The organism is Ideonella sp. FW305-24 (assembly GCF_058788035.1).
In genome coordinates this window covers 282,990-339,735 of the sequence record NZ_JBYTAI010000002.1, presented here as the reverse complement: position 1 = coordinate 339,735, position 56,746 = coordinate 282,990, and the positions used below count along the sequence as shown (strand labels likewise).

49 protein-coding genes (2 of these 49 only partly in view) are annotated in these 56,746 nt (G+C 67.4%); 26 read left to right on the top strand and 23 right to left on the bottom strand.

Features of this window, described 5'->3' with window-relative positions:
- The 11 genes from AC3WR5_RS07185 to AC3WR5_RS07135 all read right to left on the bottom strand — a co-directional run.
- On the bottom strand, positions 1-975 hold the 5' portion of the coding sequence (locus AC3WR5_RS07185) for an FAD:protein FMN transferase (RefSeq protein WP_492483093.1). It extends 45 nt beyond the left edge of the window; only the first 975 of its 1,020 coding nucleotides appear in the window; it begins with the start codon at positions 973-975; its stop codon lies beyond the left edge, outside the window.
- A 7-nt stretch (positions 976-982) separates the two neighbouring features.
- A complete protein-coding gene (locus tag AC3WR5_RS07180; RefSeq protein ID WP_492483091.1) occupies positions 983-1,849 on the bottom strand; it encodes a DUF4198 domain-containing protein in 867 nt (288 codons plus the stop codon).
- 19 nt (positions 1,850-1,868) lie between these two features.
- Positions 1,869-2,387, bottom strand: a complete 519-nt coding sequence (locus tag AC3WR5_RS07175; protein WP_141289980.1) for a DUF2271 domain-containing protein — start codon at positions 2,385-2,387, stop codon at positions 1,869-1,871.
- Between the two features lie 50 nt (positions 2,388-2,437).
- Positions 2,438-3,076 (bottom strand): PepSY-associated TM helix domain-containing protein, encoded by a 639-nt coding sequence (locus AC3WR5_RS07170; protein ID WP_492483089.1) that lies wholly within the window; start codon positions 3,074-3,076, stop codon positions 2,438-2,440.
- 3 nt (positions 3,077-3,079) lie between these two features.
- Positions 3,080-3,757 carry a Fe2+-dependent dioxygenase gene (locus AC3WR5_RS07165; RefSeq protein WP_492483087.1) on the bottom strand — a complete coding sequence of 226 codons (678 nt, stop codon included), beginning with the start codon at positions 3,755-3,757 and terminating at the stop codon, positions 3,080-3,082.
- 12 nt (positions 3,758-3,769) lie between these two features.
- Positions 3,770-4,189 carry an ExbD/TolR family protein gene (locus AC3WR5_RS07160; protein ID WP_492483085.1) on the bottom strand — a complete coding sequence of 140 codons (420 nt, stop codon included), beginning with the start codon at positions 4,187-4,189 and terminating at the stop codon, positions 3,770-3,772.
- A 10-nt stretch (positions 4,190-4,199) separates the two neighbouring features.
- Positions 4,200-4,970 carry a MotA/TolQ/ExbB proton channel family protein gene (locus AC3WR5_RS07155; protein ID WP_141289984.1) on the bottom strand — a complete coding sequence of 257 codons (771 nt, stop codon included), beginning with the start codon at positions 4,968-4,970 and terminating at the stop codon, positions 4,200-4,202.
- A gap of 18 nt (positions 4,971-4,988) precedes the next feature.
- Positions 4,989-5,744, bottom strand: a complete 756-nt coding sequence (locus tag AC3WR5_RS07150; protein WP_492483083.1) for an energy transducer TonB — start codon at positions 5,742-5,744, stop codon at positions 4,989-4,991.
- 215 nt (positions 5,745-5,959) lie between these two features.
- Positions 5,960-8,053, bottom strand: coding sequence for an elongation factor G (gene fusA / locus AC3WR5_RS07145; RefSeq protein ID WP_492483081.1), 2,094 nt, complete (start codon positions 8,051-8,053; stop codon positions 5,960-5,962).
- A gap of 176 nt (positions 8,054-8,229) precedes the next feature.
- A complete protein-coding gene (locus AC3WR5_RS07140) occupies positions 8,230-10,599 on the bottom strand; it encodes a catecholate siderophore receptor Fiu (RefSeq protein ID WP_492483079.1) in 2,370 nt (789 codons plus the stop codon).
- A gap of 353 nt (positions 10,600-10,952) precedes the next feature.
- Positions 10,953-12,431, bottom strand: a complete 1,479-nt coding sequence (locus AC3WR5_RS07135) for an AMP nucleosidase (RefSeq protein WP_141287945.1) — start codon at positions 12,429-12,431, stop codon at positions 10,953-10,955.
- A 247-nt stretch (positions 12,432-12,678) separates the two neighbouring features.
- On the opposite strand from AC3WR5_RS07135, the gene AC3WR5_RS07130 reads away from it, so the two are divergent.
- From AC3WR5_RS07130 to AC3WR5_RS07085, 10 genes are all read left to right on the top strand, one after another.
- Positions 12,679-13,101: an EF-hand domain-containing protein gene (locus AC3WR5_RS07130; protein WP_170200885.1), complete on the top strand. Its 423-nt coding sequence runs from the start codon at positions 12,679-12,681 to the stop codon at positions 13,099-13,101.
- Positions 13,102-13,360: 259 nt separating this feature from the next.
- Entirely contained in the window at positions 13,361-14,209 is an 849-nt protein-coding gene (locus tag AC3WR5_RS07125) for a transporter substrate-binding domain-containing protein (RefSeq protein ID WP_492483076.1), read from the top strand.
- On the top strand, positions 14,209-16,932 hold the full coding sequence (locus AC3WR5_RS07120) for a response regulator (RefSeq protein WP_492483074.1): 2,724 nt from the start codon (positions 14,209-14,211) through the stop codon (positions 16,930-16,932). Before AC3WR5_RS07125 ends, AC3WR5_RS07120 begins: the two co-directional genes overlap by 1 nt.
- A 120-nt stretch (positions 16,933-17,052) precedes the next feature.
- A complete protein-coding gene (gene phnD, locus AC3WR5_RS07115) occupies positions 17,053-18,039 on the top strand; it encodes a phosphate/phosphite/phosphonate ABC transporter substrate-binding protein (protein WP_492483072.1) in 987 nt (328 codons plus the stop codon).
- A 9-nt stretch (positions 18,040-18,048) separates the two neighbouring features.
- Complete coding sequence (gene selD, locus AC3WR5_RS07110) at positions 18,049-19,125, top strand: selenide, water dikinase SelD (protein ID WP_492483069.1); 1,077 nt, start codon at positions 18,049-18,051, stop codon at positions 19,123-19,125.
- Positions 19,126-19,293: 168 nt separating this feature from the next.
- On the top strand, positions 19,294-20,496 hold the full coding sequence (locus AC3WR5_RS07105; RefSeq protein ID WP_231013064.1) for a sigma-70 family RNA polymerase sigma factor: 1,203 nt from the start codon (positions 19,294-19,296) through the stop codon (positions 20,494-20,496).
- Positions 20,497-20,789: 293 nt separating this feature from the next.
- Entirely contained in the window at positions 20,790-21,260 is a 471-nt protein-coding gene (locus tag AC3WR5_RS07100) for a Spy/CpxP family protein refolding chaperone (protein ID WP_231013065.1), read from the top strand.
- 2 nt (positions 21,261-21,262) lie between these two features.
- Positions 21,263-21,835, top strand: coding sequence for a methyltransferase family protein (locus AC3WR5_RS07095; RefSeq protein WP_231013066.1), 573 nt, complete (start codon positions 21,263-21,265; stop codon positions 21,833-21,835).
- A 40-nt stretch (positions 21,836-21,875) separates the two neighbouring features.
- Positions 21,876-22,574 (top strand): response regulator transcription factor, encoded by a 699-nt coding sequence (locus AC3WR5_RS07090; RefSeq protein WP_492483066.1) that lies wholly within the window; start codon positions 21,876-21,878, stop codon positions 22,572-22,574.
- Positions 22,571-23,902, top strand: coding sequence for a HAMP domain-containing sensor histidine kinase (locus AC3WR5_RS07085; RefSeq protein ID WP_492483064.1), 1,332 nt, complete (start codon positions 22,571-22,573; stop codon positions 23,900-23,902). The genes AC3WR5_RS07090 and AC3WR5_RS07085 overlap by 4 nt, the downstream gene beginning before the upstream one ends.
- 65 nt (positions 23,903-23,967) lie before the next feature.
- Here the strand turns inward: AC3WR5_RS07085 and AC3WR5_RS07080 are convergent, their stop codons facing one another.
- On the bottom strand, positions 23,968-24,102 hold the full coding sequence (locus AC3WR5_RS07080) for a hypothetical protein (RefSeq protein ID WP_492483062.1): 135 nt from the start codon (positions 24,100-24,102) through the stop codon (positions 23,968-23,970).
- A 142-nt stretch (positions 24,103-24,244) separates the two neighbouring features.
- Between AC3WR5_RS07080 and AC3WR5_RS07075 the strand changes: the two genes are divergently transcribed.
- The 8 genes from AC3WR5_RS07075 (at position 24,245) to AC3WR5_RS07040 (ending at position 32,300) form a co-directional block, all read left to right on the top strand.
- Positions 24,245-25,933, top strand: coding sequence for a hypothetical protein (locus AC3WR5_RS07075; protein WP_492483060.1), 1,689 nt, complete (start codon positions 24,245-24,247; stop codon positions 25,931-25,933).
- 127 nt (positions 25,934-26,060) lie between these two features.
- Positions 26,061-26,660 carry a hypothetical protein gene (locus AC3WR5_RS07070; protein WP_492483058.1) on the top strand — a complete coding sequence of 200 codons (600 nt, stop codon included), beginning with the start codon at positions 26,061-26,063 and terminating at the stop codon, positions 26,658-26,660.
- Positions 26,661-26,996: 336 nt separating this feature from the next.
- Positions 26,997-27,665: a signal peptidase I gene (gene lepB / locus AC3WR5_RS07065; RefSeq protein WP_492483056.1), complete on the top strand. Its 669-nt coding sequence runs from the start codon at positions 26,997-26,999 to the stop codon at positions 27,663-27,665.
- Positions 27,666-27,845: 180 nt separating this feature from the next.
- On the top strand, positions 27,846-28,295 hold the full coding sequence (locus AC3WR5_RS07060; protein ID WP_492483054.1) for a hypothetical protein: 450 nt from the start codon (positions 27,846-27,848) through the stop codon (positions 28,293-28,295).
- A gap of 692 nt (positions 28,296-28,987) precedes the next feature.
- Complete coding sequence (locus AC3WR5_RS07055) at positions 28,988-29,518, top strand: GNAT family N-acetyltransferase (protein ID WP_492483052.1); 531 nt, start codon at positions 28,988-28,990, stop codon at positions 29,516-29,518.
- Positions 29,505-29,957, top strand: coding sequence for a hypothetical protein (locus tag AC3WR5_RS07050; RefSeq protein WP_492483050.1), 453 nt, complete (start codon positions 29,505-29,507; stop codon positions 29,955-29,957). Before AC3WR5_RS07055 ends, AC3WR5_RS07050 begins: the two co-directional genes overlap by 14 nt.
- Before the next feature lie 6 nt (positions 29,958-29,963).
- Positions 29,964-30,497, top strand: coding sequence for a GNAT family N-acetyltransferase (locus AC3WR5_RS07045; RefSeq protein WP_492483048.1), 534 nt, complete (start codon positions 29,964-29,966; stop codon positions 30,495-30,497).
- A gap of 237 nt (positions 30,498-30,734) precedes the next feature.
- Complete coding sequence (locus AC3WR5_RS07040; RefSeq protein WP_492483046.1) at positions 30,735-32,300, top strand: hypothetical protein; 1,566 nt, start codon at positions 30,735-30,737, stop codon at positions 32,298-32,300.
- Positions 32,301-32,349: 49 nt separating this feature from the next.
- On the opposite strand, the gene AC3WR5_RS07035 is transcribed toward AC3WR5_RS07040, so the two are convergent.
- The gene (locus tag AC3WR5_RS07035; RefSeq protein WP_492483044.1) at positions 32,350-33,384 is read right to left on the bottom strand and encodes a helix-turn-helix domain-containing protein; all 1,035 of its coding nucleotides are present in this window, start codon (positions 33,382-33,384) and stop codon (positions 32,350-32,352) included.
- A gap of 172 nt (positions 33,385-33,556) precedes the next feature.
- Here AC3WR5_RS07035 and AC3WR5_RS07030 point away from each other — a divergent pair, with 172 nt between their 5' ends.
- Complete coding sequence (locus tag AC3WR5_RS07030; RefSeq protein ID WP_492483042.1) at positions 33,557-34,519, top strand: NYN domain-containing protein; 963 nt, start codon at positions 33,557-33,559, stop codon at positions 34,517-34,519.
- On the opposite strand, the gene AC3WR5_RS07025 is transcribed toward AC3WR5_RS07030, so the two are convergent.
- The 3 genes from AC3WR5_RS07025 to AC3WR5_RS07015 form a co-directional block, all read right to left on the bottom strand.
- Positions 34,500-35,822: an RNA polymerase sigma factor gene (locus tag AC3WR5_RS07025; protein ID WP_492483040.1), complete on the bottom strand. Its 1,323-nt coding sequence runs from the start codon at positions 35,820-35,822 to the stop codon at positions 34,500-34,502. The two genes, AC3WR5_RS07030 and AC3WR5_RS07025, sit on opposite strands and share 20 nt — an antisense overlap.
- A 20-nt stretch (positions 35,823-35,842) precedes the next feature.
- A complete protein-coding gene (locus tag AC3WR5_RS07020) occupies positions 35,843-36,199 on the bottom strand; it encodes a YciI family protein (RefSeq protein WP_211361461.1) in 357 nt (118 codons plus the stop codon).
- A gap of 121 nt (positions 36,200-36,320) precedes the next feature.
- Entirely contained in the window at positions 36,321-37,562 is a 1,242-nt protein-coding gene (locus AC3WR5_RS07015; protein ID WP_492483038.1) for a DUF445 domain-containing protein, read from the bottom strand.
- 235 nt (positions 37,563-37,797) lie between these two features.
- Between AC3WR5_RS07015 and AC3WR5_RS07010 the strand changes: the two genes are divergently transcribed.
- Complete coding sequence (locus AC3WR5_RS07010; RefSeq protein WP_492483036.1) at positions 37,798-38,868, top strand: PDDEXK nuclease domain-containing protein; 1,071 nt, start codon at positions 37,798-37,800, stop codon at positions 38,866-38,868.
- Between the two features lie 22 nt (positions 38,869-38,890).
- Here AC3WR5_RS07010 and icmF read toward each other — a convergent pair whose 3' ends face one another.
- Positions 38,891-42,184 (bottom strand): fused isobutyryl-CoA mutase/GTPase IcmF, encoded by a 3,294-nt coding sequence (icmF, locus tag AC3WR5_RS07005; RefSeq protein WP_492483034.1) that lies wholly within the window; start codon positions 42,182-42,184, stop codon positions 38,891-38,893.
- A gap of 179 nt (positions 42,185-42,363) precedes the next feature.
- On the opposite strand from icmF, the gene AC3WR5_RS07000 reads away from it, so the two are divergent.
- On the top strand, positions 42,364-43,134 hold the full coding sequence (locus AC3WR5_RS07000) for a type III pantothenate kinase (protein WP_231013075.1): 771 nt from the start codon (positions 42,364-42,366) through the stop codon (positions 43,132-43,134).
- Here the strand turns inward: AC3WR5_RS07000 and AC3WR5_RS06995 are convergent.
- The 6 genes from AC3WR5_RS06995 to AC3WR5_RS06970 form a co-directional block, all read right to left on the bottom strand.
- A complete protein-coding gene (locus AC3WR5_RS06995) occupies positions 43,131-43,955 on the bottom strand; it encodes a potassium channel family protein (protein WP_492483031.1) in 825 nt (274 codons plus the stop codon). The two genes, AC3WR5_RS07000 and AC3WR5_RS06995, sit on opposite strands and share 4 nt — an antisense overlap.
- A 97-nt stretch (positions 43,956-44,052) precedes the next feature.
- Entirely contained in the window at positions 44,053-45,405 is a 1,353-nt protein-coding gene (gene hslU, locus AC3WR5_RS06990; RefSeq protein WP_492483029.1) for an ATP-dependent protease ATPase subunit HslU, read from the bottom strand.
- Positions 45,402-45,953, bottom strand: coding sequence for an ATP-dependent protease subunit HslV (hslV, locus tag AC3WR5_RS06985; RefSeq protein ID WP_141289822.1), 552 nt, complete (start codon positions 45,951-45,953; stop codon positions 45,402-45,404). The genes hslU and hslV overlap by 4 nt, the downstream gene beginning before the upstream one ends.
- 293 nt (positions 45,954-46,246) lie before the next feature.
- Positions 46,247-48,061, bottom strand: coding sequence for an STAS domain-containing protein (locus tag AC3WR5_RS06980; protein WP_492483027.1), 1,815 nt, complete (start codon positions 48,059-48,061; stop codon positions 46,247-46,249).
- Between the two features lie 68 nt (positions 48,062-48,129).
- Positions 48,130-48,837, bottom strand: coding sequence for an RNA polymerase-binding protein DksA (gene dksA / locus AC3WR5_RS06975; RefSeq protein ID WP_492483570.1), 708 nt, complete (start codon positions 48,835-48,837; stop codon positions 48,130-48,132).
- A gap of 255 nt (positions 48,838-49,092) precedes the next feature.
- A complete protein-coding gene (locus tag AC3WR5_RS06970; RefSeq protein WP_492483025.1) occupies positions 49,093-50,142 on the bottom strand; it encodes a CobW family GTP-binding protein in 1,050 nt (349 codons plus the stop codon).
- A gap of 339 nt (positions 50,143-50,481) precedes the next feature.
- Between AC3WR5_RS06970 and AC3WR5_RS06965 the strand changes: the two genes are divergently transcribed.
- The 5 genes from AC3WR5_RS06965 to gmhB all read left to right on the top strand — a co-directional run.
- On the top strand, positions 50,482-51,396 hold the full coding sequence (locus AC3WR5_RS06965) for a CorC family transporter (RefSeq protein ID WP_492483023.1): 915 nt from the start codon (positions 50,482-50,484) through the stop codon (positions 51,394-51,396).
- A gap of 32 nt (positions 51,397-51,428) precedes the next feature.
- The gene (gene lnt / locus AC3WR5_RS06960; RefSeq protein WP_492483021.1) at positions 51,429-52,955 is read left to right on the top strand and encodes an apolipoprotein N-acyltransferase; all 1,527 of its coding nucleotides are present in this window, start codon (positions 51,429-51,431) and stop codon (positions 52,953-52,955) included.
- Between the two features lie 84 nt (positions 52,956-53,039).
- On the top strand, positions 53,040-53,993 hold the full coding sequence (glyQ, locus tag AC3WR5_RS06955; protein ID WP_492483020.1) for a glycine--tRNA ligase subunit alpha: 954 nt from the start codon (positions 53,040-53,042) through the stop codon (positions 53,991-53,993).
- A gap of 5 nt (positions 53,994-53,998) precedes the next feature.
- Positions 53,999-56,140, top strand: a complete 2,142-nt coding sequence (gene glyS / locus AC3WR5_RS06950; RefSeq protein ID WP_492483018.1) for a glycine--tRNA ligase subunit beta — start codon at positions 53,999-54,001, stop codon at positions 56,138-56,140.
- A 20-nt stretch (positions 56,141-56,160) separates the two neighbouring features.
- Positions 56,161-56,746 carry the 5' portion of a D-glycero-beta-D-manno-heptose 1,7-bisphosphate 7-phosphatase gene (gmhB, locus tag AC3WR5_RS06945; RefSeq protein WP_141291433.1) on the top strand. The gene runs 53 nt beyond the window's last position, so the window shows 586 of its 639 coding nt (coding positions 1-586); the start codon lies at positions 56,161-56,163; its stop codon lies off the right edge, out of view.

Here is a 56,746-nt window from a genome sequence, read left to right as displayed (position 1 = left end):
GCGGCCGTCTGCCTCGCGGCTGATGAACAGCGCGGCCAGCCCCTGCGCTTCGGCGCAGGCCGGGCCGGCCTGCGGGCCCAGCACGGTCAGCGCGGTGGCCCAGGCGTCGGCCCACATCGCGTCGGCATGCAGCACGCTGACCGAGGCCAGGCCGTGCGCGACCGGCTCGCCGCTGCGCGGGTCGATGGTGTGCGAGCGCACCTGGCCGCCGGCCTGGTAGGCGCGGCGGTAGTCGCCTGAGGTGGCCACGCTGAGGCCGTGCAGCGCCAGCACGGTGCTGGGCAACTCGGCGCCTGGCGGGTGTTCCAGGGCCACCCACCAGGGCTGGCCGTCGGGCTTGTGGCCTTCGCCGCGCAGCTCGCCGCCCAGCTCGACCAGGAAGCTCGCGATGCCGCGTTCGCGCAGCACCCTGGCCATCACGTCCACGCCATGGCCTTTGGCAATGGCCGACAGGTCCAGCCGGCAGCCGCCGGGCTGGCGCATCGCGTGCTGGCGGCTGTCCAGCTGCAGCGCCTGCCAGGCCGGAGCGACCGGCAGCGCCGCGGCCGGCGCGCTGAAGCCGGCCTCGTCGTGCCGGCCGGTGGGGCCGAAGCCCCAGTGGTCCACGGCGGGCGCCACCGTCGGGTCGAACGCGCCGCCGCTGGCTTCGGCCACCTGCAGCGCGGCCTGCATCACCAGGAAAAAGTCCGGCGGCAGGACTTGCCATGCACCCTCCGGCAGCCGGCAAAAGCGGCTCAGCTCGCTGTCGGCCTCCCAGGTGCTCATCTGCCGCACCAACTCGTCCAGCGCGTTTTGCAGCGCATGCTGCACCGCCGTGGGTTGCACCTGCCGCGGGCCGACCCAGTCGACCTGCCAGGTCGTGCCCATGCTGCGCCCAGCCAGACGATGCACCGCCTGGCCCAGCACCAGCGGCGCGGGCTGCAGCGTGGGCGGGATCAAAACCCGCCGCTGTTCAGGTGCGGCAGCAGAAGGCATCGGTGGCTCAGCGCGGCAGCACTTCCAGCGTGGCGGCGTAGCTCAGGCGGCGCGCCGGTGCCGCGGGCCTGGCGGCGTCAGCGGCCGGCGCGGCGGCAGCGCCGCCGGGGCCGCGTCCGCCCTGGCTGATGCCCAGCCAATAGCGGCCGGCCTCGGTCCACTGGATGGTGAACTCGCCCTTGGCGTCGGTGCTGAAGTTCTGCTCGCCCATCTTGTAGCGGTAGCGGTTGCCGCCCTGCAGCAGGCTGACGGCGGCATTGGCATAGGCCTGGCCGTCGACCAGCACGCGGAAGCGGCTGGTGTCGCCGGTGCTGATGTCCACCGGCGCGGTCAGCGGGATCAGCTCGATGCCCTTGCCTACCGGCGTGATCGGGGTGGTGCTGGGCGTGTCGCGGGCGACGAAGGTCTCGACGCGGCTGAGCATCTGCGTGACCTGCACCTCGCTTGCGTCGGCTGGCTTTTCCTTGGCCCAGGCTTCCAGCGTGCCGCGGAAACGCTTGGTCTCGCTGCCCAGCTTGTAGCTGGCCATCACGGTTTCGCTGACGTTGGCCACGCGGTACGTGCCGGGCTTGGGCAGCGTCAGGTCGAAGCTGGCGCGGTGGCGCGAAGCGGTGTTGAGCTTGTCCTTGTCGACCGCCAGGTTGGCGCCGTCCGGTCCGGTGACGACCAGGCCGTCCAGCGGCAGGCCGCGGGCGTCGTACTCGAACAATGCTTCGCTGGTCGCGGCGTCGAAGGAGACCGCGCCGTCGCGGTTGTCCACCAGCGTCGCCGTCGGCGCAATCCACGGGTGATGCGCGTGGGCCAGCGGCACCAGGCCAGCCAGCAACGTGGCGGCCAGCGCGCTGCGGCGCAGGGAGCTTGTGAAGGTGTTCATCGGGTGTCTCCTGAAGGTCTCAAGGCTTGACGCTGAGGCTCACGGCGCCCAGCTCGTGCTCACCCTTGACGCTGCTGCTGTCGGCCGTCTTCACCGGCCAGGCAAACGGCACCTTGACCACTTCGCGGCCACCGCCTTCGCGCGCAGCCTCGATCAGCAACTCGTACTGGCCCGGCGGCAGCTCGGCCAGGGCCTTGGCGTTGCCCAGGTTCAGCGTGTGTTCGCCCGGCGCGCGCGTCGCGCCGCTGACGCCGTCCACCGGCATCTCCAGCGCGCGGCCGCTGACGCGCCACCAGCTGCGCATGTCCTTGAGCCACTTGGTGCCGGCGTTGTCGCGCTTCTTCACGTCGTACCAGACGGCCAGGTTGCCGGCGAATTTCTGGTCGGCCGCACTTTGCAACCACACCGCCACATACGGCGTGTGGTATTCGGCCACGGTGAGGCGCGGCACTTCGACGCGCAGCTGCAGGTCGGCCGCCCAGGCCGGCGCGCTCAGCGCCACCGCGCTGCCCAGGGCCATCGAATATCGGAGTTGCATGCAGGTCACCTTGAGGTACAGGAATGATGTGGGTGCTGTGAAAAATCAGATCAATGCATCAGCAGCAGCGCGACCATGGCCGGCAGCAGCAGGCCGGCGCCCACCAGCGGCCAGGTCAGCGCGCGGTGGCGGGCATGGATTTGCAGGATCAACAGGCCGGTCAGCGCGAACAGGCAGCAGCCAATGGCCAGCAGGTCGATGAACCAGCGCCAGGCGGTGCCGGTGTGGCGGCCCTTGTGCAGGTCGTTGAAGTAGGCGAGCCAGCCGCGGTCGGTGAGTTCGGCCTCAAAGCTGCCTTCGTGGCGGTCGATGCGCAGCCAGGCGTCGCCGCCCGGGCGCGGCAGCGGCAGGTAGACCTCGTCGGGCGACCATTCGGCCTCGGTCTCCACCGGCCAGCGCAGCGAGGTCTCGGCCATCAGCTTGTCGCGCACGGCCGGCGGCAGCGGCGCGTTGGCTTTGTCCTTCTTCGCGGCCGGGCTGGCGTCCAGCAGCTTCAGCAGGTCTGGCGTCAGCGTGCCGGTCTGGTTGTGCACGGCGGGCTTGGCCTCGATCTCGCCCGCGTGGTTCAGCGTGAAGCCGGTGATGGAAAAACCCAGCAGCCCGATCAGGCAGATGGCCGAGCTGATCCAGTGCCACTGCAGCAGCGTGCGCAGCCAGGCGTTGCGGTCCTTCGTCTTGGGATCGCTCACCCTTCAAACCTCGGTCCAGCGGCGCAAGAGGTTGTGATAGTGGCCCGTGAGCGTGACGGTTTCCGGGCAGTCGCCAATGCGGCCGCGCAGCGACTGGATGGCCTGATCCAGCTCGTAGAGGGCTGCGCGTTGGGCGTCTTCTCGGATCATGCTTTGCAGCCACAGGAAGGCGCACTGGCGCTCGCCGGTGGTGACGGGTTCGACGTGATGCACGCTGGTCGACGGGTACAGCACCAGGTCGCCGGCCGGCAGCTTCACCAGGTGCTCGCCATAGGTGTCGCGCACCACCAGGTCGCCGCCTTCGTAGCTCTCGGGCTCGGCCAGGAACAGCGTGGCCGAGACATCGGTGCGCAGCGCCTTGCCGTTTGGCAGGTAGCGGATCGCGCCGTCCACGTGGTCGCCGTAGTGTTCGCCGCCGCTGTAGCGGTTGAAAAACGGCGGCAGGATCTCCAGCGGCAGCGCGGCCGACAGGAACATCGGGTGGCGCAGCAGCGCGCGGGTGACGAACTGCGCCAGCTCGGCGGCCAGCGGCGACTTGTCGTCCAGCTGTCGGTTGCGCTTGACCTGCGCACCTTGCGGGCCCACGCTGGCCCGGCCGTCGATCCAGCTGCCGCCGTCCAGCCGTGCGTTCAGCGTCTGCAGTTCGTCGGGGGTCAGGACTTGCGGAATGTGCAACAACATGGGGCAGTGGGCTCAGCGAGGCTCGGGTTCGCTGACAAAGCCGATCTTGGTCAGGCCGACACGGCCGGCATCGGCCAGCGTCTCGGCGACGGCGCCGTAGGCCGCCTGGTGGTCGGCGCGCAGGTGGACCTCGGGTTGCGGCTGCTTCGCGGATTCGGCCTGGAAGCGCTCCGCGGCCTGGGCGCGGGTCACGGGCTCGCCGTTCCAGTAGCGCTGGCCCTTGGCGTCGATCGCGAAGTCGATCTTGTCTGGCGGCACGTTGTTGACCTGGCTGCTGGCCTGCGGCAGCTGCAGCTTGACGGCATGCGTGAGCAGCGGCGCGGTGACGATGAAGATCACCAGCAGCACCAGCATCACGTCGATCAGCGGCACCATGTTGATCTCGGCCAGCGGCGCGGACGCGCGCTGCTTGTCGAAGGAAGCAAAAGCCATCGCGCGGTCCTCAGGCCGAAGCCGGGGTCTGGGCCTGCTGCGGCACTGGTTTCAGCGGCCTCACGCTGGCGCCCAGCTGCTGCTGGCCGGCGCCGGGCGCCTCGCCCATGGTCAGGAAGCTGTGCAGCTCGAAGGCAAAGGCATCCAGCCGGCCGGCCAGCACGCGGTTGCTGCGGGTGAAGGCGTTGTAGGCGACCACGGCCGGGATGGCCACGGCCAGGCCGATGCCGGTCATCACCAGCGCTTCGCCGACCGGGCCGGCGACCTTGTCCAGCGTGCCGGCGCCGCTCATGCCAATGGCCAGCAGCGCGTGGTACACGCCCCAGACAGTGCCGAACAGGCCAACGAAGGGCGCGGTCGCGCCGACGGTCGCCAGCGTCGTCAGGCCGCTCTCGAAGCGCGTGGTTTCCTCGTCCAGCACCTTCTTGATGGTGCGGGTGACGAACTCGCTGGCGCTGCCGGCCTCGGCCAGGCGCGAGGCGCCGTGGCGGGCATGGTGGACCTGCGCATGAAGCGCGTGCGCGCTGAGGTGCGAGAACGGGTCGCGCGCGCCGTGGGTGCTGATTTCGTGGCGGACTTCGTCCAGCGTCGAGGCGTTCCAGAAGTGGTTCAGGAACTCGCTGCTGCGGCGCTGGCGCAGGTATTGCGCAACGCCCTTGCCGGCAATGATGGCCCACGAGGCGGCGGACATCAGGATCAGCAGCGCCAGCAAGGTCTTGCCGACGGCGTCGCTCTGGGCGAGGAAATGGGCCAGGCCCTGGGTGGTCGAGACGGTGTCCATGAGAGTCGGCGGTTCAGGTCATTCCAGGTTGAATTCGATCGGGGCCAGCGTCGTCCATTCGATCGCCTGGCCTTGGTCCATGTAGGGCTTGAAGCGCGCCGAGCGCATCGCCCGCACTGCCGCTTCGTCCAGCCGCGCGTAGCCGGAGGACTGCTTGACGCTGACCTCGCGCGGCACGCCTTGCGCCGTCACGACCACGCGCAGCAGCACCGTGCCGGATTCGCCCAGCCGCTTCGAGGCCGCCGGGAAGCTGAGCTGCAGCGGCACCAGGTACTGCACCGCGCTGGATGGCAGCAGCTTGGGTGCGGCCGGTGGCGCTGGCGCGGGGGCAGGCGCCGGGCTGGGCGGCGCGGCCACGGCGGCGACCGCGACCGGCGCCGGCTCAGCCGGCGGCGGCGGTGCGGTGAAGGCGGGCGCTTCGGCGCTGGGCGTGGGCGGTGCCACCAGCACAGGCCGTGGTGGCTGTGGCGGCAGTTTCTGCACGCGCGGTGGTGGCGGGGCCGGCGGCTTGGGCGTGGGGGCCGGTGGTGCGATCCATTGCACCGTCAGGACCTTGGGCTCGGGCGTGGCTTCCAGCGATTCGCCGTGGGCCTGCAACAAGGCCCAGACGATGCCGGCGTGCAGCGCCAGCACGCCCAGGCTCAGCAGTTGCCGGCTGCGCCCGCCCAGGTCTTCGCGCTCGATGAACCGGAAGCCACCCGCGGCGTGCGGCGCCGGCGGCGCGGCAGCGGCGCCCGAAGGCACGGGCAGGGCAGGAACGGGCAGCGGGCGCATGGTGGCAACAAACGGGGCGGGCGGGAGCGGCGGCGGTCAAACACACGCTGGCCGCAAGGGCCGCCAGCGCCAACTGGCGGGGTGCCACGTTGCTGCATTGCAGTGAACTCATGTTACTGCAAATGCGAATGATTCGCAAAGTGAGCCGCATGGATTGCCCATGGGTTTGATGCCGCGCAAAGGCGCGGCATCTCGGCGTGAGCCCCTGTCGTGCGTCAGCCCTCGTCGTGCCGCTGCCACTCCTTGGCCATCTGCAGCTGCACATTCGGCGGGGCTGCTTCGTGGTGGGACAGCGCCAGCGTGTAGCGCCCCTGGCCGCCGGTCAGCGCGTTGAGCCGGCTCTGGTAGCCCTGCAGTTCGGCCGCGGGTGCCAGCGCGCGCACTTCGCTCCAGCCGCCGGCCAGCTGGTCGGTGCCGGTGACCTGGCCGCGGCGGGACGCAAGATCACCGGTCAGGTCGCCCAGCGAGCCGGTGGGCAGCTGCAGCTCCAGCGAGACGATGGGTTCCAGCAGCAGCGGCCGCGCCTCCTGCAGCGCCAGCCAGGTGGCCTTGCGCGCGGCGGTGGTGAAGGCGATGTCTTTCGAGTCCACGCTGTGGTGCTTGCCGTCGTACACGGTGACCTGCACGTCCACGACGGGGAAGCCGGCGACCACGCCAGCGGCCAGCGCTTCGTGCACGCCCTTCTCGACCGCCGGCATGAAGCTGCCGGGAATCGCGCCGCCTTTCACCTCATCGACAAAGCGCTGGCCCTCGCCACGCGCCAGCGGTGTCACCCGCAGGTGCACCTCGCCGAACTGGCCGGCGCCGCCGCTCTGCTTCTTGTGCCGGTACTGGCCCACCGCCTGTCCGGTGATGGTCTCGCGGTAGGCGACCTTGGGCAGTTGGGTCTGCACTTCGCAGTGGTGCTGCTCACGCAGCCGGTCCAGCAGCACCTTGAGGTGCAGCTCGCCCAGCCCGAAGACCACCGTCTCATGCGTGGCGGCCACATGTTCCAGCCGCAGGCAGGGGTCTTCGTCGACCAGCTTCTGCAGCAGCTCCCACAGCCGTTGCTCGTCGCCATGGCGCTGCGGCGAAATCGCCAGGCCGTGCACGGGGGTCGGGAAACTCAGCGGCGCCAGGTGCAGCCGGCCATCGTCGGGGCTGTCGTGCAGCACGGCGTCGAAATGCAGTGCATCGACCTTGGCGATGGCGGCAATGTCGCCCGGCAGCGCCTCGTCAATCGGCAAGTGCTCCTTGCCCTGCAGCCGGAACAGGTGGCCGACCTTGAAGGGCTTGCGTGCATCGCCGATCAGCAACTGCATGTCGCGCTTGAGCGTGCCCTGGTGCACGCGCAGCACGCCGAGCTTGCCCACGTACGGGTCCTGCAGCACCTTGAACACATGGGCCAGCACCGGCAGCGCCGGGTCGGCCGTGGCCTGCACCGGCTGCGCTTCCTCGCCCTCGCCGCGCAGGAAGGCCGGTGGGTTGCTTTCGGTGGGGTCGGGCAACAGCCGCACGATCACGTCCAGCAGTTCCTTCACGCCTGCGCCGGTGCGCGCCGAGACGAAGCAGACCGGAATCAGGTGCCCCTGGCGCAGCGCCTCTTCCAGCGGCGCATGCAGCTCGCTGGCATCCAGGTCGCCCTCGTTCAGGTAACGCTCGACAAAGGCCGCGTCGATCTCCACCACCTGTTCCACCAGCGCGCGGTGCGCGTCGGCCACCGACGAAAAGTCGGCCGAGCCCTGGCGCTGGAAGAAGCAGTCCACCACGCGCGCTGCGCCGGCCGAGGGCAGGTTCAGCGGCAGGCATTCACGGCCGAATGCGGCCTGCAGCTGGGCCAGCACGCCGGGCAGGTCCACGCCGGGCGCGTCGATCTTGTTGACGATCAGGATGCGGTCCCGGCCACGTTCTGCGGCCTGCGCCATCAGCCGCAGCGCCATCGGCTCCAGGCCGGCGGCGGCATTGATGACGATGGCGGCAGTGTCCACCGCTTCGAGGGCCGGCAGCGACTGGCCCAGCGCGTCGGGTGTGCCGGGCGTGTCCAGCAGGTGCACCCGTGTGCCATCGTGTGCGAAGTGCATCACCGCGCTGTTGAGCGAGTGTTGAAGCCGTTTCTCCAGCGGGTCGAAATCACTGACGGTGCTGCCGCGCTCCAGGCTGCCGGGCGCGCCCAGCATGCCGGCGCGGTGCAGCAGCGCCTCGGCGAGCAATGTTTTGCCGGCAGCGGCCGGGCCCATCAACGCCAGGCTGCGGATCGCGTGCATGGCATCGCGGGCCGCAGCGCCCCGTGCTGACAGGCCGGCTGTTGCCGGCGATGCTGGGCTTGACATGGGGCGCTCCTTTCGGGTTGCGCGTCCACGGTACGCCTGGCCCTGGCGCAAAGCAAGAGGCCATGAAAGCCACATGGCGACAACAAAAAAGGCCCCGGTTTTCACCGAGGCCTTCACGTTCAAAGCAGCGCCGCAACCGTCGCGTCAGTCGCCTGACTCGCGGCGCGCAACGCGCATCAGAACTGCACGCTGGCGGTCAGCGAGGCATTGCGCGGCGCGCCCAGGCGCATGCGAGCGCCGCTGTTGTTCAGCGTGCTGATGTATTCCTTGTCGAACAGGTTGCCGATGTTCAGCTGCAGGTTCACGTTCTTGCTGACCTTCCACGCGGCCATCAGGTCCACCACCGTGTACGACGGGATCTCGGGCACGTTGTCAGGCGTGATGCTGAGGCTGTTTTTCGAGATCGCACGCTTCTGGTCCGACACGTAGCGCACGCCGCCACCCAGCGTAAAGGCGTTCAGGGTGTACGAGGTCCACAAGGTGGCGGTCAGGTCGGGCGACCAGCGAACGCCGGTGGTGGTGGTGACCGAGTTGTCGGTGCTGGACACGCTGGTCTGGCTCAGCTGCTCGGTCTTCATCTTGGCGATGCCGGCGGTGATCTGCCAGAAATTGGTGATCTGGCCAACGGCGGACAGCTCCAGGCCGGTGATGCGGGTCTTGCCTTCCTGGCGGTAGATCGTCGGGTCGACCGTGTCCTGCGTGACCTGCTTGCTGTTTTCCGAGCGGTACAGCGCGGCAGAGACGTTCAGGCGCTTGTCCAGCAGGTCCCACTTCGTGCCCAGCTCGATGTTGTTCGTTTCCTGCGGGTCCATCGCGGAATTCGCCGCGTTGGTGACCGTGGCCGAAAGCGAGAAGTTCGCGCTGCCCGGAGGCGTCAGCGAGTTCGAGTAGGCCGCGTAGACGGTGCCGTCGGCGGTGGGCTTGTAGACCGCGCCCAGGTTCCAGCTCAGCAGGTTGTCGGCGTCGCGCAGTTCCTGTACGTCGATGCCGCCCACCGCGTAGCCCGGGTGACTGCTGAGGTTGGCGCTGGTCACGATGGTGCCAGCCTTGGTCGTGATGCGGTAGCGCTCGAAGCGCAGGCCGGCGTTCAGCTTCCACTGCTCGTTCAGCGTCAGCGTGTCGAAGGCATAGACCGCAGCGGTCAGCGTCGTGCCTTCGGTGTCTGCGCCGGTCAGGTAGGGGATGCCCAGCACGTCGTTGGTGTTCGGGTCGTACAGGTTGGCCGCGGGGATCGCGATGGCGGTGTAGTTCACGCCCTTGATGGTTTGCGCGGTGGTGCCGGTGCCCAGCGTCTGCTGGCGCTCGTGTGTCAGTTCCAGGCCGCCGCTGAGGTCATGCTTCAGCCCACCGGTGACGAAGCTGGTCGTCACGCTGGTCTGGTTGGCAATGATCTCGTTGGTCTGGTCGGTGCGCTGGCGCGAGCGGCCCACGGTCCATTCCGACGGGTCCTTGATCGGGCTGCCGATGTCCGAGCCGTTGATGGTCGACGAAATGCCGGTGAGCACGCGATCCATGTGGGTGCGGCCGAAGCGGAAGGCGCTGCGCAGCGTGGTGGTGGGCGTCAGGTCGTGTTCGAAGCGGGTCGTGACCATGTCGGCCTTGACCTTCTCGTAGTCGTCCTTGCTGCCGTAGTAGTTCTCCGGGCGCACGCGTTCGCCGGCAGTGATCGCGGCAGCCTGCTCGGCCGTGGTGGCCGAAGTGCCGGAGGCTGTGACGGCGCGGTAGTAGCCGTCCATGCCGATGGTCGGGATGCCGCCGTCGGGCGTGTTGTCCTGGCGCATGTGCTGCGAATACAGGAACACGCGGGTGGGCGTGTTCAGGCCGAAGGCAATCGATGGTGCCACGCCGTAGCCCTTGTTCTCGACCTCGTCGCGGCCGTCCACGCCGCTCTTCTGCGCCATCAGGTTCAGGCGGATGGCGGTGCTGTCGCCAATGGCCTGGTTCAGGTCGGCCGTCGCGCGCTTCTTGCTCGCGGTGCCCAGCGTCAGCGAGCCTTGGCGCGAGTCGTCCAGGCTGGGCAGCTTGGAGATCAGGTTGATGTAGCCACCGCTGGCGCCACGGCCGATGTCGGCGCCCGCCGGGCCCTTGACGATCTCGACCTGCTCCAGGTTGAAGGTGTCGCGGGTCACCGCGCCCAGGTCGCGGATGCCGTCGACAAAGGTCGAGTTCTGCGCCGAGAAGCCGCGCAACTGGAAGGCATCACCCGCCGAGGTGTTGCCGTTTTCTCCCAGCTGCATCGTGATGCCCGGGGTGTTGCGCAGCGCTTCCATCAGCGTGGTGGCACCTTGCTCCTGCAGGGTTTCCTTCTTGATGACGGTGATGGTCTTAGGCGTGTCGATCAGCGGCTGGGTGATCTTGGACGAAGCGCTGGTGTCGGCCTTGAACGGCACTTCGCGCTGGGCCTTGACGCTGACGGTGGGCAGCGCGCCGTCGGTGGGCTGCGGGGTGGTGGGCGCGGTCTGGGCCAGCACGGCCATCGGAACAGCGCTCAGCAGGGCGACGGCGTTGGCGCCTGCATGGCGACGGCTGCGGATGTATTGCGACATGGGAGACAAATGAGTTGGGTAATGCGAATCGGGGTTGCGGCGCGCGCATGCCGAACCAGCCGGGCTGTGCGAGCGGCCCCGGCGGCGATCAACGCTTGCGAACCCTCCCGGTCTGTTGCTGACCCCGATTGCCACTTGCGGCTGCGGCGGCGTTCGCCTCGGCAAATCGGTTAAGGAAAGTAAACCCAATCATAATCGAAATGAGAACGATTATTGATTGAAGAGAATTCCCAGGCGGCGCATGTCGCGTGCCTGCCACTGCCGCGGCGGCATGCAAGCAAAAAAGGCAGGGCCACGCTGCCGCGGCCCTGCCCCTGGAAAGCCTCGCGCCTTGAAGCGCGGCAGACCTTGCGCTACTGGAACGCCACCTCGGCAAAGCTTCGCAGCTTGCGGCTGTGCAGCTGCCCCACGCCAGCGCTGCGCAGCAGCTCCAGCGCGCGGATGCCAATGCGCAAGTGCTGGTCCACCCGCTCGCGGTAGAAGTGGTTGGCCATGCCAGGCAGCTTGATCTCGCCGTGCAGCGGCTTGTCGCTCACGCACAGCAAGGTGCCGTAGGGCACGCGGAAACGGAAGCCATTGGCTGCGATGGTGGCGCTTTCCATGTCCAGCGCCACCGCGCGGCTCTGGCTGAAGCGGCGCTCGGGACCCGGGTGCGGCAGCAGTTCCCAGTTGCGGTTGTCGGTGGTGGCCACGGTGCCGGTGCGCAGCAGCGTCTTGAGCGCCTGCCCGGAGAGCTGGGTGACCTCGGCCACCGCCTGCTCCAGCGCCACCTGCACCTCGGCCAGCGCCGGGATGGGCACCCACAGCGGCAGTTCTTCGTCCAGCACATGGTCCTCGCGCACATAGCCGTGGGCCAGCACGTAGTCGCCCAGTTGCTGCGTGTTGCGCAGGCCGGCGCAGTGGCCCAGCATGATCCAGGCGTGCGGCCGCAGCACGGCAATGTGGTCCGACGCGGTCTTGGCATTGGCCGGGCCCACACCGATGTTGACCATCGTGATGCCGCCATGGCCTTCGCGCACCAGGTGGTAGGCCGGCATCTGCGGCAGCCGTGGCGGCGCCATGCCGCTGGCCCGCTGCTCGGTGCCTTCGCGCGGCGTCACCACGTTGCCGGGTTCGACAAACGCGGTGTAGTCGCTGCTGGCGCCCTGCATCAGCTGGTGGCCCAGGCGGATGAATTCGTCGATGTAGAACTGGTAGTTCGTGAACAGCACGAAGTTCTGGAAATGCTCGGGCGCGGTGCCGGTGTAGTGGCGCAGCCGGTGCAGCGAGTAATCGACCCGCGGCGCGGTGAACAGCGCCAGCGGATGCGGCTCCTTGGGGCCGGGCTCGTAGGTGCCGTTGGCAATGCCGTCGTCCATCGCGGCCAGGTCCGGCAGGTCGAAATGCTCGCGCAGGCGAGCTCGCTGCTCGGCCGTCAGCGTGCCTTCGATGTGGTCGGCCTCGCCGAGCGAGAAGTGCACGGGAATCGGCTGCGTGCCCAGGCCCACGTCCAGGGCCATGGCCTGGCCGCCATGGTTGCGCAGCAACAGCCGGAACTGCTCGCGGTAGTAGTCGCCGAACAGGTCGGGCCGGGTCAACGTGGTTTCGTAGGTGCCTGCGCCGGCCACGAAGCCGAAGCTCAGCCGGCTGTCGGGGCGCTGGTCGGTGTGCGTTTGCACCCGCACGCTGGGGTACCAGGCGCGCACCCGGCCGGCCGGGGCCTGGCCGTCCACATAGGCTTGCAGTTGTTGCCGCAGGTGCTTGACCTGGGCCTGGTACAGGGCGACGACCTGGGCCAGGGCGGCTTCCGGGTCGTCGAAACGTTGGCGCGGGGTGAACGGGGCTTCGATCATGGGCAGATTGTGAACCGCTGGCCCGGCCGGCGCCGCAGGCCCCCCGATTGCCAAGCCCCAGGTCAGTCGAGTTTGCGGCGGTGTAAAGAGCTGTAATGCGCCGCAGCGAGGATCAACGCCTTGCCGCCGGGCCACGTTGTGCACGGGACGCGCCAGATGGCGCCCCACCGTGGCGGCGCTCAGCGCGATTCACCACGCAGATTTTTTCCGCTGTCTGTCCTTTCCGAAACGACCAAGGAGCACCTCCATGTCCCGTACCGCTTTGCTGTTCAGCCCGCTCGCCGCCCTCGCGCTGGCACTGGCCTTGCCGGCCGCGCAAGCCGCCGATCCTGCCACCGCCCGCCCGGGTGCCGCCCACTTCAAGCAGTTGGACACCAACGGCGACGGCGCGATCAGCCGTGAAGAAGCCGCCACTGCCCCGGCCATTGCCGGCAAGTTCGACATGATCGACACCGACAAGGACGGCAAGCTGACGCCGCAGGAACTTCGCGCCTTCAGCGAAGCCCACAAGTCCGACGTTTTCGGCAAGCTGGACACCAATGGTGACGGCATGCTGAGCAAGGATGAAGTCGCCAGCCGGCCCAAGCTGGCCGAGAAGTTCGACAGCCTGGACGTCAACAAGGACGGCCAGCTGAGCCCCGACGAAATGCGCGGCATGAAGATGCGCTGACCCTGCTAGTCGTCCATCCGGAAGGCAGCTTCGTGAGAAGCTGCCTTTTTTATTGCCCTGGCCGCCACAGCTTTGCGCGGAACCCTGATGCCGGCAGGCAATCCAAGCTGTTAAGTTGCAAGGCTGCGCACAAGTCTGGCAGAGGGCATTTGCTGCCCCGCCAGGCAGGAAGACTGCGCTAGAGTTGATTCAGCTGTTTCGAGACCGTTTGCTCTTGCCCGCCATTGCCAGGGAAATGTCCCGGCACCGAGAGGTGGCTGTGTCACGCAAAAAGATGGTTGGCGCCGCCCTGCTGACATTGGGCGTGCTGCTGTTGCTGGTCATTTTTTCAGGCCGGCCTGAAGACGCGCTGGGCCGCGTGCGGTCTGCCGGCGTGCTGCGCGTGGGCTACGCGATCGAGGCACCGTATGCGCAGCTGGGGGCCGATGGCCGCGTCACCGGCGAATCGCCCGAACTGGCCCGCCTGATCGCTGCGCGCGCCGGGCTGCCGGCCATCGAATGGGTGCAGACCAGTTTTGACCAGCTGATCCCGCAATTGCAGGAGCGCCGCTTCGACCTGATTGCCGCCGGCATGTTCGTGACCCGCGAGCGCGCCGGCAAGCTGCTGTTTTCCGAACCGACGGAACGCGTGGCCGCCGGCCTGCTGCACCGCAGCGACGCCCGCTTGCCGGCCAGCCTGCAGGCCATGGCCGCCGAGCCGGGGCTGAAACTGGCGGTGCTGAGCAGCTCGGTCGAGCATCAGCAGGCCCGCCAGGCCGGGCTGGGCGACGCGCGGCTGGTGGTCGTGCGAGACGCGGTGGAAGGCCGCGAAGCCGTGCAGCAGGGACTGGCCCAGGCTTTGATGCTGTCCTTGCCCACCGTGCGCAACCTGGCCGCCGTGGGTGGTGCCGTGCCCATGCTGGCCACGCCGGTGGCAGAAGGTGCCGAGCCGGGCTGGGTCGCGTTCGAGTTCCACCTGGAGGACAGCCAGTTGCAGCGCCATTGGAACAAGGCCCAGGCGGAGGTGGTCGGTTCGCCCGAGCACCGGGCCTTGATGCAGCGCTTCGGTTTTGCGCCGGAGGACCTGCCCGGACCGGTCACGCTGGCCAAGCTGCTGGCGCCGGCCTGATGAAGATGATCAAGCGCCACCAGCCTGCACCTTTGCCGATGGTGGTTGCCCGGGCGGGTCGCGTGGGCCTGCTGGCCGTCGTCGGGGCCAGCCTGGTCGGGGCCTTGTTGCTGATGCTGTTCTGGCAGCAGATGCAGAGCCGCATTCCGCTGAACACCTTGCTGCGCGACATGCGCCAGGCACGGGTCGAGCTGGTCACCGGGGATCTGTACCTGACGCTGGCCGCCAGGCCCGATTCGGCCTGGCAGCCCGAGCAGGGCAAGGCGCTGCTGCACCAGTCCACCATGGCGCTGCTGCGGCTGGGGCGGGCGGCCAACGACGCGCTGGTGGCCGCTGGCGAACCGGCGCCGGGCGACCTGGTGCCCGAGGTGAGCGCGCTGCGCGAGCGCCTGGCCGAACTCGGCCCGCGCCCTGGCCCGGCCGAGGAACTGGAGCTCAGGCTGGCGCTGCAGGCGGTGGACCGGGCCGCGGTCCGGCTGGACCAGGCGCTGAACGACTGGGTGCAGCGCCTGCGCGCCCAGCAGCAGCGGCTGTTCCTGTGGGCGCTGATGCTGGCCGGCCTGCTGCTGGCGGGGCTGTGGACCGCGATGGCGCTGCACCTGCGCAGCCAGCGCCGCCATGCGGTCGAGCTGGCGCAGTACCACGACGAGCTGGAAGCCCAGGTGGCCGAGCGCACGCAGGCGCTGGCGCTGGCGCGCGACCGGGCCGAAGGCGCGAACCGCGCGAAGAGCGCCTTCCTGGCCAACATGAGCCACGAGATCCGCACGCCGATGAGCGCCATCCTCGGCCTGAACTACCTGCTGCAGCGCGACACCGAGGACCCGCAGCAACTGCGCCGCCTGGGCCAGATCAACGACGCCGCCAGCCACCTGCTGCAGATCATCAACGACATCCTGGACCTGTCCAAGATCGAGTCCGGCAAGCTGGAGCTGGAGCGCACCGAGTTTTCGCTCGACCAATTGCTGGACCGCATGATGGCCCTGGTCTCGCAGCGCGCGCAGGACAAGGGCCTGGAGCTGGTGCTGGACACCGACGAGTTGCCGAACTGGCTGATCGGCGACCCGACCCGCCTGTCGCAGGCGCTGCTCAACCTGCTGGGCAACGCCATCAAGTTCAGCGACCACGGCTGCGTGGTGCTGCGCGGGCGCCGCATGGTCGGCGAAGCCACGGCCGGCCGCGAAGGCCAGGTGCAGATCCGCTTCGAGGTGGGTGACAACGGCGTGGGCATTCCGGCGGACAAGCTGGCCGACATCTTCAACGCCTTCGAGCAGGCCGACACCTCCACCACCCGGCGCTTTGGCGGCACCGGGTTGGGCCTGTCCATCACCCGCCGCATTGCCGAGCTGATGGGCGGTGAGGTGGGCGTGCGCAGCACGCCAGGCGAGGGCAGCCGCTTCTGGTTCACGGCCTGGCTGGTGTTGTCGGACCGGCCCGAGGCCTCGCGCCGGCTGCCGATGCTGCAGGGCCGGCGCGTGCTGCTGGTCGACGACCAGCCCGAGGCCCGCGAGGCACTGGGCGTGATGCTGCAGCAAATGGGCCTGGCGGTGCAGACGGCCGACAGCGGCCCCGACGCGCTGCGCCAGCTGGCCCAGGCCGAGCGTGATGGCTGGCCCTTCCACCTGGCGCTGGTCGACTGGATGATGCCCGGCCAGGACGGGCTGGAAACCCTGAGACGCTGGCGCCTCAGTTCACCCGCTTCCGCGGCGACGCTGCGCGCGCTGCTGATCAGCGCCGGCGACCCGGCCAGCCTGCTGCTGCCGGCGCGCGAGGCGGGCTTTGCCGCCGTGCTGGGCAAGCCCATCACCGCTTCCATGCTGCACGACAGCCTGGTCCAGCTCAGTGCCGAGCAGGCGGCGCCGCTGCCGCGGCTGGCCCGGCCGGGGCCTTCGGCCGGGCCGGTGCCGGGCGAACTGGAGCAGTTGCTGCGCGAGCGCCATGCGGGCGCGCGCATCCTGCTGGCCGAAGACAACCCGGTCAACCAGGAAGTGGCGATGGAGTTGCTGCGGCGAGTGGGTCTGGCCGTGGACCTGGCCAGCGACGGCAGCGAGGCCATCGCGCAGGCCCAGGCGCGGCCGTATGCACTGATGCTGATGGACGTTCAGATGCCTGGCATCGACGGGCTGGAGGCCACGCGCCGCATCCGCCAGCTGCCTGGCCACGCCCACACCCCCATCCTGGCGATGACCGCGAATGCCTTCTTCGACGACCGCCAGGCCTGCCTGGACGCCGGCATGAACGACCACGTCGGCAAGCCGGTCGACCCGAACAAGCTGTATGTGTCGCTGCTGCAGTGGCTGCCCGTTGGCGAGCCGGTGCTGCCGGACGAACTGGCGACCTGGGCCGGGCTGGACGCGACGCTGGGCATGGCCCGCTGCGGCGGCAGCCCGGTGCTGTGGCAGGCCGCGCTGCAGCGCTTTCGCCAACACCACCACCATACCGACACCGAGCTCGGCGAAGCGGTCGCCGCCGGGGACTGGGCCCAGGTGGCGCAGCTGGCGCGCACCTTGTGCAGCGCGGCCGCGGTGATCGCGGCCACGGAGGTGGAGCAGGCGGCCTGCACGCTGGAAGCCGCCTGCCGCGACGCCGCCGAGCTGCGCATGTTGCTGGACGAGGCCGCGCAACTGCAGCGCCAGCTCGGCCGGCTGATGCAGACGCTGGCCTCGATTGCGCCGACGGCGCTGGCCGAGCGCGCCGCGGCGCAGGCCGGCGAAACGGTGTCCTGAAGCCCGGTTCGATGGTGCATCGCGGCACCATCTCGGCCAGCAACTGGCGCTTGCGCTCTACGCTCTATATTGCCAGGGCGGGTGGGCCCTCCGGCCGCCTGCTTCACCGGCCCTGTCCCCATGTCATTCCCGCCTGTCTCGACTGCTTCTGTTCCCGCCGCCACCCGCCGCCAATGCCTGGCAGCTGCCCTCGGCCTGCTGGCCGCAGCCGGCCCGCTGCGGGCCGACGACGAGCCGGCCAATGTGCTGCGCGTCACCGGGCTGGCCGATGAGGCGGCCGGTGGCGACCTGTCCCGCCGCTTCGCCCCGCTGCGCGCCTACCTGGAAGCGCGGCTGGAAATGCCGGTCGTCTGGGTCATGGCGCCGGACAGCACCGGCGTGGTGGACGCGCTGGTCCAGCGCCAGGCCGACCTGGCCTGGTGCGGCGGCTTCCAGTACCTGCTGGCCGATGCGCGCAGCGGCGGCCAGGTGCAGCCGCTGGTGCAGCGCGCGCAGGACGACGAGTGGCGCTCGGTCTTTGTTGCCCGGCCCAGCCTGGGCTTGCGCAGTCTGCTCGACCTGAAAGGCCGCACGCTGTGCTTTGCCGGGCAGCAAAGCCCGAGCGGTCACCTGATGCCACGCAGCGAACTGCTGGCTGCCGGCATGCAACCGGCCACCGAGCTGCGCCGCCTGGCCTTTGCCAGCGGCGCCCAAAGCACGCTGCAAGTCGTGGCCAGCGGCAAGGTGGACGCCGGTGCGCTGAGCCTTGCGGCCTGGCAATCGCTGAGCCAGCCACGCGCGCCGGGCTCCGCGAGCGCGCCGGCCTCACAAACGCCGGCTTCACAAACGCCACCTGCCCCTGTGGCCCAGCCTTCGCCGGACGCTGCCGCGCTGCAGGTCTTCCACACCACCGCGCCGTACCACGACTACCTCTGGGTCACCCAGGCCGGCCTGCCCAGCGCGCTGCGCGAAGCCTTGCGGGAGGCCTTCCTCGCGCTCGCGTCCGAAGGCACGGCGCAGGCGACCGAACTGCTGGCGCTGCAACGCACCACCGGCTACCAGCCAGCCCTGCCCGAGCATTACCGTGCATTGCGAGCGGCGGCCGACAATGCACACCTGCTTTCCTGATTGCGCCGAATGAACGCTTCTGCCCCTTCCCTTCCTGCCGGTGAACCCAGGCTCAGCTCGCTCTCGCATGGCGGCGGCTGCGGCTGCAAGATCGCGCCCGGCGTGCTCAGCAGCATCCTGAAGCAGGCACCGGGGCTGCCGGTGCCGCCGGAACTGCTGGTCGGCATCGAGACCTCGGACGATGCTGCCGTCTGGCAGCTGACGGACGAGCTGGCGCTGGTCGCCACCACCGACTTCTTCATGCCCATCGTCGACGACCCGTTCGACTTCGGCCGCATTGCCGCCACCAACGCCATCAGCGACGTCTACGCCATGGGCGGCAAGCCCATCTTCGCGCTGGCGCTGGTCGGCATGCCGGTCAACGTGCTCAGCGTCGAGACCATCGGCCGCATCCTGGCCGGCGGCCAGGCCATCTGCCAGGCCGCCGGCATTCCCATTGCCGGCGGCCACACCATCGACTCGGTCGAACCCATCTACGGTCTGGTCGCGCTCGGCCTGGTGCATCCGAAAAACGTGCGCCGCAATGCCGATGCAAAGCCCGGCGACCGCCTGGTGCTGGGCAAGCCGCTGGGCGTGGGCGTGTTTTCGGCGGCGCTCAAGAAGGGCCAGCTCTCGCCGGAGGGCTACGCCGAAATGATTGCCCGCACCACCCAGCTCAACACGCCCGGCCCGGCGCTGGCCGCGCTGCCCGGCGTGCACGCGCTGACGGACGTGACCGGCTTCGGCCTGGCCGGCCATGCGCTGGAACTGGCGCGCGGCGCCGGCTGTTCGCTGCGGCTGGACTGGGCGAAAGTGCCGCTGCTCAGCGGCGTCCGCGCACTGGCCCAGGCCGGCCATGTGACCGGCGCCTCGGCGCGCAACTGGGCCGGCTACGGCGCGCAGGTGCGGCTGCCGGCGGGTTTTGGCGCGGTGGACCAGGCACTGCTCAGCGACCCGCAGACCAGCGGCGGCCTGCTGGTCTCGTGCGCACCAGAAGCGGTCGACCAGGTGCTGGCCATCTTCCGCGCGCAGGGCTTTGCCGAAGCCGCCGAGATCGGCGAGGTCCAGGCCGCGGGCGCGGACGCGGTTCCCCTTGAATTGATTTGAAACCGTTAAAAGGCGCCGGGCGCTAAACAGTCTGGCGCGGCGGCCGATGATCGGTTGCCAGCCGGACAGCGAGCGGTCCGCGAGGCTGCGGCAAACTGCCGATATCGGCGCCGAAGACCCGGCTCCTCGGCAGACCTGGCAGCAGGTGGCGGCCTAAGATTCTGTTCCATGATCTCGCTGCAAGGTGTGCCGTCGGTTCTCATCGCCAAGAACCAGTCCTGGGTCCGCAAACAGGCCCAGGCACTGGTGCGCCATCTGCCAGCCAACGTGGAGCGGGCCGACCTGATCCAGGTCGGACTGATCGCGGTGGCGCAGGCGGCGGTGAGCTTTGAATGGGAAGGCGACCGCGACAGCGCGGACGCCCAGGAAGCGTTCGTGCGCTACGCCCGCATGCGCGTCAAGGGCGCCATGCTGGACGAGTTGCGCCAGATGGACTTCCTGACCCGCGGCGAGCGCCGCAAGATCAAGGTCGTGCAGATCGCCCGCGAGCGGCTGCGCAACCGTGACGGAAAAGAACCCGGCCTGGGCCTGCTGGCCGAGGCCACCGGCATGAGCGCGCAGGAAATCTCCTCGCTGATGCAGGCCGACCAGTTCGGCCGCCACCAGTCCCTGGCCGAATCCGATGACGATGAACACGGCGGCGGCGGGCAGCGCTTCCATCCGGCCACCGCGCAGGAGGAAGTCGAGGCGCGGGTGGACACCGGCATCGTGCTGCGCCGGCTGGAGCGGTTTTTTGCCGACCTGCCCGAGCGCGAGCGCATGGTCATCGACGCCTACCTCGGTGTCGGCCTGACGCCGGTGGAGGTTGCCAAGTCCTTGCAGGTCACACCTTCGCGGGTTTCGCAGATGTACCAGTCGGTCGTCAAGCGCGTGGCCCAGCATTTTGGCCATGCCGTGCCCACGCGCCAGCGCGCGATCGATCGCCAGCTGGCGCGCCCGGTGCAGGTCGACCGGCAGTCCGAAGCTTTTGCCGAACTGATGCGCGAACGCGAAATGCAGATGCGTGGCGAAGCGCAAGCCAGCTGGGGCGAACTGATGGAGCAGGTGCTCGTCGTCGAGCGCTCGGAAGCCGAGCCGGTGATTGCCGCGGCCCGGCGTTCATCTGGCGCCACCGCGCGCAGCACCGCCGCGCGGCGGGCGGGCCCGGCCAAGGCTGTTGTGCAAACCTGCCCGGACCTGGCCGCTGCCGTCGCACCGGCCGCAGACCTCAGCCCCGCCAGCCACGCAATCACCAGCACCGCCAAGCCGGCGCGGGTGGGCAAGGCCACCAGCGCCCGCGGCAGCAGCGGTGCACGAAGCCGAACGCCGCGCGAGCCGGTCGACGGCGACCCTTCCGCGCGGGACAACGACACCGCGATGATGGACACATGAGAAGCTGTGAACGAACCACTCGAACCCGCTCGGCCCGCCAAAACACGCCCACTCGTCGTTGCAAATGCTCGCTGTAGCCCGAGCTACAGCTGTGCTTTGCGCCTAGATTGGGCCCGTTTTGACAAGCCTTTCGGGCTCGACCGGTCCATTCACAGCTTCTGAGCTCCGCTGCCGCTGCAATAAAACGATACGCAGCGACACAGCGTCGAGAAGACTTCACTCGCCCTCGGGCGCAGCATTCAGGCACGGTTCACCCCGTGCCTGTTTTTGTTTGCGACAAAGGAGCGAGCGCCATGAAGAAAACCTGGATCAAACGCGGCCTGATCGGCCTGTTGAGCGTCGGCGTGCTGTTCGGCGGCCTAGCGGCCTATGCCGGCAACCGGTTCAGCCACATGAGCGAGGCCGACATGGCGCGCATGCGCGTGCACGTCATCGAGCGCGTGCAGAAGGAGCTGGTGCTGGACACCACCCAGCAAGCCAAGCTGAACACCCTGGCCGACGTGCTGCAGCAGCAGCGCGCGGCCATCAAGGGTGGCAGTGCCGACGCTTCGCCACGCGAGGCCATGCAACGCCTGATCGCCGGCAATGCCTTTGACCGTGCCGGCGCGCAAGCGCTGATGGACCAGAAGCTGTCCGCGGTGCAGAAGGCCGGCCCCGAGGTGCTGACCGCCGCAGCCGACTTCTACGACAGCCTGCGCCCTGACCAGCAGGAAAAAGTGCGTGCCTTCATGGCCAGGCACGGTGATCGTTTCGGCCGGGGCTGAGCGTGGGCTTCGCACTGATGATGCGAAGCGGCTGGCGGCGTCGCGAGCCCGAAGTGACCGACCTGCCGCCGCCGGCGGTCTGGCCGGTGATGGGCTCGCTGATGACGCTGCTGCTGGCCGGTGCCGCGTTGGCGCTGCAGGCCGGCGTGGCCTGGCTGGTCCCGGTGCTGGCCGAGCCCGGCGGTGTGCTGGCTAGCGCCACGGCGGGCTTGCATCCTGAAGCTGCAGGCTGGGGCAGGGCGGTGGCCGCGATGGGCGGCACGCTGGCGGTGCTCGGCCTGGCGTTGGCCGGCTGGGCGGCGCAAAAGCTGCACGCCGCCGGCGCTGGCTGGCTCAGCGGGCCGGCCATGCTGGTTGACGAAGGGCCGTACCGGCTGTGCCGTCACCCCATGTACCTGGGCCTGACGCTGGCACTCGCCGGCACCGGCGTGGCGCTGGCCTGGCCGGGCCTGCTGCTGGGCACCCTGGGCTACGCGCTGCTGCTGTGGCAGTGGCAGGTGCCGCGGGAAGAGCAGCAGCTGGCACGCAGCTTCGGCGGCTGGTGGCAGGACTACGCGGCGCAAGTCAGAATCTGAGCCTCCTCTCGCGTGGCGCCCGCCGCGGCCCGGCTGTTGCATGCACCACATCCTGCTGATCGACGACGACGAACTCCTGGCCCCGCCGCTCGCGGCCTACCTGCGCCGCTTCGACTTCGCGCTGGAGGCCGCGCTGCGGCCCAGCGAAGGCCTGGCCCGGCTCGCCGCCGGCGGCATCGACGCGGTGATCCTCGACGTGATGCTGCCCGAGATGGACGGCTTCGAGCTGTGCCGCCGCATCCGCCGCGACAGCCAGATCCCCGTGCTGATGCTCACCGCCCGCGGTGACCTGACCGACCGCGTCGTCGGCCTGGAACTGGGGGCTGACGACTACCTCCCCAAGCCCTTCGAGCCGCGTGAACTTGCGGCCCGCCTGCAGACCATCCTGCGCCGCGCCACCAGCCATGCGCCCGCGCCCGCGGTCCCCGAAGCCTCGCCGCACCTGCTGCGCTTCGACGGCCTGGTGATCGACCTCGAACGCCGCAGCGTGCACCGCCAGGGCGAGCCGGTGGAGCTGACCGGCACCGAGTTCGAGCTGCTGTGGCTGTTGGCGCGTGACCCGCACAAGATCCTCAGCCGCGACGAGATCCTGAACCGGTTGCGTGGCCGCGAGGCGGACCTCTACACCCGCGCGGTTGACGTGCTGGTCAGCCGCCTGCGCCGCAAGCTGGAGCCGCTGGACGCCATCAAGACCCTGCGCAACGCCGGCTACACCTTCGCGCTGGCGCGGCTGCCATGATGCTGATGCAGCGCGTGGTGGAACGTTGCCGGCGGCACCGCGCCGTGCATGCCGCGCGCCGCTGGCGCCATGGCCTGGGCCATTCGCTCAAGCGCCGGCTGGTCTTCCTGTTCGTGCTGCTGGCGGTGGGCACCACGCTGGTCTTCCTCGCCGGCTCGCGCGAGGTGTTCTCCACCGGCTGGCGCGAGCTGGTCAAGCCGCTGGTGAGCGACTACCTGGACCGGCTCACCGCCGAGATTGGCAGCCCGCCGGACATTGCCCGCGCCCAGGCGCTGACGCAGCGGCTGCCGATCAGCATCGGCATCGACGGCCCGCTGGTCAACTGGCAAAGCCCGAACACGCCGCTGGACGCGCGCGATGGCCGCAAGCTGCCGCACGACGCCTCGCTGCGCGCGCTGCTCAGCCGCCGCACGGCCGACGGCCACCACATTCGCTACGGCATTGCCGCCTGGCAATGGCAGGAGCACCCGCGCTGGTTCTCCGGCATGACGCTGGGCGGCCTGCTGGTGCTCACCGGGCTGGCGTTTTTCTACGTGCGCAAGCTGTTCCGTCCGCTGGACGACATCCGCGCCGGTGCCATGCGCTACGGCACCGGCGACTTCAGCCAACCCATCCCGCTGCGCCAGCACGACGAACTTGGCGAACTCGCGATCCAGGTCAACGCCATGGCCGCCAACCTGCAGCGCATGCTGGACGGCCAGCGCGGCCTGCTGCTCGCCATCAGCCACGAGCTGCGCTCGCCGCTCACCCGCGCACGGCTGAACGCCGAACTCGTCTCCGAAGGCCCCGAACGCCAGGCCCTGCTGCGCGACCTGGCCGAAATGCGCGACCTGATCCACGACCTGCTCGAAAGCGAACGCCTGGCCCGCGGCCACGACGCACTGCACCGCGAGCCGGTCGACCTGAACCAGCTGCTGCGCGACCAGGTCGCCCAGCAATGCCCCGAGCAGCCCATCGAATGGCAGCTCGACCCCACACTGCCCACGCTGCCACTGGACCGCAGCCGCATGCAACTGCTGCTGCGCAACCTGCTGGACAACGCCCTGCGCCACGGCAGCGGCGGCACACTGGACCTCGTCACCCACCGCAACGGCCCGCAACTGCAGCTCAGCGTGCGCGACCGCGGCCCCGGCGTCCCCGCCGACCAACGCGACCGCCTGGCCCAGCCGTTCTACCGGCCGGATGCGGCGCGCACCCGGCGAGACGGCGGCGTCGGCCTCGGCCTGTACCTGTGCCGGCTGGTGGCCGAGTCGCACGGGGGGGCGCTGAAGTTCGAGGATGCGGGGCCAGGGTTAAGGGTGGTGGTGATGTTGCCGCTGCAGGGCTGACGGGCGGCCTTCAACGAGCCGTGACCGCCAGGCCGGTAGGGTTTGATGCCTGCCTGCAGGAAAGATCATTCCAATTGAGGATGCCCGACCTTGTTAATGCCGAGCACGGCAAAAACATTCTTGGCGAGATCAAGGCCCACGGTCAGAATCGTCGTAGGCTTTCCCTTCCGAAAGAGTTGATGAGAAATCGCAATTCCCATCGTGGCACTTTGCTGCCGGTTGCGGCTGCGCGGCGCGTTCGCTACGGGGAAGTCCCTTTCATTCGTTAGGCGTCACAACCCCCTCCTTGCGCACAGTGTGGAGAATACGTTAACAGCCAATGCGGCACTTAGGGAACAGCCAATGTCGATAGCAATGGGTCCCCAGCCCAACACCAATTACCTCAAGTCTGCAATTGGACAAATCTACGGTGACGACGATGACTTTATCGTTCTTGGCCTTACTGGCCGAACTGGCAGCGGTTGCAGCACTTCGGCGAAAATACTGCAGTCAAGCATCGATGACATCCGGCACAGTCTATTCTCTGGCGAGAATCCGAGCACTAACGAGCAAAGAAAGGAGCGGATTCTTCTCCGGCACTTCAAGGCTACGTGGACTCCGTTCTTGCTGATTCAAGTTCGCGCTGTCATCACCACCTTCCTGCTAGATACAGAGGTCAAAGCAGCGACGGAAGCGTTTAAGGAATTGCTCCCGACGCCAGAGAAGAGCTCGGAATTTACAAGGTTGCTAGAGGAGTTGCGGATCCCATATCAGGCGATTCTGAACAGAACCGGCAACGTGGATGCAGCCGAGTACTACACGAAAACTCTGCCCACTAAGTGCGATGACTTGCGCGCAACCCTCGGGGAAAGCAGCTTCGTGCGGCTCTATCAAGTTATCGGCAAGAATATTAGACTCTCGGGTGATCCCTATAACTCAGCGCTAATAGAAGGGAAGTTCTTTACCTTGGCCGAGCGGGTGAATGCAGTCATCAAGCAAATCCACGAAGAACGACAAGCAGTTAACCAGCGGACCTTTATCGTAGTTGATGCAATCCGAAACCCTCTCGAGGCGCTGTTCTTCCAGGATCGGTACTCATCATTCTTCTTGGTTGCCGTCTCAGCGCCTGAACCCGATCGGCAGGCACGACTCAGAGCGCAAAAGTACTCTGAGGCAGATATTGCATCAATTGATAAGGTCGAGTACACGCCGCACGATTTTGATGAGACTGAGTTCTACTCAGTTCAAGATATTCAAGCTTGTCTTCAGCGCGCCGATCTGTACATCAGCAACCCGAACGTAACAGCCAAGGTCAACGAGTTTCAGGATTTGGCAAATCAACTATTACGGTTCGTCTCTTTGATCCGAAGGCCTGGAATAGTTACGCCTTCCGCGCTTGAGCGCTGCATGCAGATTGCATACACAGCGAAACTCAACTCAGGCTGCATATCTCGGCAAGTTGGAGCAGTCGTTACAGACATAAACTTCTCTGTGCGCTCGATTGGCTGGAATGACGCGCCGCATGGCCAAGTTCCCTGCAACCTGCGCAATCGAGATGACCTCCTTGCTGGATCCGACTCATCGGCGTACAGCGAGTTCGAGAGAACCGACGGAAAGTACCTGGGGCATTTCGCTTCGAGCAGCAAGCGCTTCGCCATCGTGCCGAAAGAAGGGCGAAACAACGCTTTCTGCTTTAAGTCAGAGTACAACGCATTTAAGAACGAGAAGAATCAAGTGCATACGCGTTCACTGCATGCAGAAGAGAACGCCTTCCTACAGATTTCTAAATACGGCCTGTCTTCTATTGAAGGTGGCTTGCTCTTCACGACTGCAAGCCCGTGCGAGTTGTGCGCAAAGAAAGCTTATCAACTCGGAATTGCCAAGATATTTTATATTGATCCGTACCCTGGGATCGCGATTGGTCACATCCTGCAGGGCGGGTCGAAGAATCCAACCCTGGCGCTCTTTTCTGGCGCTATTGGACGTGCCTTTCACAAGCTCTACTCACCGATAGTTGCCTATAAGGATGAATTGAATGCTCTCACAACCTAGCCGAGGAGTCGAGGGTCAGATCTCCCATTTTCCATCCGCTTAGAGTTGAGGTATTGAGCTGCTATTGGTTAAAAAGGCGGGGAATGGGAGACCAAGATCCCGACCTAGGCAACGTGAAGGAGGAGGTATGCCAAATCTGTCTCTTACGGATCTTGTAGACGTGGTTTCAAAAGCTGGTACGCCTAAGGCCACGAAAGTGGCTGAAATAAAAAATCGAAAACCATACCAGCCGGCTACTGACTTCTACAGGCCGTTTCGTGATGGACTGATAGGTCTTCATCAGAAGGGAGGAGACAAGCAGGGCTTGCTCGATCTGCAAAATTCACTGAGCGATCCAAAGAAAATTTCCAACTACCCAGAGGCCATAGATGGCTACAGGAAATGGTGGGGGAAGAAGAATTTATCTTGGTTCGATCCTCCTCGAAATACCTATGGGCATGCGGGAATCGATGTGATGATCAATCCAGAACTTGGCTTGATCATAGATGGCACTCGACATGTTATTAAACTCTACCTAAAAGCTGACCCGCTGACCAAGCTACGAGTAGATCTGATTACTGTTCTTATGGAAGTGGCTTTGAGGGAGAAGTGCAAAGATGGAGATCTACTGGCGCTGCTTGACGTGCGCAAGTCCAAATTTTTCACCGTAGCCGCACCGATTAAATCGACGAAATCGGTTGTCGATGCAGAGTTGGCGTATATTGCCGCGTTGTGGCCTAGTGTTTGATCTGCCGCGTTAGCGTGTAGGCGACCGAGGGTCGGATATTCCTTTTTCCCTGAACCCCTGAGATGATGGTTGCCGTAAGAGCTGAAATATCCATGCCCGTCAAATTTGAGGGAGCCGAGGGTCAGGTCTCCCATTTCTCATCCGCTTGGAGTTGAGGTGATGAGCCATCCATTTGGAAACACGCGCCTGAAGATGACGGGACTTGTCTTCCTCCTGCGCGTGATCCGCCCTGACGTGAGCCGCGCCGAGGCAGGACAAAAAGGGGAAAATGGGAGGACTGTCGCCAATCTTGTCCCTTTCATTCTGTAACTCACACACCATGACCGAAAGGTAGCCATGAAACGCTGGATAAAGCAGAACCGGGGATTTCTGATCTTGTTGCTTTGTTTTGGATTTTTCCGCTCGGCCATGGCTGACTGGAATCCCATACCCTCAGGCTCCATGCGCCCAACGCTGCTGGAGGGAGATGTCGTCCTCGTCAATCGACTCGCGTATGACTTCAAGATTCCGCTTACAGATATTTCAGTTGCGAAACTCGGAAGTCCTCAGCGTGGCGATGTCATCACCTTCACGTCTCCTGTGGACGGCGTCCGCTTGATCAAGCGACTCGTTGGCGTGCCTGGCGACGTCGTGGAAATGCGAGACGAAGTGCTCTTCGTCAACGGGGCCGCCGCAGAGTACAGCGCTCCCCACAGTGTCATCGAACCCATGGACCACGGCCGTACCGTCGAGGGCATCAGAACGACGGAACGAATCCAAGGAAACGAACGGACTGTTCAATTCCTGCCGGCCATTGAGGCGAAACGCAACTTCGGGCCGATCGCCGTTCCGGCGGACAACTACTTCTTCCTTGGCGACAACCGAGACAACAGTGCTGATTCCCGCTACATCGGCTTGGTTCCCCGTCGACTTCTCATCGGTCGAGCCCACCACATCCTCGTGTCGGCGAACATCAAACATGATTGGCTACCGCGGCTGGAACGGGTTGGCGAGCGCATCCAATAGGTCGAGCGGTGTGATCTCTCGCAACACCGCGCTGCGTGTCAAACAGGAGCAGCGAGGGCCGAAGGTAAGCGCAAGAAGTTGAGTCCTGAGCGTCGCACTTCCTGCGACGACTGACCCTTCAATGCGATACAAAGTCACCCGGCAAGCCGAGCATCACCTCTCATCTCAAACGGTTGACCAATGAATTCAGATCGAGACGACCTCGCCGCGCAGTTCGAGCTCTTGTCAGATGAAGAACTCATGTCGCGTGGAACCTCGGGCGACCTGACCGCACTGGCGCAATCTGTTGCCATCGCAGAGGCGCGGGTGCGAGGTCTTTCTTTGCCTGAGCTGAAGCCGATGGATGAAACAATTGAGGCTGAAGATCCGTATCACGGCGACTTGAAAATCGTTGCGAGGTACCTCACGCCAACGGAAGCGCACATGCTTTGCGCCTGTCTTCAGGCTGCTGGAGTGCCAGCCGAGGCAGGCGATACCAATCTGGTTCAGGCGCACGCGCTGCTTGCGGGCGCTGTCGGTGGAGCCTGTTTGCGAGTGCCAGAACAGTTCGTTCCGGAAGCCATGCAGGTCATCGCGGCATTCAAGCGCGGGGAGTTTGCCCTCGGCGAGGACTTCGATTTCGATGCATAGTCCCAACCCATCTTCAGAAAGTTGCGCGCGCGTCAATGCCCCCGGCTGATCGAGGTGCCTTTTTTCTTCTTCAAAACGAATTGCGTTCGCATGGATGAATCACGACGAGGGACTCACGGGACATCTACGGGCGCCCTTGCTGCACCCGGCCTGCACAAAGACAGCTCTGCACCAGAATCTGATGCCCAGAACTGCCAGCGATGTGGTTGCGAGCTTCCGGCGGCCGATGCCGTTTGTGCGAGGTGCGACGCGGAACTCTCTGCGCCGGCGAGAGGCGGCCAGTTGGCGGGGAAGCACACCTGCCCGAGTTGTCACCTCGCGTTCTCCAAGCCCGCTTTCGCGCTGACGCCCGCGGGGGCAAAGTGGTATGCACCGCAGATCCAGAGGCTTGCCTGCCCGCACTGCGGCGCTTTCCTGCTGGATACGCGGAACCCCCGGTTGTCCTCATACCAAATCTTTGGTCTCTTCTTTCTGGCGGTTTGCGCTCAGTTCTTGCTGCCCGCTGCCTACGCTCGGCCCGGGCGCATCGCCATCGCATTGGCCCTGCTTGCAATTTATTGCTACCGCAGATCCTGGGGCGTGCCAGACAGCAGGCGTTACATCCGCGATGAGGCTTGATTGACGCGATACACACTCAAGCCGATGCATTGCAGCAAGCCGCATTCGACCTCCCACCTTGAACGACGAGCTGCATGACGACGCACATTTCCACGCTTGCTGCCGCCAATGCATCCGCCTACCGCGCGCTCATGCTGGAAGCCTACGAGCAAGCGCCAGACGCGTTCACCACCACAGCAACTGAGCGCCGAGCTGAACCCGAGTCCTGGTGGATCAAGCGCATCGGCAGCGCCGAGGGTCTGGCCACCTCATTCGGAGCCTGGCGAGGCAACAAGCTGGTTGGCACTGTCGCACTTGAGTACTCGGCCAAGCCCAAGACCCGTCACGCGGTGCTCGTTCTGGGCATGTACGTTCAAGCTGCACAGCGTGGCTGCGGAGTGGGCCTTGCCCTCATGAAGGTCGCCATTGCCGCCGCGTCCGCCAGGCCCGAGATCCTGTCCTTGAGCCTCACCCTGACCGAAGGCAACGAGCCAGCGCTTCGGCTCTATCGCGCCGTCGGGTTTACCACCTGGGGCGTTCAGCCGGCGGCGATTCGCACTGACACCGGCCTCAAGGGCAAGGTGCACATGGCGCTCGTTCTCCCGCGGTCTCATGCTGCAGCCTGACCATTCGAGTTCGTTCCACAGACCGTTCCTGTCGCGCACTCAAACGCTGGTACTCGGGGGTGCGGTTCTCGTGTACTTCTTCGTGTCGCTGTTCACACCCAGCCGGCCGTATTTCGTTGCGCCCTGGCACATGGCGCTTACCTCGGTGGCGGTGGGTGCTGCGCTGTCCGCACTGATCGGCTGGGCGCGGGCAAAGTTTGGCGTGCCGGCGAGGTCGCAGGTTCGCTGGCGGGTGGGGTTCTGGCTGCTTTGGCTGGCCCTGGCTGTTTCACTGGCGCCTGCCGTCTCCTTCCACCTGGCCCAGGCAAACTACCTGCCACTCGTTCGGCTGCTCTCTGGCCTTGTCGCGCCCATGGTGGTCGTGTACATCCTGCTTCATCTGGCCAGGCCGCCGTCACAGGAAGCCCAGGGTGCAGACCTTGCCAGCCGCGACGCCTGACTTGCCATGAGCCAGGATTTCATCTACCGAACGGCCACGCCCGAAGACGCGCTCCGCCTGAGCGTGCTGGCCACACAGGTTTTTCTGGACACCTACGCCACCAACGGCATCAACACCGACCTGGCGCGGGAGGCGAGCCAGGTCTATTCGCTGGCTGCGTTCGAGAGGCGCTTGCGTGACCCAAACGTCGAGATCACGGTCGCAGAGCGTGGCGAATGGCTGGTGGGGTTCCTGGACCTGGCGTTTGACACGGTCTGCCCGGTTCCGGCGACCAATGGAATCGAAGTCCTGCGCTTGTACGTGCAAGCGCCGTTTCAGGGTTGCGGCATCGGCAGGCGCTTGATGGCGATGGCCGAGCGCAAGGCACAGGAGAGGGCGGCTGCGCATGTGTGGCTCACGGCCTGGGTGGGCAATGCACGGGCATTGAAGGTCTACCCGGCGCTGGGATACAGGGACGTGGGAGCGACGCAGTACGTCATTGAAGGCAAGGCATATGAAAACCGCGTCTTTGCCAAATCCATGGCTGCGGAAAGAACCTGAGCGCGCACGTTCAGAAGCCGGCAGGGCTAGGCGCGATGCGGCTTCGGGCTGGTCCATCGCTGACAGCTTGGTGAACTTGCCCTGACCATCTTCTGCCATGGCAGAAGACGGCCGTGCCGCTGTGCCGGCAGATGCCTGAACATCGGTCCACGACCCCGGTGCCTCCATCGGGCCTGGTGGCGGACCTGCCGCAGGCTTGGCCACCGGCCTTCCGGCACACCCACCAGGATTCTTCCCATGCTGTTTTCCCTTCACTCCCGTGCCCTGGGCGCTGCCGCGCTGCTGGGCGCGATGGCCGCCGGCGCGGCGCACGCTGGCGCCGTCAGCGGCACGCTGCTCGACGACCAGGGCCACGCCATTGATGCCTCGCTGTGGCCGTTTGTCGCGCTGTACCAGTGCGACGTTTCGGGCACCGAGCAGGACTTCTGCACTGCCTTTGCCAATGGCGGCGGGGTGCTGGACGATGGCACCTGGGCGATTGCGACCGATGGCCTGCCGGCCGGCAAATACCAGCTGGTGGCCGGTGCCAACGACTTCAGCACCAAGTACACCAAGCACTTCAAGCTGGAGGCCGAAGGCACGCTGCAGCAGGCGCTGCTGCTCAAGCCGCAGCAGATCGCGTTTGCCGAGTTCAACCCCTGCACCACGCTGAACAACGGCTGGTGCGACATTGGCTACCAGGTCACCAATCACTCGACCAAGGACGTGAAGACGCAGGTCTGGGCGCAGGTGACGGCCCGCACCAACATGCCCACGCCGGACACCCAGTACAGCAGCGGCAACGGCAGCTACAAGCCGATGGTGCTGACGCTGGCGGCCGGCGAGACGCGCCAGGTCACGCAGTCCGTCTACGTGGGCACGCGCGACACCGGCGCCTATTCCATCGTGAGCTTCTTCGCCTCGCCTCCTGGCCAGCCGAACCAGACGACCGGCTTCAGCCAGGGCGTGCGGCTGGCGCAGACGGCGGGCGGCGTCGAGTCGCAACTGCAAGGCGTGGCGCAACAACTGGCGGCCCAGCAGCCGGGCAGGACGGCCGCGGCCAAGGCGCGCCAGGGCGCGCTGCAAGCTGGCAAGGCCGCTTCCGCCAAGGGCACGTTCATCGTCGGCACGCTCACAGCCGCCGACACCGGCGTGCCGCTGCCGGTGGCGCTGTCGCCGCGCATGAACCTGTGGATCTGCCTGCGCGAGACGGACGAGTTCTGCTCGCAGGAGCCGGGTGAGTTCGTCTACCTGGACGAGACCGGCAAGTACCAGCTCAACACCATGCAGGTGCCGGCCGGCCGCTACCAGTTCGAGGCCCAGGCGCGCGGTGGCTACGGCATTGCACGCAGCCCGGCGTTCAACGCGCCGACCAGTGCCAACCAGCGCATCGACCTGTCGCTCTCGCTGCCGCCGATGGCCGTGGCCAATGTGAGTGGCTGCGACACGGTCACCACCGAAGCGGGCGCCTGCACGCTGTCGGTCGACCTGGCCAACACCACCGGCGCTCCGCTGGAAATGTGGACCTGGGTGAACGTGAACGCCTACATGTCCGGCTCGCCGCTGGGCGTGGCGATCTTCACCGCCGGTACCGAGCAGTCGATGAAGCCCAGCCTGATCAAGCTGGACGCAGGCCAGACCAAGACGCTGCAGTTCCCGCTGGCACTGTCCAAGAAGCTGAAGAGCGGCGCCGAAGGCGGCCTGCGCCTGTACATGGGCCGCAAGAGCGACCCGTCTTATGCCGAGGCCTCGGTCGTGATCGGCAACTTCTTCGTGACGGCGGACGGCAGCCTGCAGCGCCGTGCGGTGAAGGCGCAGAAGTAAGCGTCGCCTGCGCCACCCAAGCAAAGGCCCCTCGCGGGCCTTTTTCAATTCAGGGCGGGAGCGGAGGCGAGGGGGTGGGCGGCGGTTGACCGGCCGCGCGCCAGGCCGCGAGCCAGCCGGCCTGGAAGCGCGAGCGCGCGTCCAGCGAGCGGTACAGGCCGTCGATGCGGCGCATCAGCGTGCGCTCGGAAATGCCCAGCTGCTCGGCGATCTTCTTGTCCTTCATGCCGGCAGCCAGCAGCGGCAGCATCGCGTCCGGCTCGGTGTCGGCGGCCGTGCCCAGCGTCATCTCGCCACTGGGGCTGAAGCGCAGCGGCGCGGCGCGCTGCCACAGCGTCTCGAACAGCTCACACAGCGCGTCCAGCACGGCCGAGCCGCGCAGCAGCAGCATCGGGCCTTCGGGCTCGTCGATGTTCAGCGGCAGCAGGCCGAAGCCGCGATCGGCCACGATCATCTTGAACGGCAGCTGCGACAGCAGGCGCAGTTCCTCGCCGGCTTCGCTCACGCGCCGCAGCGCCTCGGGCCAGCCGGGCAGTTGCAGTGTGTCTGGGTGAATGATGTTGCGGTAACGCACGCCGCGGGCGCGGGCCTCGGCGCGGGCGGTCTCCAGCCGGTCCGGTGCCGACACCAGGAACGGCGGCCGCACCAGCACCATGACTTCCTTGACCGCGCCGCGGTGGCTTTGCTCGTAGGGCTGCCACTGGGCGGCCGGGTCGGCGTCGATCACCTCGACGATGGGCGCGCCGGCCGGCGCCGCACCGCCCACGCGCTGCAGCGCCGGAATGGCCAGCCGCGCCAGCTGCAGCTCCTGCTGGCGCTGCAGCAGCAGCGACTCGATGGCAATGTCCGGCGGCGAAGCGAACAGCCGCGGCACCCGCTCCGGCGCGTGCGTCACGAAGCCCTTGCGGGCCAGCTCCTGCGTGGCGGCCGTCACGCTGCCGGCGTCGCTGCCCAGCGATTCGGCCAGCGCCTCCACCGTGCTGCCCGGCCGCCGCAGCAGTTCGCGGTAAGCGGCTTCTTCCAGCGTGCCAATGCCCAGCATCGCCAGCGACGGGCTCAGGTCCTCGCGCAGCGGGCTGTTCATGTGGGCGCCGCGGCGGCGGCGGAAGGGCGTGGGAACATGGAACGGATTCCTGGCAGACGAGCGGCAACGGCCGATTCTGCGCAGCCGCCGCGCCGCGCCGCATCCTCCTTTCGGGTAGCCTCAGGCCGGCGGTCGCGGCCGGTGCCGCTCGCCAGGGCCGAGAATGGTCGCCATGAAAAGTGCGCTGTTCGTCGATTTCGACAATGTCTACTCCGGCCTGCGCGAGCTGGACCCCGCCGTGGCCGACCAGTTCGCCCGCCAGCCCATGCGCTGGGTGGACTGGCTGCTGCACAGCCTGCCGCCGCCCGAACATGCGCTGCCGGGCGCCAAGCGGCGGCTGCTGGCGCGCCGCTGCTACCTGAATCCGCAGGCCTACCAGCGCTACCGCACGGCGTTCAACCAAACCGGTTTTGATGTCATCGACTGCCCGCCGCTGACCAGCGAAGGCAAGACCGCCACCGACATCCACCTGGTGCTGGACGTCGTCGACCTGATGCACAACGAGCCGGCCTTCGACGAGTTCATCCTCTTTTCGGCCGACGCCGACTTCACGCCGGTGCTGCGCAAGCTGCGCCGCGCCGACCGCCGCACCACCGTGCTGGCCATTGGCTTCCCCGCAGCCGCCTACCGTGCCTCGGCCGACCTGCTGATCGACCCGGCGGTCTTCGTGCGCGAGGCGCTGGGCATCGAGCTGCCCGCGCCCGCGCCGGCAATCCCGTCACTGACGAATCTGCCGCCGGACGACGAGCGCCTGGCCGGCGTGGAGCCGCCGCTGCGCGCGCTGATCCTGCAAGTGCACCAGCACACCGGCGCCCCGCCGCTGGCGCCTGCAGCCTTCCGCGCGCTGCTCGAAGCCGTGGCGGAAACCGCTTCCGGCGGCGCCGAGGGCCACGCGGCCCGTGCGCAGGACCGGCTGCGCGCCAACGGCTTCGACATTGCGGCCAGCGAGATCGAATGGACGCTGCAAAACCTGCTGCAAGCCGGCCACTTCTTCCAGGACGGCCAGGACGACCTGCGCGCGCTGTCGTACAAGCTGGCCGGCTACCTGGTGAACCTGTGCCGGCGCGAGCAGCTGCAGACCGAAGAAGGCTTCGCCGGCGCGGTGCACCGCTGGCTCAGCGGCAAGGCGGCGTAGCCCTTCGTTGCGCTGCTGCGGCCAGCGCGCGCGCACGGGCCTGCAGCATGCGCGCGTCGGCCGGGTGGCGCACGCAGGCGATGGCTTCGCCGAGCCTGGCCAGGGCCTGGGCGGTGTCGCCCAGCCTTTCGTGGGCGCGGGCCATCGCCGCCAAGGCATGGGGCCGCAGCGCGGCGGGTCCTTGCGGCAGCCAGGCCTGCAGCAGCGCCAGCGCCTGGGCGGGCTCGCCGGCTTCGGCCAGCGCAATCGCATGGCCCAGGCGCGGCGCGGGCGAAGGGTCCAGTCGCAGCAGCAGGGCGTAGCCGGCGACGATGCGCGGCCAGTGCGTGCGCGCAGGGTCGGGCGCCAGCGCATGCTCGGCGGCGATGCCGGCCAGCACGTGGTAGCGCGTCAGCCGCGGGGCATGGGACGTGGCCGGGCCGCTGCCGCGCTCGGCAGGCGTGCCTTGCGCCGCTTGCAGGTGCGCCAGGCCCATGCGGATCATGCCGGCGTCCCAGCGGTCCCGGGCCTGGCCGGGCAGCGGGATGATGTCGCCCGCTTCGTCCAGCCGGTCGCTGAGGCGGGCACCGTGCAGCAGCAACAGGGCGGCCAGCGCGTCGGCCTCGCCGCTGGCGGTGTGAGGGTGGGCCGCGACCGCGCGGGCCAGGCGAACTGACTCCCAGCACAGCGCTTGCGCGCGGGCCTCGCCAGCCAGCCGGTCGCCCTGGCGGCCGCTGGCTTTCATGCCCTCGCCGAACATCACCAGCAGCGTGGCCAGCACGGCCTCGCGCCGCGCGGGCAGCTCAGGCCCGGCGGGCACGGCCAGCGACGCGCCGACCAGCAACTGGCGTGCGCGGGCCAGGCGCTGGGCCAGGCCGGCTTCGGTGGTGAGCAGTGCGTCGGCCAGCGTGTCCAGCGGCAGTGCAGTGAGGCTGCGCAGCGCCAGCGCCACCTGCGAGGCCGGCGGCACGGCGGGGTGGCAGGCAGCAAACAGCAAGGCCAGCTCGTCGTCGTCCAGCTCGCCGGCAAAACGCGCGCTGGCGGCCGGCGCCGCAGCAAAGGCTTCGGTCTGCTCAGCGGGCAGATCGTCCCAGGCCTGCAGCGGCCGGGCCGCGCGCAGCTGGTCAATCGCCCAGTGCTCGGCCACGCGCAGCAGCCAGCCGGCGGGGTTGGCGGGCTGGCCTTCGCGCGGCCAGTGGTCCAGCGCACGCAGGCAGGCCTGTTGCACCGCGTCTTCGGCCAGCGCCAGGTGGGCCAGGCCGAAGTGGCGGACCAGGTGCGCGAGCAGGCGCGGGCGCTGGCCGGCGATCAGTTCGGCGAGCATGCCGGGGTGGGTGGCAAGGCTCAGTTCACCGGGTCGATGCGCCGCAGCTCGATCCAGTTGCCGCCGTTCAGGTGCGGGCAGGTGGCGGCCAGGGCCTCGGCTTGGGCATCGCTTTCAGCCTTGAGCACGAAGGTGCCGCCGATCACGTCATGCGCTTCGGCATACGGGCCATCGGTGGCCACGGGCCGGCCGTTGACCAGCCGCAGCTGCCGGCCGCCGTCGTCGACCAGCTTCTCGCCGCCAGCCAGGTGGCCTTGCTCGGCCATCTGCTGCGCCCAGGCGGCGTACCGAGCGACGATCTCCTGCATCTCGTCGGCGCTCATGTCCGCGTAGCGGGCGGGTGTTTCGTGCAGCAGCAACAGGTATTGGTGGGTCATGCGGGCTCCAGGTCAGGTGGGGACACACACAGGCCTCGATGTGGCCTGTCCACTCTAGACGAGTGGCTGAGCTTGCAGATGACGCCGGGATCGCTGTTTTTTTAGGCCCCAGCCGGCGCTTTCAGTGCACCAGGAGCAGCAAGGCGTGCAGCAGCAGCCCGATCAGCCCGCCCACCAGCGTGCCGTTCAGGCGGATGAACTGCAGGTCGCGGCCGACGCCGAGCTCGACCTGTTCGACCAGGTGCGGCGTGTCCCAGCCCTTGATGGTCTGCGAGATGTGGTGGGTGAGCGTGAAGCGCATGGACTCGGCCATGCGGCCGGCGACGGACAGCACATGACGGTTGATGGCCACGCGCAGCGCCGGGTCGCGGCCCAGCTCCTTGCCCAGCCGCGCCATGGCCTGCTGCAGGCGCTCGGCCATCGGTGAATCGGGGGCGGAGAGGTTGGCTTGCAGGTGGGCCTTCAGGTCGGTCCACAGGCTGCCCACGTAATCGCGCAGCGCTGGGTGCTGCAGCAGCTCGACTTTCAGGGCCTGGGCCTTGTCGCGCAACGCAGGGTCGTGCTGCAGGCGTTCGATGAAACCTTCGAACCAGGCGTGGTAACGCTGCCTGAGCGGGTGGCCGGGCTCGTTCAGCACCGCAGCCATTTCGTCCAGCAGCGCGTCAGTCAGCTTCACGGCGAAGTCGTCGGCCATGGTGTCGGGGGACTTGACCCAGCCGACCACCGCCAGCATCTTGGGCCATTCGCGCCGGGCGTATTTCAGCACCATGTCCGAGACCTGCTCCTTGACCTCGGGCTGCTGCAGGTAGACGCCGGCCTGCTTCAGCGCGCTGTCCAGCAGCTCGTGGTGGCGGCCGTCCTGCGTGAGCAGCTGCAGCAGGCGGCTGGCCGCGCCAGGCGCGTCCCAGCGTTCCACCAGCCGCGCCAGCTGCTTGTCGATCAGGCGGCGCACCGCGTCATCGTCCATCAGCGAAAGGCCTTCGGCCACCGCCGCCTGCAGGATGCCGGTCAGCCGCTGGGTGTTGCCCGGCTCGGCCAGCCATTCGGCCAGCTTGGCCGCAGGGTCGGCCTGCTCCAGCTTGGCCAGCAGCGTGCCGGGTTCGAGGAAATGGTCGCGCACGAAGGCCGCGAGGTTGTCGGCAATGCGGTCCTTGCTCTCGGGCACGATGGCGGTATGCGGAATCGGCAGGCCCAGCGGATGGCGGAACAGCGCCACGACCGCGAACCAGTCGGCCATCGCACCCACAGCCGCCGCCTCGCAGAACGCCTTGACCCAGGCCCAGCCGCCTTGCGCACCTTGCCATTCGGCCAGCACCAGGCCCGCAATCGCCAGCACCAGCATGCCAGCGGCAATGAGTTTCATGCGGCGCAGGTCAGCCCGCCGCGCCTCCACCGTCTGTGGGGCCGGCGCACTACCGCCGCCAGTCTGCGAGGCCGTTTCGCTTGCCGCCATCGTGCTTGCATCCCAACCGGGAACGCCCGGCTGCCATGCCGATTGTGGCGGTGAGCGCCGCGCAGTTTTGTCAGCGAAGCGCTTGTTTCTGCGCATGCATGGGCGAGGTCCGCGGGCGAGAATGCAGCCTCCGCCCGCGCCACGGATGCAATTGCCGCTCATGCCAACGTCCCGACCTGTCTCGCTGACATCGCCGCCTGCCGGCTATCTGGATCGGGTGGCCGAACTGAAGACCCGCATCCATGGCGCGCAGCAGCGGGCCGCGCTTTCGGTGAATCGCGAGCTTGTCTTGCTGTACTGGCAGATCGGCCGCGACATTCTGGCGCGGCAGTCGGCTCAGGGGTGGGGCACCAAGGTCGTCGAGCGGCTGGCGCATGACCTGCGGACGGCTTTCCCGGAGATGAGGGGCTTTTCGCGCGCCAACTTGCTGTACATGCGTGCATTCGCAGAGGCCTGGCCCGACGAGGCAAATGTCCAACAGGCTGTTGGACACTTGCCCTGGGGCCACAACCTCGTGCTGCTTGCCAAGCTCAAAGACCCGGCAACACGTCTGGCTTACGCGACACGCGCGATGACCCACGGCTGGTCACGCAATGTGCTCACGCACCAGATCGAGAGCCGCTTGCTGGAGCGAGAAGGGCGGGCGGTGACCAACTTTGAAAGCCGACTGCCTGCGCCCGGCTCTGATCTTGCGCGCACGACGTTGAAAGACCCGTATCTGTTCGACTTTCTTGGCATTGGTGCCGAAGCGGACGAACGGGCCATTGAATCGGCACTGGTACGCCACATCTCCCGCTTCTTGTTGGAGCTTGGGGCCGGTTTTGCCTTCGTGGGTCGGCAGGTACCGCTGGAGGTGGGTGGAGACGACTTCTTCATCGACCTGCTTTTCTACCATCTCAAGCTGCGTTGCTACGTGGTGATCGAACTGAAGGCGGGCGCGTTCAAGCCGGAGCACATCGGGCAACTTGGCTTCTACCTCACCGCGGTGGATGCGCAGTTAAAGGCATCCGAGGATGCGCCAACCATCGGTTTGCTGCTCTGCAAGACCAAGAACAAGGTAGTGGCCGAGTACGCGCTGCGCGATACGGCCAAGCCCATGGGCGTGGCGGAATACCAGCTGATCGAATCATTGCCAGCCGAGCTACAAACCAGCCTGCCCAGCGTTGCCGAGATCGAGCGCGAGATCGGGTTGCTCGGCGAGGACGCGGTGGATTAAGAACAAATGGCCGAGACCAGCCTCACATGCTGCGCCGATACTGCCCGCCCACCTCGAACAGCGCAGCGGTGATCTGGCCCAGCGAGCAGACGCGCACGGCGTCCATCAGCACTTCAAAGACGTTGTCGTTGGCGATCACGGCCTGCTGCAGGCGCTGCAGCATCGCGGGGGCCCGGTCGGCGTGGCGGGCGTGGAAGTCCTGCAGGCGGGTGAGCTGGCTCTGCTTTTCTTCGTCGGTGGAGCGGGCCAATTCGATGCTGGCGCTGACTTCTTCGCCCCGTGGGTTGCGGAAGGTGTTCACGCCGATGATGGGGTACTCGCCGGTGTGCTTGAGCATCTCGTAGTGCATGCTCTCTTCCTGGATCTTGCTGCGCTGGTAGCCGGTTTCCATCGCGCCCAGCACGCCGCCGCGCTCTGCAATCTTCTCGAACTCGGCCAGCACGGCTTCTTCGACCAGTTCGGTCAGCTCCTCGATGATGAACGCGCCCTGGCTGGGGTTCTCGTTCTTGGCCAGGCCCCACTCGCGGTTGATGATGAGCTGGATGGCCATTGCGCGGCGCACGCTGTCTTCGGTGGGCGTGGTGATGGCCTCGTCGAAAGCGTTGGTGTGCAGGCTGTTGCAGTTGTCGTAGACGGCGATCAGGGCCTGCAGCGTGGTGCGGATGTCGTTGAACTGGATCTCCTGCGCGTGCAGGCTGCGGCCGGAGGTTTGCACGTGGTACTTCAGCTTCTGCGAGCGTTCGTTGGCGCCGTATTTCTCCTTCATCGCCACGGCCCAGATGCGGCGCGCCACGCGGCCCAGCACGGTGTATTCCGGATCCATGCCGTTGGAGAAGAAGAAGCTGAGGTTGGGCGCGAAATCGTCGATGTGCATGCCGCGCGCCAGGTAGGCTTCGACGAAGGTGAAGCCGTTGCTCAGCGTGAAGGCCAGCTGGCTGATCGGGTTCGCGCCGGCCTCGGCAATGTGATAGCCCGAGATGCTGACCGAGTAGAAGTTGCGCACCTGGTTCTGCACGAAGTACTGGGCCACGTCGCCCATCACCTTGAGTGAAAACTCGGTCGAGAAGATGCAGGTGTTCTGGCCCTGGTCTTCCTTGAGGATGTCGGCCTGCACCGTGCCGCGCACATTGGCCTGGGCCCAGGCGCGCAGCTTGGCCATCTCGGCTGCGTCCGGCGCGCGGCCGTGTTCGGCCTCGAACTTGGCGAGCTGCTGGTCAATGGCGGTGTTCATGAACATCGCCAGGATGGTCGGCGCCGGGCCGTTGATCGTCATGCTGACGGAGGTCGTCGGGCTGCACAGGTCGAAGCCCGAGTACAGCACCTTCATGTCGTCCAGCGTCGCGATAGAGACACCTGAATTGCCGACCTTGCCGTAGATGTCCGGCCGCAGGTCCGGGTCGTGGCCGTAGAGCGTGACCGAGTCGAACGCGGTGGACAGCCGGTGCGCCGGCATGCCTTCGGACACCAGCTTGAAGCGCCGGTTGGTGCGGAAGGCGTCGCCTTCGCCAGCGAACATGCGCGTCGGGTCCTCGCCCTCTCGCTTGAAGGCGAAGGTGCCGGCGGTGTAGGGGTAGCGGCCGGGCACGTTGTCCAGCATCAGCCATTTCAGAATCTCGCCATGGTCCTCATACTGCGGCAGCGCGACCTTGCGGATCTTGCTGCCTGAGAGCGAGGTGGTGGTCAGCGCCGAGCGGATTTCCTTGTCGCGCACCTTGACCACCAGCTCGTCGGCCGCATAGGCCTCGCGCAGCACGGGCCAGTCGGCGAGCAGCGCACGGGCGTCGGCGTCCTGGCGCTGGTCCCGCTGCTGTGCGAGGTCGTCCAGCGCAGCCACCGCGTTGTTCTTTTCCGGCCGCGCTTCGGTCAGCATGCGGGCGCTTTCGCGCAGCTGCTGGATCTCGCGCGCTAGCCTGGCCTGGCTGCGGGCGCGGGCCTTGTAGCCACGCACGGTGTCGCTGATCTCGGCCAGGTAGCGCACGCGCGCGCCGGGCACGATGGGCACCTGGTGCGTGCTGTGGCGGGTGTTCACCGCGGGCAGGCGGCCGTCCTTGAGCGGCAGGCCCAGCGCGCCCAGCCGGGATTTCAGCGCCTGGTACAGCGCGGTCACGCCGTCGTCGTTGAAGCGGCTGGCCATGGTGCCGAAGACCGGCATCTGGTCGGGCATCACATTGAAGGCTTCGCGGTTGCGCTGCACCTGCTTGGCGACGTCGCGCAGTGCGTCGGCCGCGCCCTTGCGGTCGAACTTGTTGATCGCGACGAACTCGGCGAAGTCCAGCATGTCGATCTTCTCGAGCTGGCTGGCGGCGCCGAACTCCGGCGTCATCACGTACATCGGCACGTCCACCAGCGGCACGATGGCCGCGTCACCCTGGCCGATGCCGGAGGTCTCGACGATGATCAGGTCGAAGCCGGCCGCCTGGCAGGCAGACAGCACCGAGGGCAGCGCAGCGGAAACTTCCGAGCCGGTGTCGCGCGTTGCCAAACTCCGCATGTAAACCTTCGCGCCCTTGCCCCAGGGCTGGATCGCGTTCATGCGGATGCGGTCGCCCAGCAGCGCGCCACCGCTCTTGCGGCGAGACGGGTCGATGCTGATCACGGCGATCTGCAGCGCATCGTCCTGGTCCAGCCGCAGCCGGCGGATGAGTTCGTCGGTCAGGCTGCTCTTGCCGGCGCCACCTGTGCCGGTGATGCCCAGCACCGGCGCATGGCGCTGCGCGGCGGCGGTTTGCACGGCGTCCATGACGGCAGGGGCGGCCTCGCCGTTTTCCAGCATCGTGATCAGCTGGGCGAGGGCGCGCCAGCGTTTCGTCGTGTCCTTGGACTGCAGCGCTTCGAGCAGCCCTGCGGCGTCGGCCGACAGCCGCAGGTCGCAGCGCATCAGCATCTCGCCGATCATGCCTTGCAGGCCCATGCGCTGGCCGTCTTCCGGGCTGAAGATGCGCACGCCGACGTCGGCCAACGCGCTGATTTCCTGCGGCACGATCACGCCGCCGCCGCCGCCAAACACCTGGATCTGCTCGCCGCCGCGGGCCTTCAGCAGCTCGACCATGTAGCGGAAATATTCGGTGTGGCCGCCCTGGTAGCTGGAGACGGCGATTCCCTGCACGTCTTCCTGCAGCGCTGCGGTGACGACTTCGTCGACCGAGCGGTTGTGCCCCAGGTGGATGACCTCGGCGCCCATGCCCTGCAGGATGCGCCGCATGATGTTGATCGCGGCGTCGTGGCCATCGAACAGGCTGGCGGCGGTGACGATGCGCACCTTGTGGGTGGGTTTGTAGTGGGCGAGTGCCTGGTGCGCAGCGGAGAGATCGGTCATGGGAATGCCTGTGCAGATCGGGTGGGATCCGGAAGTCTGGGTCCAATTGACGTTAACGTAAACGTCAACCGAAATCATGCCATTCTCCGGCCGACCGGCGCCGCGTCAAAACCCGTGCGCGCCCTGGTGGTTTCCCTTAAGCAATCAAGCAGGCCAAACACGCTGTTACGCTCGCCGCCATGAGTTTTCTGGCGATCGACATCGGTAACACCCGGCTGAAATGGGCGCAGTACGCGTCGCCGCAGCCCGGCGCCGCGGTGCTGGCGCATGGCGCACGCTTCCTGGAGACCATCGACACGCTGGCCGAGCAGGACTGGCGCTCGCTGGCCGTGCCGTCCACGATGCTGGGCTGCGTGGTCGCCGGCGAGGCGGTGCGGCGGCGGGTCGAGGAGCAGCTGGAGCTGTGGGACCTGACGCCGCGCTGGGTGGTGCCGGGCAACCACGAGGCCGGCGTGACGAACGGCTACGACCACCCGATGCGCCTGGGTGCGGACCGCTGGGTCGCGCTCATTGGTGCGCGCGGCCATGTGTTGGCGCGCGGCCCGGCCCGGCCAGCGCTGGTGGTGATGGTCGGCACGGCGGTGACAGTCGACGCGCTGGACCGCGACGGCAAGTTCCTTGGCGGGCTGATCCTGCCGGGCCACGGCATCATGTTGCGCGCGCTCGAAAGCGGCACCGCCGGCCTGCGCGTGCCGACCGGCGAGGTGATGCCGTTCCCGGCCAACACGTCCGACGCACTGACCAGCGGCGGCACCTATGCCATCACCGGCGCCATTGCCCGCATGCGCGCCCACCTGGCGGCGCGCAGCGGTGGTGAAGAGCCGGTGCTGCTGATGACCGGTGGCGCAGGTTGGAAAGTGGCGCCTTACCTGGACGTGCCGCACGAACTGGTCGAATCCTTGATCTTCGACGGCCTGCTGCACATCCAGTCGCACAGGCTGGCGCTCTAGTCTTTTTTAGACGACCCTGGCAGGCTTTCCCGCAAGGCCTGCAGCTCATGGCGCAGACGGGCCATCTCGTGGCGCATGTCCTGCAGGATCTCGCGCTCCATGCGGCGCTCCCCGGTTTCGATCCAGCTGGTGGCAATTGCCGCGGTGACCAGCGTGAGCACGCCCAGGCCGAGCAGCACCACGAAGACCGAGAAGATCTTGGACGCGGGCGTGGTCGGCACCAGGTCGCCGTAGCCCACGGTGGCGGCCGTGGTGAACGCCAGCCACAGGCCGTCGCCCAGCGTGTGCACCGTGGGCTCCAGCCACCAGAACCCCAGGCCGCAGCCCAGCAGCACCATCAGCGCCATGGCCAGCAGGTAGGTCAGGCCGCCGCGGTTCAGCAAGTGCTTCAGTGCCCAGACCATGCGCAGCAAGGTCAAGAGTGCCACGGCCAGGCGCAGTGACAGTGCCGCGCCCGAGCCCTGGCTGGTGGGCAGCAGCGCAGCACTGAACAGGCCGGCGATCAGCAGCCACTCACCTGGATTGGCCATCAGGTGTTGGCGCGGCGACGGCGTGTGCCAGGCCACCGCGATCAGTGCGCAGGCCAGCACCACGGCCGCCACCAGGTAGGCCGAGGGGGCCCAGGTGCTGCCGGTGGGCAGCAGCAGCTCGGCGTAGAAGGCAGGAATGGTGGCCAGCAGCGCTGCCACCACCGGCCATCGCCAGCGCCGCTCGACGCGCCCGGCCAGCGGGCTTTCGCGAGGTGCGGCGCGCAAGCCCCAGCTGGCGTGGCGCAGGATCGTCGCACTGACGGGCTCGTGGGCTGGGGAAGAAGGCGCCATGAGGCGCGAGACTAGCCGCGCGCTCGCGCCGCCACTTGCGCTGGGTCAAGAGCGCCCGATGCAGCCCTTCACGCGAGCCCTGTTCGCGAGAAGCAGCTCACAGGATGTAGCGCGACAAGTCCTCGTTGTGCGCGAGTTCGCCCAGCTTGGCGTTCACCGACTCGGCATTGAGCTGCACCGTCTGGCCTGACAGGTTCGGCGCGTCGAAGCTCAGGTCTTCCAGCAGCCGCTCCATCACCGTGGCCAGCCGGCGCGCGCCGATGTTCTCGGTGCGTTCGTTGACCTCGAAGGCGATCTGCGCCAGGCGGCGGATGCCGTCGGGTGCGAGGTCCAGCATCACGCCTTCGGTGGCCAGCAAGGCCTGGTACTGGCGCACCAGGTTCGCGTGCGTGCTGCCGAGGATGGCCTCGAAATCGTCCACGCTGAGGGCCTGCAGTTCGACCCGGATCGGGAAGCGGCCCTGCAGCTCGGGGATCAGGTCGCTGGGCTTGGCCAGGTGGAAGGCGCCGGAGGCGATGAACAGCATGTGGTCGGTCTTGACCATGCCGTACTTGGTGTTCACGGTCGTGCCTTCGACCAGCGGCAGCAGGTCGCGCTGCACGCCCTGGCGCGACACGTCTGCGCCCTGGGTGTTGCTGCGCGAGGCGACCTTGTCGATCTCGTCGATGAAGACAATGCCGTTCTGCTCGGCGTTGTGCAGTGCCTTGCTGCGGATCTCGTCCTCGTTGACCAGCTTGGCGGCTTCCTCGTCGGTGAGGATCTGCAGCGCCTCGGCAATCTTCAGCTTGCGCTGGCTCTTGCGCTGCTGGCCCATCTGCGAGAACAGGCCTTGCAACTGCTCGGCCATGGCCTCCATGCCGGGCGGGCTGACGATGTCGAGGTTGGCGCGCGGCTCGGCCACTTCCAGCTCGATCTCCTTGTCGGCCAGCGAGCCTTCGCGCAGGCGCTTGCGCATGACCTGGCGCGCGGTGTTGTCCGGCGTGGGCGCGGGGGGCGGCGGCGTGAAACCGAAGGCGTCGCCACCTTGGCTGCTGCGCGGCGGCGGCACCAGGATGTCCAGGATGCGGTCCTCGGCGGCGTCTTCGGCCTTCAGCCGGGCGCGCTTGAGCGCGGCTTCGCGCTCCTGCTTGATGGCGATGTCCATCAGGTCGCGCACGATGGTGTCCACGTCCTTGCCAACGTAGCCGACCTCGGTGAACTTGGTCGCCTCGACCTTGATGAACGGCGCGTCCGCCAGCTGCGCCAGCCGGCGCGCGATTTCGGTCTTGCCCACGCCGGTCGGCCCGATCATCAGGATGTTCTTCGGCGTGATCTCGGCGCGCAGCTTGTCCTCGACCTGCTGGCGGCGCCAGCGGTTACGCAAGGCGATGGCGACGGCGCGTTTCGCACCCTGTTGCCCAACGATGTGCCGATCCAACTCGGACACGATTTCCTGGGGTGTCATGCTCATTCCAACACCTCGATCGTGTGGTTCTGGTTGGTGTAGATGCACAGGTCGCCGGCGATTTCCAGCGACTTCTTGACGATCTCTGCGGCGCCCATTTCGGTGTGGGCCAGCAGCGCGCGGGCGGCGGCCTGCGCGTAGGCGCCGCCGGAGCCGATGGCCACCAGGCCGAGCTCGGGCTCCAGCACGTCGCCATTGCCGGTGATGATCAGCGAGGCATCGCGGTCGGCCACGGCCAGCATGGCTTCGAGGTTGCGCAAGACCTTGTCGGTGCGCCAGTCGCGTGTGAGCTCGATGGCCGCGCGCACCAGGTGGCCGGAGTGCTTCTCCAGCTTCGACTCGAAGCGCTCGAACAGCGTGAAGGCATCCGCCGTCGCGCCGGCAAACCCGGCCAGCACCTTGTCGTGATGCAGCCGGCGCACCTTGCGCGCGCTCGCCTTGACGACGATGTGCCCCAGCGTGACCTGACCGTCACCGCCCAGTGCAACCTGCCATTGGCCGTCCGGCCCGCGCCGCCTCACGCTGATGATCGTGGTGCCGTGGTAAGAGTCCATGGATTGTTTTGGAAGCGAAAACACGGGTTAGCTGAGGGCGCCGACGTTGGAATGCAAGCCGCCATGCAAGTTCTCAGACCGGGAATGCGAAACCGACAGCAAGTTGGATCAGCGCGGAGCGCAGGCAGCGCCGGGCCGCCCCAAGCGGCCTGCGCAACCCGCCCGGCGGGTGGCTTCGCGTATTTCGCGAAGCCGGGTGCCCCATTCTGCGGCCGGCGCCGGGCCGCCCCAAGGTGGCGGCTCAACCCGCTCGGCGGGTGGTCCCGCGTACCCGCGAGACCGGGTGCGCCAATTCAAGCTTGACGGAGCTGGGCGTAGGCGTGCTCGACGATGCCCATCGCGCCGAACATCAGCGCCACCAGCCGGTGCACTTCGGTGAAGCGCACGTTGCGGCCTTCGGCGCGCTTGGCAATGACCCAGTTCAGCAGGTCGCCCGCGGCAATGAAGTCCACGCGGATCAGCAGCGCGCAGGAGATGTGCACCATGCGCGCAGTGCCCAGCCGGTTGTCCAGCATGCCCAGCAGCGGGCCAATGTCGCCCGAGAGCTGGCCGGAGAGTTCCAGCGAGGTCACGCTGTAGCCGCTCTTGCCTTCGCTGGCGCCCTGGATGGTGGTGATGGGCTCGCTCAGCACCGACATCGGCGCCGACTGGGTGTTGGCCGACGAGCTGCCCACGAGGGCCGAGCAGCGCGTGGGCTCCCAGCTGGGCGGCGACACTTCGTAGGTCACGCAGTAGTCGATGGCCACTTCGTCGAACTGGTCCGGCCGGTTGATCATGCGCAGCGCTTCCAGCCGCGTCATCCAGTAGGCCGGATCGGCGTCCCGCACGCCCACGGGCGCTGCGTCCTGCAGCGTCATGAACAGGCGGTCGGACGACAGCCAGCGCATCTCGAGCACCCGCCGGGCCCAGCCCTGCATCAGTCGGTACAGCCGCGCGGCAGCGTCGGGGTCGATCTTCTGCAGCTGGGTCCAGTCCAGCACCCAGGGCTGCGGCAGTTGCAGGGTTTGGGAATTCAGCTGGGTGACGGCGTCCACGTCCAGGTGCGCCGGGCAGACCCAGGCCACCTCGGCGCCGGTGCTGGCTGCTGCAGGTACCTGGCTGGCGGCTTCGGCCACCAGCTTGGGCAGCGAGAACCACTGTGGCGACGAGCGCTGGAAGCGCTGCAGGTATTCATTGGCCAGCGCGTCGAAGCTGGCCTGCTGGCCGGTGGCGCGGAACAGGTCGAACAGCACCAGCCAGGTGTCGTTGTGGTTCTGCCTTGCGCCGCCAGCGGCGGTGAGCTGCACCAGCGCGCGTTCGCAGAGGGCGAAGTCGGCATTGGCAAAGGCAATCACGGCTTCGTCGAGCTCGTGGTCGTGGGTGATTTCCTGCACCTCGACCACGCCGGCGTCCATGGTCCCGGCGGAGGCCGGCGGCTGCGCGGCAAGCTCGGGCGCCTTGCCCAGGCCCACCGGCTGCTGCAGCACTGGCGGGTTGTTGATCACGCCCGTCATCGGCGGGGCGGCCATCAGGCGGCTGGCGGCCGAAGCCGCCGGGCGGGCGCTGGTGGCGGCGCCCGCGGCGGCATTCGGTGCCGCCACTGGAGGCGCGACGCGGAATTCCAGCCGTTCGGGCAACAGCGACATCGGCCGGGTCGGGTCCATCGGCATGCTGCCCGAGCCGGGCACCGGCACGGTGGTCTGGCTCTCGATCGGCGTGGTCAGCGTGGGCGGCATGGTCACGCCGCGTGGCAGCCGGGCCGAGCCGCTGCTGCCCACCATCTGCTTCTCGATCGCGTCGATCTTGGCCTTCATGCCCGGGTCAGGGGCGCCGGGCAGGTGCGTGGGCCGCACGTCGGAGTCGTCCAGCCGGGAGCTGGCGCCCAAGGCGCTGGCCTGTTCGGGGCTGAGGCCTTCGCGGCGGATGCGGCGCAACATGTCGAGCTCGCGCTTGCGCACGAAATCGTTGCGCCGCTTGCGCTCGATCATGGCCTTCAGCTCGGCCTTTTCGACGTCGGCAAACTGGCTGGCGCCGGCATCGGTGGGCAGACCCATCAGGTCGCGCGCCGGTGAAGACACCATCTTCACCATGCGGCGCAGCACGCCACCGTTGTCGTTACTGCTGGCCATGGTGCGGTTTGCCCGGCTGAAGGATCACGCGAGGGGAAGGGCGGCTCTGGGAAAGCGCAAGTGCCGGCTCAGTCGCCGAACATCTTCTGCTTGAGCTCGCGGCGCTGCTGCGCTTCGAGCGACAGCGTGGCGGTCGGGCGGGCCAGCAGCCGGCCCAGGCCGATGGGCTCGCCGGTCTCGTCGCAGAAGCCGTAGTCGCCAGCGTCGATGCGGGCGATGGACTGCGAGATCTTCTTCAGCAGCTTGCGCTCGCGGTCGCGGGTGCGCAGCTCCAGTGCGTGCTCTTCCTCGATCGTTGCCCGGTCGGCCGGGTCCGGCACGATGGAGGTGTCTTCGCGCAGGTGCTCGGTGGTTTCACCGGCATTCGACAGCAGCGCGTCCTTCTGCTCCTGCAGCTTGGCGCGGAAGAACTCCAGCTGCTTCTCGTTCATGTACTCGGCTTCCGGCATGGCCATCAGCTCGGGTTCGGTCAGGTCGCGGCCCGCCTTGGTTTTCCAGGCGTTGGCCAGCTTGGGGTCTGCTTTCGCGGCAGGCTTCACAGCATTCATGGGTTCAGGATAGGGTTTAGCCGAAGGCTTGGGAGGAGAAAAGCGCTCAGCAAAACTGGCGGTGGAACTGACCGGTCCGCTGCCACTGCGCGGGCGGCTGATGGAGGACACCGGCGGGCTCACCGCAGCTTTCACGGCGGCGGGTTTTTCGGTCGCCTTGTCAGCACTCTTGCCGGCAGCGCTTTTGGCACCTGCTGGCTTCTTGGCGGATTCCGCATCGGACTCCAGACTGGAATCGGAAGTCTTGGCCGGGGTCTTGCTCACGGTCGGTCTCCTCACCACAACGCACGTGAAAGGGCGGTTATACCCCGCGGTAGCGCTTGATTGTGGTGCACATGCCACGTCACGGGCCGGGTCGGGGCGCGCGGATTGTAGCCACGCGGTCTGAGTTCACGGTAAGACCTTTTTCCACTGCTTTCAAGCAACGGCCATGTGCTGGCGAGGACCGTGTCAAAACTGCCGGCAATGCAGCCGCGGCCGGCCTCAGGCAACACAGCCTTCCAGGCCTTGCAGCAGGATTTCCTTGGGCAGGTCGATGCCGATGAACACCATCTTGCTGACCTTGGCTTCGCCTGGCGCCCATTTCGGCCCCAGGTCGCTGCCCATCAGCTGGTGCACGCCCTGGAAGATGACCTTGCGCTCGCTGCCCTTGACGTTCAGCACACCCTTGTAGCGCAGCATCTTGGGGCCGTAGACCTGCACGATGGCGCCCAGGAAGTCTTCCAGCTTGGTCGGCGACAGCGGCTTGGTGGCGCGGAAGACAAAGGACTTCACGTCGTCGTCGTGCTGGTGGTGGTGCGGGTGGTCGCAGTGCTCGCCATGTTCGTGGTCATGGTGCTCATGGCCGTGGTGATCGTGCGCGTGGTCATGGCCGCCGTCGTTCAGGAACTCCGGGTCGATGTCCAGCTTGGCATTCAGGTTGAAGCCCTTCAGGTCGAACACGCTGGCCAGCGGCACTTCGCCGAAGTGCACCCGCTGCTGCGGCGCGCGCGGGTTCATGTGCTTCAGGCGGTGGGCCAGCGCATCGGCCGATGCTTCGTCGACCAGGTCGGTCTTGCTGATGAAGATCTGGTCGGCAAACCCGACCTGGCGCTGGGCTTCCACGCGGTCGTTGAGCTGCTGGTCTGCGTGCTTGGCGTCGACCAGCGTCAGGATGGAGTCCAGCTGGTAGCTCTCGGCGACCTCGTCGTCCATGAAAAAGGTCTGGGCGACCGGGCCCGGGTCGGCCAGGCCGGTGGTCTCGATCACCACGCGCTCGAAATCCAGCTCGCCTTTGCGGCGGCGCGCTGCCAGGTCGGCCAGCGTGGTGCGCAAATCTTCGCGGATGGTGCAGCAGACGCAGCCATTGTTCATCTGGATCACCTGCTCCTTGGTCTCGGTGACCAGGATGTCGGTGTCGATGTTTTCCTCGCCGAACTCGTTTTCGATCACGGCAATCTTCTGGCCGTGGGCTTCCGTCAGCACGCGCTTGAGCAGGGTGGTCTTGCCCGAGCCGAGGAAGCCGGTGAGGATGGTCGCAGGAATCAGGGACATGGCGGCGCTTCTGTAGGTGAAGGGTTTCGGTCGCGGGGCTTCTCGCGGAGCAGGCCCCGGATCGGCGTCACTTTGGGGTCAGTCTGGCATTTTCAATGCCCTGCCGGGTTTGCGCTGGCGCCGGGGTTTGGCCGGCAGGGCCAGCCATGGACAGCGCCGATTCCAACGCTGAATGATTGCCCGTTTCTTGCTTGTTTCTTGCTTGCATTTGCCTTGCCTGGCGCGGGGGGCGGACTCTGAGGCCTGACCCCGGCGCTGTCAAGCCGAACTCGCGCCGCTGCCCTGCGGCTGAAAAACGAATCGAGTATTCTCCCGCTTCCTCCACTGCCGGCACCCCTTGTGTCCGAACCCCAGTCTCCCCGGCCCCCGCGGCCGGGTCATGCCGCTGCCGGCGCCGCCCAGCGCGCCGGCTCCGAAAGCGGTGGCCGCAGCTTGTTCGAGCGCGTGGTCGAATTCCTCTCTCCTGGACCGGATTCCAAGGCCGAGCTGATCGAAACCCTGGCCAGCGCCGAGCAGCGCGAGCTGATCGAGCCGCAGTCGCGGGCGATGCTGGAAGGCGTGCTGCGCCTGGCCGACATGGCCGCCGGTGACGCGATGGTCGCCGCCCCGCGCATGGACGTGCTGGACATCGGCATGAGCTACGAGACATTGCTGGCCGAGGTCATCGCCACCGGTCACTCGCGCTTCCCGGTCACCGAAGGCGGGCGCGACAACATCATCGGCATCCTGCTGAGCAAGGACTTGCTCAAGCTGCAGCGGGCGCCGGAGCTGAACCTGCGCACCTTGCTGCGCCCGGCGATCTTCGTGCCGGAGTCCAAGAGCCTGAACGAGTTGCTGCGCGACTTCCGCTCCAATCGCAATCACCTGGCCATCGTGATCGACGAGTTCGGCACCACGGCAGGGTTGATCACGATCGAGGACGTGCTGGAAGTCATCGTCGGTCAGATCGAGGACGAGTTCGACGATGCCGACGCGCCCAGCGGGGTCTACACCCTGGCCGACGGCAGCTACCGCGTGGCCGGCGACGCCGAGATCGCCGCCGTCAACGAAGCCCTGGTGCTGACGCTGCCGGAGCAGGATTTCGACACCATTGGCGGGCTGATCGCCCATGAGCTGGGCCATGTGCCGCAGCGCGGCGAAACGGTGATGACCCACGGCCTGAGCTTCAGCGTGATGCTGACCCGCGGCGGCGCGGTGCGCTGGTTCAAGGTGCGCCGCGCACCGAACGGCGTCATCGCCGAAGACGCCGCGTGAGCGCGGGCCGGTTGGCCGCGCCTGCAGGACGTATGGGCCTGCTGATGCTGGCCGCGGGCGCGCTGCAGGTTGCGTCCTTTGCGCCGCTGGGCTGGTGGTGGCTGCAGCCGCTGTGCCTGGCCCTGCTGGCCGGGGCAGTGCAGCGCGCCACGCCGCGCCGCGCCGCCTGGGCTGGCTGGTGCTACGGCCTGGGCTGGCTGGTGGCCGGCCTGTGGTGGCTCTACATCAGCATGCACGACTTCGGAGGCATGCCAATGCCGCTGGCCGCGCTTGCGGTGCTGCTGCTGGCCGGGCTGCTGTCGCTCTACCTCGCGCTGGCCATGGCTGCGGCCGCCTGGCTGGGCCGCGGGCACTCGCCGCTGTTGCGCGGCCTGGTGTTCGCCGCCTGCTGGCTGATGGCCGAGCTGGCGCGGGCCCAGTTGTTCACCGGCTTCCCGTGGATCGCCTCGGGCTATGCCCACAGCGAGGGCTTGCTGGCGCCGCTGGCGCCGTGGGTGGGTGTTTACGGCATGGGCGCGGTGGCTGCGCTGCTGGCTGCTGCATTGGCCGCTTTGGCGAGCGCGCCGCGCCGCGCGCCGGCCATGGTCGCGGTGGCGCTGCTGTTGCCGGTGCTGGGCTGGCTCGGGCCGAAGGACTTCACTCATCCCGCCGGCGAGTTGACGGTCAGCCTGCTGCAGCCCAACGTGCCGCAGGACATCAAGTTCGACCCCGAGCGTTTTGGCGAGAACATGGCCGCGCTGCAGGCGCAGTTGCTGGGCGCAACGGGCCAGCTCGTCGTCACGCCTGAATCGGTGCTGCCAATACCGCAGGCAGACCTGCCTCCGGGCTACTGGCAGTCGCTTGTGCAGCCCTTTTCCGGTGGTGATCGCGCGGCGCTGATCGGTACCTTCCTGGGCGACGCGCAGCAAGGCTATGTCAATTCCATGGCCGGCGTTTCGGCCCGGCAGTTGGCGAGCGACCCGAAGGGTGGCTTCTACGGCTATGGCAAGCGGCATCTGCTGCCGTTTGGCGAGTTCATTCCGCCAGGCTTTGGCTGGTTCGTCGAGCTGATGCAGATCCCGCTGGGCGATCAGGCACATGGCACCAACGAAGCGGTGTTCGAGGTTGGCGGCCAGCGCGTGCGGCCGCTGATCTGCTACGAAGACCTGTTCGGCGAGGACTTTGCCGGCAGCGCCGTTGGCCCGCAGTCGGCCACGATGTTCGTCAACGCCAGCAACCTGGCCTGGTTCGGCAAGCACATGATGCAGGAGCAGCACCTGCAGTTCTCGCAACTGCGGGCGATGGAATTCCAGCGCCCGCTGGTGCGCGCGACCAACACCGGCATGACGGCGGCCATCGACCACCACGGCGTGGTCACCCAGGCGCTGCCTGCCTGGACCACCGGCGTGCTGGACGTGACGGTGCAGGGCCGCCAGGGCGACACGCCGTATGCGCGTTGGCTCAGCCGCTGCGGGCTGTGGCCGCTTTGGTTGCTGGTGGCGCTTGTGCTGCTGGCGGCTCGCGTGATGCCGCGGCGGGAGGGCACATCCCCCACTCGCGCCTCTGCAGCCGACACTTAGAATCGATTCTCCTGACGCCGTCCTGCGGCTCCTAGGCTTGGCCATGTGCTGCGGTGCGCGTGGCCGCCGCTTCCTGTGCCCACCATGCTCAGCTTCCAGCAACTCATTCTTCGCCTCCAGGACTACTGGGGCCAGCAAGGCTGTGCCTTGCTGCAGCCCTATGACATGGAGGTTGGCGCCGGCACCAGCCACACCGCCACCTTCCTGCGCGCGCTCGGCCCCGAGCCGTGGAAGGCCGCCTATGTGCAGCCCAGCCGCCGCCCCAAGGACGGCCGCTATGGCAACAACCCGAACCGCCTGCAGCACTACTACCAGTTCCAGGTCGTGCTGAAGCCCGCACCGGCCAACATCCTGGAGCTCTACCTCGGCTCGCTCGAAGCGCTGGGCTTCGACCTGAAGAAGAACGACGTGCGCTTCGTCGAGGACGATTGGGAGAACCCGACGCTGGGCGCCTGGGGCCTGGGCTGGGAGGTCTGGCTCAACGGCATGGAAGTCACCCAGTTCACCTACTTCCAGCAGGTCGGCGGCATCGACTGCAAGCCCATCACCGGCGAGATCACCTACGGGCTGGAGCGGCTGGCGATGTACCTGCAGGGCGTCGAGAACGTCTATGACCTCGTGTACACGGACGGCCTGAAATACGGGGACGTGTTCCTGCAGAACGAGGTCGAGCAGTCGACCTACAACTTCGAGCACAGCAACGTCGAGTTCCTGCTGCAGGCCTTTAGCGCACACGAAGGCAATGCCCAGCAGCTGATTGGCGCGAAGCTGGCGCTGCCGGCCTACGAGCAGGTGCTGAAGGCCGTGCACACCTTCAACCTGCTGGACGCGCGTGGCGCGATCAGCGTGACCGAGCGCGCCGCCTACATCGGCCGCACTCGCAACCTGGCGCGCGCCGTCGCGTCCAGTTACCTGGACAGCCGCGCCCGCCTGGGCTTCCCGATGGCGCCCAAGGCCTGGGCTGAAGAGGTGCAAGCCCAGCTGGTGGCCAAGGCCGAAGCGGAAACCAAGAAAAACGATTCGAAGAAGGCGGCTTGAGCACCATGACCACCCAGAACCTGCTCGTCGAACTCTTCGTCGAGGAACTGCCGCCCAAGGCGCTGAAGAAACTCGGCCAATCCTTTGCCGGCACGCTGGCCGACAGCCTGAAGGCGCAAGGCCTGGCCACGGCCACCAGCGTGGCCACCGCCTACGCCTCGCCGCGCCGGCTGGCGCTGCACCTGACGGAAGTCGCCACCAAGGCGGCCGACAAGCCGGTGCAGCACAAGCTGATGCCGGTCGCCGTGGCGCTGACGGCGACGGGCGAAGCCACGCCCGCGCTGCTGAAGAAGCTGCAGGCGCTGGGTCTGGGCGCCGAGGTGCTGCCCCAGTTGCAGCGCCGGGTCGACGGCAAGGCCGAGACCCTGTTCCTGGACGCAGTGGCCCCCGGCGTGGCGCTGGAAGAAGGCCTGCAGAAGGCGCTGGACGAAGCGCTGGCCAAGTTGCCCATTCCCAAGGTCATGACCTATCAGCTGGCTGACGGCTGGAGCGACGTCAAGTTCGTGCGCCCGGCCCACGGCCTGGTTGCGCTGCATGGCGAACAGGTGCTGAAGCTCGCGGCGCTGGGCCTCACGGCCGGCCGCGAGACGCAAGGCCACCGCTTCGAGGCGGCCGTCAGCCCGGTGGTGCTCACCAGCGCCGACAGCTACGCCACGCAGCTGCGCGAGCAGGGTGCAGTGATCGCCAGCTTCGACGAGCGGCGCGACGAGATCCGCCGCCAGCTGGATGCCGCCGCCGCCAAGCTCGGCCTGAAGCCCATCGAGGACGACGCGCTGCTGGACGAAGTGACGGCGCTGGTCGAGCGGCCGAACGTGCTGACCTGCCAGTTCGAGGCCGAGTACCTGGCCGTGCCGCAGGAATGCCTGATCCTGACGATGAAGGCCAACCAGAAGTACTTCCCACTGCTCGACGGCCACGGCAAGCTGACCAACCGCTTCCTGCTGGTCAGCAACATCAGCCCCGAAGACGCCAGCGCGGTGATCGGTGGCAACGAGCGCGTGGTGCGCCCGCGCCTGGCCGACGCCAAGTTCTTCTTCGACCAGGACCGCAAGAAGACGCTGGCCTCGCGCGTGCCGGGCCTGGCCAAGGTCGTCTACCACGGCAAGCTCGGCACGCAAGGCGAGCGCAGCGAGCGCGTGGCCCGCATTGCGCACGAGATCGTGCAGCAGCTGCGCATGGCCGTGTACCCGTACACCGTGCTGGCCAAGGACGAGCTGGACATGCTCGAACACAAGGCCCACGAAGCCGCGCTGCTGGCCAAGACCGATCTTCTGACCGACATGGTCGGCGAGTTCCCCGAGCTGCAAGGCATCATGGGCGGCTACTACGCCCGGGCCGAGGGCCTGCGCGACGGCGTGGCCATCGCCATCGAGGACCACTACAAGCCGCGTTTTGCCGGCGACGCGCTGCCGCGCAACCACACCGGCACCGTGCTGGCGCTGGCCGACAAGCTGGAGACGCTGATCGGCCTGTTCGGCATTGGCCAGCTGCCCACCGGCGACAAGGACCCGTTTGCACTGCGCCGCCATGCGCTGGGCGTGATCCGGCTGCTGATCGAGAAGAACCTGTCGCTGGAGCTGCCGGCACTGGTCAAGGCGGCGGTGCCGGTCTTCGGCGAGCTGATCCAGGACCCGAGCGCCGCTTTAGGCACCTTCCTGGCCGACCGCCTGGCCGTGGGCCTGCGCGACCAGGGCTACAGCGCGCAGGAGGTGGATGCCGTGCTGGCGCTGGCGCCCGCGCGCCTGGGCGACGTGCCGCGCCGGCTCGAAGCGGTGCGTGCCTTTGCCGCGCTGCCCGAAGCCGCTTCGCTGGCTGCCGCCAACAAGCGCGTGGGCAACATCCTGAAGAAGGTCGAAGGCACGCTGCCGACCGAGGTCTGGGCCGACCTGCTGAAGGAGCCTGCCGAGCAGGCGCTGGCCGCCACGCTGGCCGAGCTGGGCCCGAAGGCCGACGCGTTGTTCGACGCGCACGACTACGCCGCCAGCCTGCAGGCGCTGGCCGGGCTGAAGGCGCCGGTGGATGCGTTTTTCGACGACGTGATGGTCAACGCCGAAGACCTGGCGCTGCGCAACAACCGCCTGGCGCTGCTGGGCCGGCTGCACGCGGCGATGAACCGCGTGGCCGACCTGTCGCGCCTGGCGAGTTGAGCGACTGAACCTTCATCACCATGCAAGCGCCCAAGCTCATCATCATCGGCCGCGACGGCATCCTCAATCGCTTCCGTGAGGACCACGTCAAGGAACCCGACGAGTGGGAGCCGATTCCCGGCGCGCTGGAAGCGGTGGCGCAGCTCAACCATGCCGGCTGGCACGTGGTGCTGGCGACCAACCAGTCCGGCATCGGCCGCGGGCTGGTCGACATGGCGTCGGTCAATGCCGTGCACCAGCACATGATGAAGCTGCTGATGGCCAAGGGTGGCCGCATCGACGCGGTCTTCTTCTGCCCGCACGCCCCCGAAGAGGCCTGCGACTGCCGCAAGCCGCTGCCGGGCATGATGCATGACATTGCGCTGCGCTACGGCGTGGACCTGAAGCTGGTGCCGATGGTGGCCGACACGCTGCGCGACCTCGAAGCCGCGCGCGCCGCTGGTTGCCCGCCGCACCTGGTGCGCAGTGGGCGCGCCACGCTGGTGACAGAGGCCGAACTGGCGCAGTGGATGGCCGCGGTGCCCAGCACCGAGGTGCATGACGACCTGGCCTCCTTCGCCCGCTGGCTGCTCGCGAAAGAAGCAGCCCAAAAGCTGCTCCACCCGG

Bases quoted from the DNA above. Each gene is read 5' to 3' on its own strand.
- AC3WR5_RS07070 (WP_492483058.1), top strand. From the start codon at position 26,061: ATGCCAAATCTGTCTCTTACGGATCTTGTAGACGTGGTTTCAAAAGCT.
- glyS (WP_492483018.1), top strand. From the start codon at position 53,999: ATGACCACCCAGAACCTGCTCGTCGAACTCTTCGTCGAGGAACTGCCG.
- AC3WR5_RS07035 (WP_492483044.1), bottom strand. From the start codon at position 33,384: ATGAACAGCCCGCTGCGCGAGGACCTGAGCCCGTCGCTGGCGATGCTG.
- AC3WR5_RS07135 (WP_141287945.1), bottom strand. From the start codon at position 12,431: ATGATCGAAGCCCCGTTCACCCCGCGCCAACGTTTCGACGACCCGGAA.
- hslU (WP_492483029.1), bottom strand. From the start codon at position 45,405: ATGAGCATGACACCCCAGGAAATCGTGTCCGAGTTGGATCGGCACATC.
- AC3WR5_RS06980 (WP_492483027.1), bottom strand. From the start codon at position 48,061: ATGGCCAGCAGTAACGACAACGGTGGCGTGCTGCGCCGCATGGTGAAG.
- AC3WR5_RS07030 (WP_492483042.1), top strand. From the start codon at position 33,557: ATGAAAAGTGCGCTGTTCGTCGATTTCGACAATGTCTACTCCGGCCTG.
- glyQ (WP_492483020.1), top strand. From the start codon at position 53,040: ATGCTCAGCTTCCAGCAACTCATTCTTCGCCTCCAGGACTACTGGGGC.
- AC3WR5_RS07140 (WP_492483079.1), bottom strand. From the start codon at position 10,599: ATGTCGCAATACATCCGCAGCCGTCGCCATGCAGGCGCCAACGCCGTC.
- AC3WR5_RS07020 (WP_211361461.1), bottom strand. From the start codon at position 36,199: ATGACCCACCAATACCTGTTGCTGCTGCACGAAACACCCGCCCGCTAC.
- fusA (WP_492483081.1), bottom strand. From the start codon at position 8,053: ATGTCAAGCCCAGCATCGCCGGCAACAGCCGGCCTGTCAGCACGGGGC.
- AC3WR5_RS06995 (WP_492483031.1), bottom strand. From the start codon at position 43,955: ATGGCGCCTTCTTCCCCAGCCCACGAGCCCGTCAGTGCGACGATCCTG.
- AC3WR5_RS07160 (WP_492483085.1), bottom strand. From the start codon at position 4,189: ATGGCTTTTGCTTCCTTCGACAAGCAGCGCGCGTCCGCGCCGCTGGCC.
- AC3WR5_RS07150 (WP_492483083.1), bottom strand. From the start codon at position 5,744: ATGCGCCCGCTGCCCGTTCCTGCCCTGCCCGTGCCTTCGGGCGCCGCT.
- icmF (WP_492483034.1), bottom strand. From the start codon at position 42,184: ATGACCGATCTCTCCGCTGCGCACCAGGCACTCGCCCACTACAAACCC.
- AC3WR5_RS07010 (WP_492483036.1), top strand. From the start codon at position 37,798: ATGCAATTGCCGCTCATGCCAACGTCCCGACCTGTCTCGCTGACATCG.
- AC3WR5_RS07025 (WP_492483040.1), bottom strand. From the start codon at position 35,822: ATGCTCGCCGAACTGATCGCCGGCCAGCGCCCGCGCCTGCTCGCGCAC.
- lnt (WP_492483021.1), top strand. From the start codon at position 51,429: ATGGGCCTGCTGATGCTGGCCGCGGGCGCGCTGCAGGTTGCGTCCTTT.
- hslV (WP_141289822.1), bottom strand. From the start codon at position 45,953: ATGGACTCTTACCACGGCACCACGATCATCAGCGTGAGGCGGCGCGGG.
- selD (WP_492483069.1), top strand. From the start codon at position 18,049: ATGAACGCTTCTGCCCCTTCCCTTCCTGCCGGTGAACCCAGGCTCAGC.
- AC3WR5_RS07085 (WP_492483064.1), top strand. From the start codon at position 22,571: ATGATGCTGATGCAGCGCGTGGTGGAACGTTGCCGGCGGCACCGCGCC.
- AC3WR5_RS07165 (WP_492483087.1), bottom strand. From the start codon at position 3,757: ATGTTGTTGCACATTCCGCAAGTCCTGACCCCCGACGAACTGCAGACG.
- AC3WR5_RS07080 (WP_492483062.1), bottom strand. From the start codon at position 24,102: ATGGGAATTGCGATTTCTCATCAACTCTTTCGGAAGGGAAAGCCTACG.
- AC3WR5_RS07045 (WP_492483048.1), top strand. From the start codon at position 29,964: ATGAGCCAGGATTTCATCTACCGAACGGCCACGCCCGAAGACGCGCTC.
- AC3WR5_RS07175 (WP_141289980.1), bottom strand. From the start codon at position 2,387: ATGCAACTCCGATATTCGATGGCCCTGGGCAGCGCGGTGGCGCTGAGC.
- AC3WR5_RS07155 (WP_141289984.1), bottom strand. From the start codon at position 4,970: ATGGACACCGTCTCGACCACCCAGGGCCTGGCCCATTTCCTCGCCCAG.
- AC3WR5_RS07050 (WP_492483050.1), top strand. From the start codon at position 29,505: ATGCTGCAGCCTGACCATTCGAGTTCGTTCCACAGACCGTTCCTGTCG.
- AC3WR5_RS07100 (WP_231013065.1), top strand. From the start codon at position 20,790: ATGAAGAAAACCTGGATCAAACGCGGCCTGATCGGCCTGTTGAGCGTC.
- phnD (WP_492483072.1), top strand. From the start codon at position 17,053: ATGTCATTCCCGCCTGTCTCGACTGCTTCTGTTCCCGCCGCCACCCGC.
- AC3WR5_RS07130 (WP_170200885.1), top strand. From the start codon at position 12,679: ATGTCCCGTACCGCTTTGCTGTTCAGCCCGCTCGCCGCCCTCGCGCTG.
- AC3WR5_RS07090 (WP_492483066.1), top strand. From the start codon at position 21,876: ATGCACCACATCCTGCTGATCGACGACGACGAACTCCTGGCCCCGCCG.
- AC3WR5_RS07060 (WP_492483054.1), top strand. From the start codon at position 27,846: ATGAATTCAGATCGAGACGACCTCGCCGCGCAGTTCGAGCTCTTGTCA.
- AC3WR5_RS07040 (WP_492483046.1), top strand. From the start codon at position 30,735: ATGCTGTTTTCCCTTCACTCCCGTGCCCTGGGCGCTGCCGCGCTGCTG.
- AC3WR5_RS07075 (WP_492483060.1), top strand. From the start codon at position 24,245: ATGTCGATAGCAATGGGTCCCCAGCCCAACACCAATTACCTCAAGTCT.
- AC3WR5_RS07180 (WP_492483091.1), bottom strand. From the start codon at position 1,849: ATGAACACCTTCACAAGCTCCCTGCGCCGCAGCGCGCTGGCCGCCACG.
- AC3WR5_RS07015 (WP_492483038.1), bottom strand. From the start codon at position 37,562: ATGAAACTCATTGCCGCTGGCATGCTGGTGCTGGCGATTGCGGGCCTG.
- AC3WR5_RS07105 (WP_231013064.1), top strand. From the start codon at position 19,294: ATGATCTCGCTGCAAGGTGTGCCGTCGGTTCTCATCGCCAAGAACCAG.
- AC3WR5_RS07000 (WP_231013075.1), top strand. From the start codon at position 42,364: ATGAGTTTTCTGGCGATCGACATCGGTAACACCCGGCTGAAATGGGCG.
- AC3WR5_RS07055 (WP_492483052.1), top strand. From the start codon at position 28,988: ATGACGACGCACATTTCCACGCTTGCTGCCGCCAATGCATCCGCCTAC.
- AC3WR5_RS07120 (WP_492483074.1), top strand. From the start codon at position 14,209: ATGAAGATGATCAAGCGCCACCAGCCTGCACCTTTGCCGATGGTGGTT.
- AC3WR5_RS06970 (WP_492483025.1), bottom strand. From the start codon at position 50,142: ATGTCCCTGATTCCTGCGACCATCCTCACCGGCTTCCTCGGCTCGGGC.
- lepB (WP_492483056.1), top strand. From the start codon at position 26,997: ATGAAACGCTGGATAAAGCAGAACCGGGGATTTCTGATCTTGTTGCTT.